A 57,671-nucleotide genomic window follows, 5' to 3' on the forward strand; every position below is an offset into this window, starting at 1 on the left:
ACGGTCACTCTCCTTTTATGCCTCTTGGGGCGTGTGCTACGACCCCGCATCATAGGCTCAGGAGAGTGGCCGCCGGAATTACGCTATGTATAGAGGAGGGCGGCGGAGCACTCGAAAACAGATCAAAAAAAGACCGGCGCATGGCCGGTCTGTTTGAAGGTGCGAGCACCGCAATGCCCGAGGGGAGGTCCGCTGCATCTCTCTTGATGCTGCAAGAATAAGTGATTCTTTCAATGTAATGCGAGCTTTTTACAGTAATTTGTTAAAAGCAATATGTTGATAAGTTCATTTGATCACCTTTTGATGGATTTTAAATTTATAGGTGTGGCGCAAGTTGTGAACTTGTTTTTTGTTTATATGACGCAACGAAATCGTCTTGAATTCCCGCATTAACTTCAGGCGGACAGACTTCAACCGTTGCTCAAGGTGTGTGACGGGAGCGTTTGAGGAATATGCCTTTTTTGTGGCGGTCAAAATCGCAGAGATCTGCCGAAATCTTCTGAAAAGAAGCGGAAATGGGGCGGGCTTGCGGCGGTGCCGGACGCGCGCGTTCAAGGGCGCGGTGCGGCGGCCCTGCGCAGCCGGTCGTTGATCGCCTCGCCAAGTCCGAGGCTGGGGATAACCTGGACCCGGATGGTGCGGGCACCGCTCGCATCGAGGCTACGCATGCCCCGAAACAGGTTCGCAGCGGCCTCAGCAAAGTCTCCTTGAGGGCTCAGATTGTACTCCGCAAGCGCTTTGTCGGCGCCCGGCAAACGGTCCGGGCCGAAGGACAGAAGGGCGTCGGACGGCACCGCAGTTTCTGCATTCAGGATCATGGCCGCATCGGGGGCATAGTGGGAGGTCAGCATGCCCGGAGCGGCAGGTGCGGTCTCCGCCATGGTGTCCGGCTTGTCCAGAAGCGGCTCGTCCAGAAGAGCTTCGATGGCTTCGCGGGTCACGCCACCGGGGCGCAGCAGACGCGGGCGCGCGTCTGTCAGCCCCACAATGGTGGATTCAATGCCGACAGAGCAGGGGCCGGCATCGATCACAAAGCTCAAGGACGGTTCGAGATCCGCAATCACATCCTCGGCCCGTGTGGGGCTGATCCGGCCGGAGCGGTTGGCGCTGGGGGCCGCCAGGGGGAGTCCGGTTCTGGCGGCCAGAAACCGCATCACCGGTCCGCTGGGCACGCGCAGCGCCACAGTTTCCAGTCCGGCCGTTGCCAGATCCGAAATCGGGGAGGATTTCAGCTTGGGAACAACGAGCGTCAGCGGCCCCGGCCAGAATGCTTCGGCAAGGCGGAGCGCTCTGGTGTCGAAGGCCCCATGTATTAGCGCCTCATCCAGGGAGGGCACATGGGAGATCAGCGGGTTGAATTGCGGCCGCCCCTTGGCCTCGAAGATCCGGGCGCAGGCGGCTCCGTCGGTGGCATCGGCGGCCAGGCCATAGACTGTTTCGGTCGGAACGGCGACAAGCTGCCCGGCGCGCAGGGCGGCACACACGTCGCCCGCAACAGAGGCTGCCTGCCAGTCGGGGGTGTTCAGATGTACAGTCCAGCGCTGCATGCCATATACCCTTAGGGGTTGTGTGTGGCCGTAAAGTGAGAAAGACGCGTGCCTGCCGTAGCGGTATGGATTGACGCTAACGTCAACTGGTTTATTGTCCTGTCAAACTTCGCCTGACGCGCCTTTTGCGGACTGTCCGTGCTGCCGTCAAGCGCGGAGCGGAGAAAACGTCAAATTGCCGGCTCACAAATGCCGCTCGGGTCTTGGGAGGACCGGAATGTATCGCGCGCCTGTCGATGAAATTGCCTTTACCTTGAAACATGTCTGCGGCCTGAACGAGCTGCGTGCGAACGGGCGCCATGCCGATCTTGGCGATGACCTTGTGGACGCCATTCTGGCCGAGGCGGGCCGGTTTGCCTCAGAAGAGATCGCGCCGCTCAATGCCATTGCCGACCGGCATGGCACACCCTTGTCAGAGGGCAGGGTGACAACGGCTCCGGGCTGGCGGGACGCCTACCGGGCCTGGATAGATGGTGGCTGGAACGGCTTGTCGGCTGAAGTGTCGTCAGGTGGTCAGGGCCTGCCTCAGATGCTGTCGGCGGCCGCGCTCGAAATGTGGAATTCAGGCTCAATGGCCTTTGCCATCGGACCGACCCTGACCATGGGTGCTGTCGAGGCCATGGAAAAACATGCCTCTGAGGATTTGAAAACCACTTATCTTCAGAAGTTGGCGTCCGGGGAATGGATGGGCACCATGAACCTGACCGAACCGCAGGCCGGGTCGGATCTGAATGCGCTCAGGGCGCGGGCGGAGCGCAATGCGGACGGCACCTACCGGATTTTCGGCCAGAAGATCTTCATCACCTATGGCGACCACGATCTGACAGACAATATCGTGCATATGGTCCTGGCACGCCTGCCGGATGCGCCGGCGGGCACAAAGGGGATTTCGCTGTTCCTGGTGCCGAAATTCCTTGTCAATCCAGACGGCTCGCTCGGGGCCCGCAACGATGTGCGGGTGGCCGGGGTCGAACACAAGATGGGCATTCACGGCTCGCCCACCTGCACCATGGTCTATGGCGACGAGGGCGGGGCAACCGGCTGGCTTGTGGGCGAGGAAAACCGGGGACTTGCCTGCATGTTCACCATGATGAACAACGCCCGCCTGGCGGTGGGCATTCAGGGCCTTGGTGTGGCCGAGCGGGCCTATCAGCAGGCGCTGGCCTATGCTCTGGACCGCCGGCAGGGCCGGGCACTGGGCGAGACGGAAGAGGGCATGAGCCCCATTGCCCGCCACCCGGATGTCAAGCGCATGCTCGTCACCATGAAATCCAAGACCCAGGTGGCCCGGGCGGTCTGCTACGCCTGCGCCCATGCAATTGACCGGGCCAACGGGGCCGAAACAGCGGAAGACCAGACCTTCTGGAGCGAGCGCGCCAGCCTGCTGACCCCCATTGCCAAAGCCCTTGCGACGGACTTCGGCGTCGAGGTCGCGTCCCTCGGGGTCCAGATCCATGGGGGCATGGGCTTCATTGAAGAAACCGGCGCGGCCCAGCATCTGCGTGATGCCCGGATCGCGCCGATTTATGAGGGCACCAATGGCATCCAGTCCATCGATCTGGTCATGCGCAAGCTGCCGCTGTCCGGCGGAGACCAGATCCGGTCCTTCATCGCGGAGCTGAAAGAGATTGCCAGCGAGGTGGCCGCCTCGAACCGTCCGGAGTTCGGCGCGGCGGCCGGCCAGCTCTCGGCCTCACTTGAGGATCTGGAGGCGGCGACCGCCTATATGCACGCGGCCCAAGGCGAGGGCCGGGTGGGGGATGCCCTGTCCGGTGCAACCCCCTATCTGCGCCTGGCCGGTCTGGTTCTGGGGGGCGCCCTTCTGGCCAAGGGCGCGCTGCGCTCGGGGTCCGAACCGGCCCATCTGGCCGCGGAAAGAACCCTGCTGGCCCGCAGTTTTTGCGAGACGGTGCTGGGCGAGACCGCCGGACTGAAAGCCGACATTCTTTTGTCTGCGGAAGCTATCCAGGCCTTTGATCCGGAAGCACTGGCGTCCTGACGCTTCGTCCTGGGGAGGACCGACATGATCCGCATAAGCCGGGAGGAAGGGGTCCAGATCCTGCGTCTGGACCGTCCCGAAAAGAAAAACGCCCTGACTGGGGCCATGTATTCAGATCTTGCCGAAGCGCTGGAGACGGGCAATTCGGACAGCAGTCTGCGCTGCCATCTCGTTTGCGGTCAAGCAGAGGTCTTTACCGCCGGAAATGATATTGGCGACTTCCTGACTTATGCTACCGGCGGTGCGATTGCAGACATGCCCGTGGTGCGGTTCTTGAGGGCGCTCGTGCGCAATGAGAAACCTCTGGTCGCCTCGGTTGACGGTCTGGCCATCGGTATCGGGACAACGCTGCTGATGCATTGCGACATGGTTTTTGCCAGCCCGCGCGCGCTGCTCCGCTCGCCCTTTGTCGATCTGGGTCTGGTTCCCGAAGCCGGGTCCAGCCTGCTTGGGCCGCAGCTCATGGGGCATGCCAGAGCCTTTGAGCTGTTGTGCCTCGGCGCGCCGATGACGGTGGCGGAGGCGGCAGGGGTGGGTCTCGTCAACAAGGTGGTGGAAGATGATCCCGACACCGCCGCTCTGGACTGCGCCCGGCAGATCGCCGCCAAGCCGCCGGAAGCCATGGCCCTTTCCCGCAAACTTCTGCGGGGGGATACAACCGCCTTGTCGGACCGGGTGGAAGAGGAAATCCGGATCTTCTCCCAGCGCCTGAGCGCGCCGGAGACCATCGCCGCCTTTCAGGCCTTCATGGCGAAATGACACGCCCGCGCCCGCTTTGAAACGGCAGGCGCGTGCATCCTGATGCTGACAAACAAAAAAGCGCCGACCAAGTGCGGCGATGGAGGAGACCCCTATGTCCCTGAAGGGCAAAACCCTTTTCATTACCGGTGCCTCGCGCGGCATTGGCAAGGCGATTGCGCTGCGTGCGGCCAGGGATGGCGCCAATATTGCTGTCGCGGCCAAGACCGCAGAACCGCACCCCAAACTGGATGGCACGATCTTCACCGCCGCGGAAGAGATCGAGACGGCGGGTGGCAAAGCGCTGCCGGTGGTTCTGGATGTTCGCGACGATGCGGCGGTCAAGGCGGCCATGGATCAGACGGTAGAGCATTTTGGCGGTCTGGACATTGTTGTTAACAATGCCAGTGCCATTCAGCTGACCCCGCTGCAACAGACCGACATGAAACGGTTCGATCTGATGCACCAGATCAATACAAGGGGCACGCTGGCATGCTGCAAACACGCTGCCGCACATCTGAAACGGGCAGACAACCCGCATATCCTGATGCTGTCGCCGCCGCTTGACATGCAGGAAAAGTGGTTTGCGCCCTTCACCCCCTATGCGATCGCCAAATACGGCATGAGCCTTGTGGTTCTGGGACTGGCCGGGGAGCTGAAATCCATGGGCATTGCGGTGAATGCGCTCTGGCCGCGCACGACCATAGCAACAGCAGCCATCAAGAACATCCTCGGCGGCGACAAGATGATGCTGCAAAGCCGGACACCCGACATTCTGGCGGATGCGGCCTATGAGATTTTCACCTCACCGTCAAAAGAGCTTACCGGCCAGTTCCTGATCGACGACACGTTCCTGGCCAGCCGGGGCGTGACGGATTTTGACCGCTACCGGGTCGACCCGAGCCAGGCGCTGGCTCCGGATTTTTTCGTGCCGGAGGACAGCGTTGCCCCGGCGGATCTCGGGCCGGTCACATCCTGACCGGCGACGGGCCGCGGCAAGAACCGGCTTGCAATCTGGCGGTTGGTGCGCCAGATTTCGTGGAAGCCGACGAGGGCGGCTGCCGGATCCGCGGAAAGCGAAAGCACCCTGACAAAAGAGAAATTGCCGGTTTTTCACCTGAGCCCGACACAAGCGGATCATCCGGGCACGCGATACAGGAGAAAAGCCATGTCAAACGGCCCTTCCGATCCCGTTAACCTGAACACCCTTCGAAAAGCAGCGCGCAGGCTGCGCAAGGCGCATGCGGCAGGTGATCCCGATGCAAAAGCCCGGGTGGCAGCCCATGTGACCGCAGACAAAGTACTGCGCCATGCGGATTTTCTGCATGTGATCGCCCGTGAAGCAGGGCAGAACAGCTGGCCGAATCTGAAATTCGACCTCGAAAGCCGCGCCATGAGCCGGGAGCAGCAGGCTGAACGGCTGAAAATCGCGCTCTATAACGGGCAGCACTGGGTAACGGAAAAGCTGCTTGCCGGAGATCCGGGTCTGGCATCTCACAATCTCGGCCTGAGGATCGCGCTCTATGATCTGGCGGGCGTCAAAAGGGCGCTGGATCAGGACCCGGCCTCAGCCACCGACCTCGTGGGCGTCCGTTCTCCGATCCTGCACCTGGCCTATTCCAGGGAAATCCACCGCCGCCCGGACAAGGCAGCTGACATGCTGGCAATTGCGGAACTGCTGGTGTCAGGGGGCGCCGATATTGATGATGGCTATCCTCCGGAGCCCGGATCCGATCACAAGATTTCCGCGCTTTACGGGGCTCTGTGCCATGCGGATAATTTTGCCCTTGGCCAGTGGCTGCTGGAGCGCGGCGCCAATCCCAATGATGACGAAAGCCTCTATCACAGCACGGAACTCGGTCACACCAGGGCCCTGGCACTGCTGCTGAAACATGGAGCCAGGCCCGATGGCACTAATGCGCTGCCACGCGCGCTGGATTTCGAAAATCCCGACATGGTGCGCCTGTTGCTGGAGGGCGGGGCAGATCCCAACGTGACAGTGCCAGACCACCCGAGCGGGCAGCCGGTGAACACCATCCCCGCCTTGCACCAGGCCGTGCGCCGGGGCCGCTCTGAAGCCTGTCTCAAGCTGCTTCTGGACCATGGGGCCGCACCGGACGCGGTCTGGGAGGGGCATACGCCCTATGCCCTGGCGCGGATCTACGGCAACCGGCCTGCCGCTACGCTCCTGCGCGAACGGGGCAGCGCGGCGCCCCTGTCCGCGAATGAACGGGTTCTTGCTGCCTGTGCAGAGGGGGAGGGGCTGCCGGGACGTCTGGACCTTGATGCATTGAATGAGGAGGACAGGAGCCTGCTGACCCGGCTTGTGTTAGAGCCAGGCACGCTGGATCACTTGAAAGCGCTCGTGGCAGCCGGGCTGGACCCGGACCAGCCGGACTCCATGGGACTGACGCCGCTGCAATCGGCGGGCTGGAATGGCTTCGCACCGCAACTTGCCTATTTCCTGTCCCTGAAGCCGGATCTGGCGCATAAAAACGCCTATGGCGGGGACGCCCTGGAGACGGTCTGTCATGGAGCGGAATTTGCGCCGCAGAGGAAGGAGGCGGATCACATCGCCTGTGCGCGCCTGCTGCTTCAGGCCGGATGCCCGCTTCATCCCGATCTAATCACGCAAGGCGGACAGGAAGACATGGTGGCGTTTCTAGAGAGCTGGCAGGAAAGCACCGGTTAGAGCGTGCTGGGCTCAGGTGGTTTCAACTCTTTTGTCTTTTGTCTATTGTGTTGAGATCTTTGATTTAAGATCGTGAAAGACAAATCCAGTTGAGCGCAATCTGCTCCTGGCCCCCTGCGCCAATCTCCTGTTGACCGCAGACCTGTTCGCGGTCAAGTCTCTGGAACCGATACGTCAAAATTACGTTGTAGTTTTTCAAGGAGGGATTTCATGGAAACGGCAGTCGATCAGGTAAGTGCCTACACACCGCTTTTGATCAACGCGGCGAAAGCCGTTGTCGTCCTGATCATCGGCTGGCTGGTGGCGGGCATGTTGTCTTCGCTTGTGCGGCGGCGCATTGTCAGTCATCCGCGCATTGACGACACGATTGGCGGCTTCGCAGCCTCTATTGTACGCTGGCTGATCCTGCTGATCACCCTCATCGCGGTTCTGCAGCTGTTCGGCATTCAGGCCACCAGCTTGGTTGCCGTTCTCGGCGCCGGCACGCTGGCCATTGGCCTGGCGTTGCAGGGCACCTTGAGCGATGTGGCCGCCGGGGTCATGCTGATCATCTTCCGGCCTTACAAGATCGGCCAGTTTGTCGATATCGGCGGCACGTCCGGAACGGTCAAGGACCTCAATATTTTTGTCACCGAGCTGGTGACCCCGGACAATGTGCAGATCATCATGCCCAACGGGAAGGCCTGGGGATCTGTTGTGACGAATTTCTCCGCCCATGACACCCGGCGGCTCGATCTCACCTTCGGGATCGACTATGGCGATGACGCGGACAAGGCCATCCAGATCATTCTGGATGTGGCCACGGCGGATGAGCGGGTTCACAAGGACCCGGAGCCCTGGGTCCGGGTGACCAACCTCGGCGACAGCTCGGTTGATCTGGGTGTGCGCCTGTGGTGCGCGGCTGGCGACTACTGGGAGCTGAAGTTCCACATGCTGAAAGCGGTCAAGGAAGCCTTTGACGCGGGCGGGGTGTCCATTCCCTATCCCCACTCGGTGGAAATTCAAAAGGCAGGCTGACTTTCTGTCAAGGTTCCGGCCCCCGTAAGAGCCCGCGCCCGCTGGACGCGGGCTTTTTTCAGTGCAAATCGCATATGAGTGAATATGTTTTTCGCTGCCTCGAAACAGAGCTTTCAACGCATAATACCAACCTCAATGGATAGAAACCCATCTGATGGCGCTGGTCCGGATTGGTCGGCAAGGCGCGTTGCGCAGAACGGCCTGGTTGGCCGTTCAAGCGGCGCAACGCAGTCCGGCGGGCCGGAGCAGGCCACCGAGGCCGTGTTTGAGGACTGTTCAGCTGCGTCCCAGGTTTTGAACGATAAACCATATCGCCCTGCAACCTGCTCCTTGCCGAACAGTCCCCAAACACGGTCAGATCGGTTCCTATCTAGTGAGCTTGGTATGAGACAAAGCAGTTTGAAACCGGATGAATGCGACAGGACCAGAGACCGGGCGCTTCCGGGTCAGTTGGCTTTCGAGCCGGAAGAGATCTCTGCCGGAGAGGGCTCCTCTTCAGGGAGCGCAGCCTCCTCATTCAGCCGGGCGGGCGCCTGTGCGTCTTCGGGCTCTGCCACCAAACCCGCTGCTGTCTGGTCTGCCTGCAGCAGCGCTTCCAGCTCGGATATGTCAGAGCCCTGAGGCTGCTGCCCAGGATCTGCATGTTCTGGATCTTCGTTTAAGTGTTCTTCCGAAAGGGGATTTTCTGCGGGCTGGTGTTCGTGCTCCGGCCCGGCGGTGAATTGCGGCACGACCGGGTCTTCCATCTCGTGAAGGTTCTGATCCGTATTCATCAATTGCCGCCTGGCTGCAAGATCGATCACATGCTCGCGCAATTCAGGATGCTCGGCCATCAGCGCCTTGAAATCATGGGCCCCGAGGCTGAGGAGCTGGCAATAGCCAAGCGCGGTCACATCGGCGCTGCGCCGCCCGCCGGTCATCAGTGCAATTTCGCCAAACACATCGCCGCGCCCAAGCCGGACCAGATGCCCCGGCGCACGAACTTCAACCGCGCCTGATGCAATGAAATAGGCCGCATCTCCCCGATCGCCCCGGCGGATCAGTTTTTCGCGCGGGGTGGCGAACTGGGGCCGCATTTTCCGCCGGATGGCCTTTTGCTGCTTGCGCGGCAGGTCCTTGAACAACGGATGCGCCCCGACCAGATCTGCTGTCTTGAGGCCGAGATCCAGCTTTGGCCGCCGGTGGCTGGCCTTGCGGGCCCGTTCCACATCCCTGATCAGATCCTGATGCAGCTCCGTGCCGATCAGCATTTGTTTCTTGGCCTCGTTATAGGCGGTCTCTTCCAGCCGGACGCCTGCCTTTTGCAGGAACTGGCGTTCCAGCGCATCGGCATAGTCGGGATATTGCAGGCGCAACGCGTCAATCGCCTTGGCGGTCTCGTCATGGCGCAGGCACAGGACATCGTTCAGAATGTCGGCAACCCGGTTGCCGAGCAGGGGGCGGATGCGCTGGTTGTTGAACTCCGTCAGCTCGTCGGCAATGATCCGGTAGACCAGAAGGAACTCGAACCGTTCCGCCAGAAGATTTGCAAGCGGGCGGGCAATCCTCAGACGCCGCTGCAGCGCCTGGGCGATGCGGAAGCCAAACCCGAATTTCAAGGGCTGCCGCATTGCCTTGTTGTAGCCGGACCGCCCGTCGCTTCGGGTCAGATCCCCGAGGCGGCCGGTCAGGGTCAGGAAGCGGGAAACGGAGCGGCCGGATATGGTCTTTTCGTGAAAATGGTCCAGAACCAGCTGCTGTTCCCGGTCAGCAAGGGCGATCAGTCCCATGCGCACCCGGTCCCAGTCTTTCAGCTCTTCCAGCTTGTTGGTTTCAGAGGCCGCGAGGGCGGCCCGGTCGCCATAGTCCTTCAGGACGTCAGCGGTGACCCGTTCGCTGATCCGGTAGCTGCTGGCGGCCGTGTCCAGTTCCGAGCGCACATCTGCGAGGGTCAGAGACAGAAACTGGGTCCGCAGGGCCTCGTCGCGGGCATTGAGCTGGTCAAGCCCAAGAAGCCGGATCAGGGGTTTCAGGCTGGTGCCATAAACAAGCAGCGTGAACAGCACAAAGCCGGTGGCCAGTTTGGTGACAAAGCCGGAAATTTCCGGGTCGAGGGTGGCGTGTTCGGAGACGCTGAGCGCCAGGATCAGGGTGACAGCACCGCGCATGCCGCCCCATAGGATCACGGTCTTGTATTTGGTGCTGACCGACTGGCCCATGCGGAAAAAGCTCAAGGCGGGCAGCAACCCGAAAATCACCACGGCCCGGGCGGCCAGTGCCGCCACGATCACCACGAACAGAAGCAGGATGTCGATTGGCGTAAAGCCCCGGATGAGCTTGGGGATCAGGATGGCGGACAGGAGAAAGATCAGGGAAGCAGCCCAATAGGCCAGCTGTTCCCAGACCGAATGAAGAAACTGCCAGTTGGCCGGCTGAATGCGCGACAGGCCGTAGAGATTGAAGATCGTTCCTGCGCAGACGACCGCCACAACCCCGGAAACGTCTGCGAACTGGTCGCTGAGCACGAAGGTTCCATAAGGAAGGGCGAGGCTCAGGGTCACCTGGGCCAGGGGCAGGTCGCGCATCAGGGACAAAAGGCTGACGGCCATGCGGGCCAGGACGGCTCCGACCAGCACACCGCCAGCAAAGGACCGTCCGAACGCCATGAACGCTTCGCTCAGCGTCAAGGACTGTTCATGGGTCAAGAGGCCGAGCAGAATGACGAAGATGACGATGGCAGCTGCATCGTTCAGCAGGCTTTCGCCTTCCACGATCCGGCCCAGACGGGCGGGGGCTCCGATGTCGCGGAAGATGGCGACCACGGCCACCGGGTCGGTGGTGGCGACAATGGCGCCAAGCAGAAGACAGACCAGCAGGCTCATGCCGGACAGGGGATAAAGGGCAAGGCCGATAAAGGCGGTTGCCACCAAAACAGCCACCACCGCCATCACCAGGATTGGCATCAGATCTTCCAGAATGCGGCGGATGTCGAGGGTCAGGGCCGTCTGGAACAGGAGCAGCGGCAGAAACATGTAGAGGATCATCTTTGAATCCAGCGGGGGATTGGCAAAGATGTCGGCAAAGGCATCAAAGCGATGGGTGTGCGGTGTATAAAACAGATAGGTGGCCACGATCCCGATCAGCGTTCCGACGATTGCCAGAAGCACACTGGGCGCCAGTCCTAGCCGGCGGGCGAGGGGCTGCAACAAGGAAATTGTTATCAACAAAAGCGCAAAGGCGCCTGTTATTAAAGGTGTTTCCATGTATGCACTGTGCCGCGAGAATGAGGCGAGATCAAAGGCTCGCCCCGATTTTTAACAAAGCTGGTTACTGAAGCCCGCCCGCTTTGCGTTCCGAAAGCCAGATCCCGCCCAGAACCATTGCAAGGGCCAGCCCGTGGTGCCATTCGAAAGGCTCCCCCAAAATCGACACGGCCAGCACCGCAGCAAAGATGGGAACGAGATTGACAAACACACCGGCCCGGGCCGGGCCGATCAGTTCCACGCCGCGCATGAAAAAGATCTGCGACAGGCAGGAGGGGAAGATGGCGATGTAAAGCACGACCAGCCAGCCTTTGACGCTTGGCGCCTGGGCACTGCCTGTTGCAATTTCAAAGGCAAGGCCCGGGAGCGATGCCAGAACCGAGATGCCCGCCAGAACGGCAAAAAACACCAGTCCGGAGGTTTTGGGCCGGTTTCGGAGCGCAAGCGTGTAGCCAGAATAGAGCAGACACGCGATCAGCATGATCCCGTCCCCGGGATTTATCGACAAGGTCCTCAGCGTTTCCAGATGCCCTTGGGAGGCAATAAGGGTCACGCCTGCCAGCGTCACGAGGATCCCGAGAACTTGAAGCAGGCGGACCCTTGTGCCGAAGGCGAGCATGGCTCCAAGCAGAACGATGATCGGAATTGACCCCTGAATGATGCCAAGATTGACGGCTGTCGTCCGGGTGGCGGCGATATAGAACAGGGTGTTGAAGCCGACAAACCCGAAGACGGCCATCAGGCTCATACGCGGCAGGTAAGGGCGGATCGCAGGCCATTCGGCCCGGATCTCTTTCCAGCAGAGCGGAACCAGAATGCCGCCAACGATCATCCAGCGCAAGAAAACGACCACCATGGGGGAGACTTCCCCAGCCGCAAGGCGCCCGGCGACGGTGTTGCCACCCCAAAAAAGCGTTGTCAGCCCCAGCATTACCAGAGCGTTGCCGTATGTCAGGTCGCCAAATCGTCTTGCTGCCGCAAACATGGAAAGCCTTGCAAATTTGTGGGTTGAGCGGACACGGGTACCTGATTGTGCGCCTTGCGGAAAGTGCAATTTGAAGGACAGCGCGATATTGAGAGAGATAATTCCGTCTATTTTTTCCAAAAGGGAAAAGGTCATGAAATGCTTCAGGCAATTGACGCAAGCAGGCTTTCTCCCCAAAACGTGGAGTGAACGCGGTTCAGGGCCGTCCCCTGACCGCTTGTTTTATGGAGACGCACAATGACCGCCCGGATCACCGCCCACGGATTGCAGGTTGCTCAGGAGCTTTACGACTTCGTCAACGACAAGGCCCTGCCGGAAACGGGCGTGGAGCAGGACCATTTCTGGAAAAGCCTCTCCGCGCTGATCCATGATCTTGGGCCCAAGAACCGCGCGCTGCTGCAAAAGCGCGACGCGCTGCAGGAAAAGATCGACGCCTGGCACAAGGCCAATCCCGGCACGCCCGACATGGCAACCTACGAGGCGTTCCTGACGGAGATCGGCTATCTGGTGCCGGAGGGCGAGACCTTTCAGGTCGGGACTGAGAATGTCGACCCGGAAATCGGTTCTGTCGCCGGGCCCCAGCTGGTCGTTCCGGTGATGAATGCCCGCTACGCGCTGAACGCGGCCAATGCGCGCTGGGGCTCGCTCTATGACGCGCTTTACGGCACCGACGCCATGGGGTCCAGGCCCCAGCCGGGCGGCTTCGACCAGGCCCGCGGCGCGGACGTGATCGCCTATGCCCGCAAGGTGCTGGATGAGGCGGCGCCGCTGGCGCAAGGCAACTGGTCGGATGTTTCAGGCCTCGGCATTGAGCTCGGCGCGCTGGTCGTCACAACAGCAAGTGGCACAACGGGCCTTGCCGACCCGGCGCAATTCGCCGGTTATTCCGGCGACACGGCCTCGCCCTACAAGGTGCTTTTGCAAAAGAACGGCCTGCATCTGGAAATCAACATCGACGCCCGGCACCCGATCGGATCGAGCGACAAGGCGCATATCTCCGACGTCGTGCTGGAATCGGCCATGTCCACCATCATGGACTGCGAGGATTCCGTCGCCGCCGTCGATGCCGAGGACAAGGTTCTGGTCTATTCCAACTGGCTTGGCCTGATGCGCGGCGATCTGGAGGAAACCTTCGAAAAAGGCGGCAACTCCGTCACCCGCCGCATGCATGGCGACCGGCATTACACCGCCCCGGATGGCAGCGCCCTGACGCTCCATGGCCGCTCGCTGCTCCTGGTCAGGAATGTCGGCCATCTGATGACCATCGATGCGGTTCTGGATAAAGACGGCAATGAAGCGCCCGAAGGCCTGCTCGATGGCATGATCACCGCGCTGATCGCGCTGCATGACATCGGCCCTTATGGCGCTCAGACCAACAGCCGCGCGGGCTCGGTCTATATCGTCAAGCCGAAGATGCACGGGCCGGAGGAAGTCGCCTTTGCCTCGGAGATTTTCGGCCGCGTGGAAGACGCGCTTGGCATGGCGCGCAACACCCTCAAAATGGGCATCATGGACGAAGAACGCCGCACGACGGTGAACCTGAAAGAGTGCATCCGCCAGGCAAAAGACCGGGTTTTCTTCATCAACACCGGCTTTCTGGACCGCACCGGCGATGAAATGCACACCTCCATGGAAGCCGGACCGATGATCCGAAAAGGCGACATGAAGGCCGCCACCTGGATCAGCGCCTACGAGAACAACAATGTCGATGTCGGCCTTGCCTGCGGACTGCCGGGCCATGCGCAGATCGGCAAGGGCATGTGGGCCATGCCCGACCTGATGGAAGCCATGCTGGAGCAGAAGATCGGCCACCCGATGTCGGGCGCCAACACCGCCTGGGTCCCGTCCCCCACCGCCGCAACCCTGCACGCGCTTCATTATTACAAGGTATCGGTCAAGGACCGTCAGGCGGAGCTGTCCGAGCGCAGCCCGGCCAAACTCACCGACATCCTCTCCATCCCCGTCGCCGAGCGCCCCAACTGGGCGCCGGACGACATTCAGGCCGAACTCGACAACAACGCCCAAGGCATACTGGGCTATGTGGTCCGCTGGGTGGAGCAGGGCATCGGCTGTTCCAAGGTGCCGGACATCAACAATATCGGCCTCATGGAAGACCGCGCCACCTTGCGCATCTCCTCCCAGCACATCGCCAACTGGCTGCACCACGGCGTCGTCACCGAAGCGCAGGTGGTCGACACCCTGAAGAAAATGGCCGCCGTCGTCGACGGCCAGAACCAGGGCGACCCGCTCTACCGCCCGATGGCCCCGGACTTCGACAAATCAGTCGCGTTTCAGGCGGCGTGTGAACTGGTGCTGGAAGGCACAAAGCAGCCGAACGGGTATACGGAGCCGGTTCTGCACCGGCGGCGGATTGAGTTTAAGGGGAAGGTGGGGTGAAGTTGCTAGCGGGGGCTGATTGGCACGCTGGGGCGGTCGACAGATTTGCGCCGGCAAGTTGGACGTTTGCAGGTTCTCAGCCCGATCTGTAAAGCCGCCGTAATTTAGGACCGTAGATTCATATTCGAAGTCGGAATTGTTTGGTGCGAACGTATGGCAGTCGATTGCGAATTGGGATACATTTCACGTAAGCAACTTTTTAAGCGTGAAGTATGAAAAACAGAGACGGCGTAAACTGGACAAATGAATCGGTTCTTAGCCTTGCAAAAGGGGGCGATCCGATAGTAATCATAGAAAAAATTGCGCGAGAATTAGTTTTTAAGGCTAGAGAAAAAGGCTGGCAAGGGCCGCCTTTTAATCCATTGTTTCTTGCAAAGATGCTTGATGCAGAAGTAGAAGCGAACTCTAATATTTCTGATGCGAGGCTTTTGGGGTCCGAAAGTGGTGCGAAAATTGAGTTCAACCCGCAGCAGCCTAGAACGCGAGTTCGCTTCTCAATAGCTCATGAAGTTGCACACATGCTGTTCCCAGACTGGCGTGCGAAGATCAGAAACCGCAAAGGCCAGAACGAAGTTGGTGACAACTGGCAAATTGAAATGCTCTGTAACATTGCAGCGTCAGAGTTTGTGTTGCCAGCGGGCAGTATAGAGAAAGCAGTTGATCTTCCTGGCATTGAGGATTTGTTGATAGAGTGCAGGAAGTACGATGTTTCCTTTGAGGCGTTTCTTATAAGGTTCGCGAATATATCAAAAAAACCTGTCGCAGTTTTCTTTTCCTCTCCATTTATCAAGGATAATGTACGTAGGTACAAAGTAGATTACATGGTTGGTTCTCCAACGGCTCCCAGAGTGAAGCTAGCAGGCAAGGTGCTTCCAGAGAACAGTGTTGCACGTAGCTGCGTCGCTATTGGGTACACGGACAAAGCGTCCGAGGATTGGGTCGTGGGCTCTAAGGTTCTGATCGAGTATGTGGGGCTGCCTGCTTATACGGGGAGCGCCTACCCACGAGTCGCGGGTTTAATTCGATTTGAGGAACCGAGCGTTGATCGTAAGCCTATTTGCAATGTCTTTGGGAACATTCTGAGCCCTCGCGGTGAAGATGAGAAAATTGTTTGCCAGCTGGTGAATGATAGGGCTCTTAGATGGGGCGGTGGCGTGGCAAGGCAGCTAGCAAAAAAATATCCTAGCGCTGAGGAGGAGTTCGCGCAAAGATTGCAGAAGCTTGATTTCCAAGAGCGTTTGGGTAAGGTAATTTTCACAAAAGCAGAAAATGGAACCACAATAGCGAGTATGATTGCACAGGAGGGGTTTGGTCCCTCACCATACCCAAGAATCCGATACTCGTCTCTAGAAAAGTGCCTTAACGCTGTTACCCAAGAAGCAAAACAAACTGGGGCTAGTATTCATTTGCCAAAGATTGGCACTGGTGCAGCGGGCGGAAGTTGGAGTGTTATAGAAGAGATGATAGACCAAGCTGCTGTGCGGTCAGGGTTGTCTGTTTTAGTTTACGATAAACCGCCTAAAAAAATTCAACTTGAGATGTTCTAATTGGCGAACAAGCGAACTAGTTTTCAAATCGTAATTGTTTCAGGCCCGATTTGCTCGGGAAAGTCGAATCTCGTGCGATCGTTTGAAGAGCGCCACGGCGCTATGATCGTAAAGACAAAAGACCTTATCCTTCAAAAAACTGGCAAGAAGTCTATGAAGCGAGAGGCGCTTCAAAGGGAAGGGCGCAAATTTGATAAACTCGATGAAGGCAAGTGGGTTGCAGAAGAATTACAGGCGATAATCGACAGGGCTAGCAAAAGAGAAACGCCCGAAGGCTTGTTCGTCGTAGATTCCGTGAGGATCAGGGGGCAAGTCGATGCAATTCGAAAAGCGTATGGTACAGATGTGCACCACATCCACCTTACAGCTTCGGATGAAGAGCTCCGCAACCGATTTCAAAGCAGACGACGATCCGAGGATCAAGATGCTGACTATGATAAACTAAAAAGGCATCCGACTGAAAAGCAGGTCGAAAACCTAAAGGAAATAGCAGATATTGTGGTGCAGACGGATAAGTGCAGCAAAGAGGCTGTTCTTGTTCGAGCTACTGCGTTGCTTAATCTATACCCTAGATCGAGTGAACCCTTAGTTGATGTGATTGTTGGCGGGCAGTACGGGAGTGAGGGAAAGGGCAACATCGTTGGCCACATAGCACCTGAATACGATTTGTTGATACGTGTTGGTGGGCCAAACGCAGGGCACCAAGTATTTGGCGAACCTCCCGAAAAATATTTTCATCTGCCTTCGGGGACCGGACGTGCACCTAACGCCAAGTTATTACTCGGGCCGGGTGCAGTAATTTATCCCCCTAAACTTTTGAAAGAGATTTCGGATCACGATGTTTCATTCGAACGGCTCACAATTGATGAGCAAGCAATGATAATTACAGACGAGGATCGAAAAGAAGAAGAAGAGAAATTTGGAAATATTAGCTCAACAGCACAAGGTGTTGGTATTGCTTCATCAAGAAAAATGATTGGGAGATCTGATTATAAATCTGGAAGTTTAAAATTTCTTGCGCGGGATTGTGAAGACTTAGCGCCATATATTGGAGTTGCGAAAAAAGTTATTTCTGACGCGATTGTAAAAGGGAACAAGATAATGTTGGAGGGTACGCAAGGTACCTCGCTTAGCTTGCATCACGGTCAATACCCACATGTTACGACGCGAGACACTACTGTTTCAGGGTGTCTGGCAGATGCTGGGATTGCGCCTTCGAACGTCAGAAAAGTGATTATGGTTTGCCGAACCTACCCAATTCGAGTAGGTGGGCCCTCCGGTGATATGGCCTTTGAAGTAAAAATGGAAGAAATTAACGAAAGAAGCGGAATACCTCTTGAAGAGTTGAATAAAACCGAGCGGACAACAACAACAAATAGAGCTAGGCGTATCGCTGAATTTGATTGGGAGCAGTTCAGAGATTCGGTTCAATTGAATGGTCCAACAGACATCGCTCTTACATTTGTTGATTACTTTGATGTTGAAAATAGAAGCGCGTTTCGATTTGAGCAGTTAAGCACTGAAACAATAAGATTCGTCGAAGAAGTTGAGCGAGTTTCTGGCCGACCGGTGTCATTGTTGTCGACTGACTTTAATTGGCGAAATGTAATTGATCGGAGAGCTTGGTGACACCGGAAGAGCTAGAGCAACTCATTCAGGACTGCCCGACACTGTTTCACATGGCCGAGCGTGGATCGTGGGAGTCTATCAAATACCATGGCCTACTCAGCACAGGTGCGCTAACAGATCTATACAAAGTGTCTGATGATTATCGCGAAGTTTTGCTGGCCAGTCATCGGCCTGAAAGCGTGGCAATCGAGTGCGAGGGGCTGCCTGGAGCAGTCATTCGAGACCAGAAGCCAATGAGCGACGCTGGACTTCTGAGGGCCTTGCCAGCTGAGCTGAGACCTGCGGACTGGTATAGAATTCTAAATTCAAAAGTATTCTTTTGGTTGAGCGAAAATCGCCTCCATAGGCTAACTAATGCGGCTGCGTATAGAGAACAGGAGCACGATGTTTTGGAGGTGGATACAAAAAGTATAGTTGAGGCTTATAGAGATAGTATATTTCTTTGTCCGTACAATAGCGGTTGCACAAAGCCGTTTCCTTTTGCTAGAGATAAGGGAATTTTCAGTAGAATAGATGATTATCCTTATGAACACTGGAGGGCACGGCGGATCAGGATGGAGCGAGTTGTTGAGCTGGTCGTGGAACATTCTGTTCCGGACATAGCCGATCACGTCAAACGAGTAGTCGTGAAACGAGGTGATCAAACGATTGCAGTTATCGAAGAGTAGCAAGCTGGAAGGGCCAGCTTAACATTGAACCACTGACGAGAGTGCCCGTTTAGATTCACATTCGAAGCGCAACTCCTTCTCCCCTCAAATCGACCCCGCCTCAACCATATAATTATTCGCCGTACACATCGCCGCGTCGTCGGAGGCCAGGAAGAGGACCATGCGGGCGACATAGATCGGGTCGATCAGATCGGGCAGGCATTGGCGGGCGCGGTGGGCTTCAAGGGCTTCGGGGGTGGCCCAGAGGGCCTTCTGGCGGTCCGTCATGATCCAGCCGGGCACGACGGTGTTCACGCGGATGCGCTGGTCGCCGAGGTCGCGGGCCATGGTGCGGGTCAGGCCGTGGACGGCGGCCTTTGCCGTGGCATAGGCCGGAAACCCGCCGCCTGCCTCCCACCAGGAATTCGACCCCATGTTGATGATGGAGCCGCCGCCAAGCTCTGCCATGCCGGGGGCAATCGCCTGGATGGCGAAGAACATGTGCCGCAGGTTGGTGTGCTGCCGCTCGTCCCAATAGTCCGGCGTCACATCCTGCCAGTTGTGGCGGTCATCACGCGCGGCGTTGTTCACCAGGACATGCGCGGGCCCCAGCCGGTCGGTCAGCCGCCCCAGCGCGGCGCGCATCGCCTCAATGTCGCGCAGGTCACAGATTTCATAGTCGATATTCTCGCCCGTCCGGCCAAGCGCCGCGCTCGAGGTTTCGTTCAGATCCAGAAACCCGACCCGCGCCCCTTGCGCGGCAAAGCCCTTCACAATTTCCGAACCAATGCCTTCCGCACCGCCGGAAACGATGACGGTCTTGTCTTTCAGGCTGGGATAGATCGCAAAATCCGGCATCTTGTCTCTCGCTGCTCGTGACGTTTCGGACGAAACCGGCCCGGGCTTGCCGTCAGGCATTCAAGGCCGGATTGCAGTCCTGAGGTAGCAGGCTTGGCGCAAAGGCGAAAGCCTTTCAGCGTGGCACAGGATTTGGGAGGCGGCTGAACGCCCTCATGAAGGCTTTTCTCGCAGCACATCGCCAACTGGCTGCACCACGGCGTTGTCAGCGAGGAACAGGTGGTCGATATCCTGAAGAAAGTGGCAGCCGTCGTTGACGGCCAGACCGCTGGCGGCCCGCTCTACCGCCCGATGGCCCCGGATTTCGGCAAATCAATTGCCTTCCAGGCGGCCTGTGAACTGGTGCTGGAGGGCACGAAGCAGCCGAACGGGTATACCGAGCCGGCGCTGTTTCGGCGGCGAATCGAGTTTAAGGCCAAGTTGGCCTGAGCGGCGAATCCCCTCATTTGCAAGAAAACGGTGAGGGGATGCCGGTGTCGCTTCAGGAAAATATCCGCCATTTTCGAGAGAATGCCTGTAATAAATACGCAGGAAATACGAAAAAGTTTTTTATTTTACCCGATTTTTTTGGCAGCTTTACGTTTTTCTCGCTGGTATCCCATAATCTGTTGGCGTTTGGAGAGCTGAATGCTGACGGTTTTATCTTGCATTGCCTATGAGCATGACACGGCTTTGACCGTTCTAGCTGTTATATTGCTGCTGTGCGGGGCCGTTTTGACCATGCGGCTCTATGCCAGGGTCAGGCATTCAGAAGGGCCTCTCAAACTGCTCTGGCTGTTCCTGTCCGGTCTGATCGGGGGCGGGACAATCTGGTCCACCCATTTTGTCGCGATGATCGCGTATGAGAGCCCATTGATCCTGGGATATGATCTTGGTCTCACTCTGTTGACACTCGTGATCGCGGTGGCAGGGGCGACAGCCGGGCTCTATGTGAGCAGCCTGACCCGGGACAGCTGGATGATCGAGCTGGGAGGCGCGCTTTTCGGCGCCTCCATCGTGATCATGCATTTTATCGGTACCCAGGCGATGCGGGTGTCCGGCGTGGTGACCGTTTCCAGCAGCTATGTGGTGGTTGCCGTTGCGCTGGCTCTGGTGTTCGGAAGTCTGGCCACCAACCGGGTTGCCCGGCCCTCCAGCCAGTATTCTGTCTATGCAGCGGCAGGCAGTTTCGCGATGGCCGTTTTCAGCCTGCATTTCGTGGCCATGGCAGGGGCCAGTTTCCTGCCACTCAGGCTTGAGGAAGGATGGGGGGCCGGGCTTGCGTCCAGTCAGCAGGTCGGAATCGCTGTCAGCTTCACCGTTGCTGTCCTGTTCTTCTCAGCGCTTCTGACCCATGTGATCGACAGTCTCAGCGTGAAGGAAGCAGACAGCCGCTTGACCCATATGGCACATCACGATCCGCTGACCGGGCTGCCGAACCGGAGGGGGCTGGAGAAATGGCTTGGCGCCTTCCTCTTCAAGGCCGCGGCCGGCAATGCCCGGACGGTTGCCGTGGTCTGCAATCTGAGACGGTTCAAGGACATTAATGAAGCGCTTGGCCGGGCAGGTGGAGACGCCCTGTTGCGCCACGTGATCAAACACTTGTCGGAAGGGCTGCAGGCGGACGAGTTTCTGGCCAGGACCAATGGCGATGAATTTGTCATCATCGGCAAGCCGGTCTATTCCAGCACCTATATTTCCGATCTGTGCAGACGCATCAAGGCTCTGGTCGCCGAGCCCCTGGACTGGCACACGGGCAGGATCGAGGCCGGGTGCTGCATCGGCTATGCGTGTTCCCCGGATCATGCCGCTTCGGAGGTGAAACTGCTGGAAGCAGCGGAACTGGCCCTGCGACGGGCCAAAGCGCTGGAAGGAGAAGAGGCTGTCTGCTTCGATCCCGATCTGGATGGGCAGACCCGGAACCGGAGTGCTTTGGCGCTGGAGCTAAGCTGCGCCCTGAGAAACGGCCAGTTCCAGCTCTATTATCAACTGCAAAATGATGCTTCGACCCGTCAGATCGTGGGCGCAGAGGCCCTGCTGCGCTGGAACCACCCGGCACGGGGCATGGTCGAGCCGCTGGATTTTATTCCGATTGCAGAAGAAACCGGTTTCATCCGGGAACTGGGGGCCTGGGTCGCCCGCACTGCCTGCCTGGAGGCGGCCTCCTGGCCCAAGGCGATGCGTGTCGCCATCAATGTATCGCCAGTCCAGCTGGCGGACAGCCAGTTTCCGCAGATCATCGCGGCCGTTCTGGCCGAAAGCGTGCTGGAACCGCACCGGCTTGAACTGGAGATCACCGAAACCGGCATTGTCGCTCAGGCCTCTCGGGCCGCACAGATCCTGGGCGACCTGAGGCACCTTGGGGTGCGCATTGTCATGGATGATTTCGGCACGGGCTACTCATCCCTTGCCACCTTGCAGGCCCATGACTTCGACAAGATCAAGATCGACCGGGAATTCGTCCGGCATCTTGAGTCCAACCGCCAGTCCGATGCCATAGTGAAAGCCACACTGGCACTGGGGGTGAGTCTCGGCGTACCGGTGCTTGCCGAAGGGGTTGAAACGGAATACCAGCTGAACTTTCTGAAAGTGGGTGGGTGCTCGGAAGTGCAGGGTTTCTTGTTCGGACTGCCGATGCCGGCGGCCGAGATCGCCAAGATTTTGCATCAGACCACATTGGCTCCGGCCGAATCGGCATCTGACCCGCTGTTCTCCGTTGTGCCTTTGCCCGCTGGTACGGTTCAGGGGCCCGTTCAGAGCGGCAGGGCGGGCGTTTCCTGAAGGCCCAGATGCAAGGTCTCGCCCTCATAAGGGTGCGCCCGCGCCATGTCCTCGTTCAGGTCTGACCCAAGGCCGGGGGCCTGCGGGGGCAGGACATAGCCGTTTTCCCAGTGGATCGGCCGGGTCAGCAGGTCGGCGTAAAAGCCATCGAACCGGCGGATCGATTCCAGGATCAGGAAGTTCGGGCTGCAGGTGGCAATCTGGATATTGGCAAGGGCGACCAGCGGCCCGCAATAAAGATGCGGTGCTATCTGGGCTGAATGGCATTCGGCCATGGCGGCGATCTTTTTGGCCTCCAGCAAGCCGCCCACACGGCCAAGATTCATCTGCAGGATGCTGGCTGCGCCGGTCTGAAGCACCCGGGAGAACTCGTATTTCGTGCACAGACGCTCGCCGGTGGCGACCGGAATCGTGGTGAAGCGGGCGACCTCGGCCATGTCCTCGGGCCGCTCCGGCGGGATCGGTTCTTCAAACCAGAGCGGATCATAGGCTTCAAGACGCCGCGCCATGCGCTTTGCGCCCGACACCGTGAACTGGCCGTGCGTGCCGAAAAGAAGATCGGCCTTTGTGCCGACAGCTTCGCGGATCGCCCGGCAGAAGCTTTCTGACCGCTCAAGATCATCAAGGCTCGGCTGGTGGCCGTCATAAATCGTGTAAGGCCCCGCCGGGTCGAACTTGACGGCGGTAAAGCCCTGTTCCACGGCCTTCACGGCTGCTGCTGCAGCCAGACCCGGATCATTGTAGACGTTCGGCTGGGCTGGGTCGGGATAGACGTCGCCGGAGGCCGGATAAAGATAGGTGTAGGAGCGCAGCCGCTCGTGCACCTTGCCCCCGAGAAGTTCATAGGCGGGCTTGTTCGCCGCCTTGCCGATAATGTCCCAGCAGGCCATTTCAAGGCCGGACAGAACACCCATGACGGAGACATCCGGGCGCTGCGTATAGCCCGCGCCATAGGTCTTGTGCCACAGCTTTTCGATGTGGTGCGGGTCTTCCCCGGCAAACTGGCGCTGGAACACATCTTCTGCCATGCGTGCCACCAGGTGGGGCCCGAAGGTGGCGTTGTAAATCTCGCCATAGCCGGTCAATCCGCATCTGGTGACCAGTTTGACAAAGATGAAATACCGCCCGCCATGGCGGGGCGGCGGATTGGCGACCACAAAGGTTTCAAGGACATCAAGCTGCATGGCGGGGCTCTTGGTCACGGTTCGGGGGAAACGGCGGGAACACCGGTCCCGGAAAGGGGCTCAGGCATCGGCTTTGCGGTCTTCCAGGATCATATCGGCTCCCTTCAGCGCCAGCATCATGGCCGGGGCGTTGGTGTTTCCGGAGGTGATGTTCGGGAAGGCGGAGGCATCGATCACCCGCAAGCCCTTCATTCCATGGACCTTGAGGCGGCTGTCCAAGACACTGTCCGTCCTGTCCCGCCCCATCCGGCAGGTTGAGACCGGATGATAGACCGTTTTGGCCCGTTCCTGGAAATCGGCAAGAAGGCCGGGATCGTCCAGGGTTTCCAGATGGGGGGCTTCAGACGTCTCGACCACCGCGCGCATGGCACGGCTGGCCATGATTTTCTGGCACAGGCGTCCGCCGTCGATCACCGCCGCCCGGTCCTCGTCCGTGGCCAGAGAGTTGGCGCAGATCCGGGGCGGGACCGTGCTGTCAGCGCTTTTGATGTCAATCCTGCCCCGGCTTGTGGGGCGTGTCGGCTGGGCACTGATGACAAACCCGTTGAACGGGTCAAGTTCCGGGGTCAGCCGCCCATTGCGGTCTGTCAGGCGATAGCTGACCGGATTCAGGTAAAGCTGCTGGTCAGGATGCTCCAGCGCCGGTCTTGATTTGAGAAACCCGCCACACTGGTTGACCGACAGGGCGAGCGGCCCCTTGCGGGTGAGCGCATAGCGCAGGGCGGCGCAGGCCTGTCCCGTTAGAGGGCGCAGGTCTGCATTGAGGCTGCGTTCCCGGGCGCGGAAGGTAAAACTGGCGGCCAGATGGTCCTGCAGATTTCCCCCAACATGGGTGTTTTCAAGCACAACCGGAAGGCCATGCGCGCGGAGCAGCGGACCCGGACCAATGCCGGAGACCTGCAAAAGCTGCGGGGATCCGATGGCGCCCGCACACAAGAGCACTTCGCGCCGGGCTGTCAGGATCTCGCCCCCGGTCAGTTCAACGCCGGTGGCCGTGGTCCCGCTCACAAGAATGCGGCGGACCTGGGTGTTGACCCGCAGCTGCACATTGGTGCGCTCAAGTGCCGGATGAAGAAAGGCACGGGCCGAGGAGCATCTGCGGCCATCACGGGTGTTGAGGTGATAGGCGCCAAAGCCTTCGCGCTGCATGGCTGCGAAATCCTTGCTTCGGGGCAGGCCGACCTCTTCCAGCGCCTTGAAAAAATGCCGGGTCAAACTGTGGATCTGGTCGGACACATTCTGGACGTGGATGGGACCGGTCCCGGCCTTGCGGCCCTCAGGCGACACCAGGGTCTCAAGCCGGGCGAAAACAGGGGCCACATCCTGCCAGGACCAGCCTTGCGCACCGGAGGCCACCCAGTCCTCAAAGTCCCGGGGCAGGCCCCGGCAATAGACCAGAGCATTGATGGAGCCGGAGCCCCCGAGCACCCGTCCGCGTGGCCAGGCGGCCTTGCGTCCGTTGAGGCCTGCATCTGCTTCGGTTTCAAATTGCCATGTGTATTTGGCGGCGGAGATCAGCTTGCCGTAGCCGAGCGGCAGGGAGACAAGCGGAGAGCTGTCCGGTCCGCCCGCCTCCAGTACGGCGACGCTGGTTTGCCGGTCCGCGCTCAGGCGTTCGGCCAGAATACAGCCGGCCGATCCAGCGCCAATGATGATGTAGTCGGCTGTGTCCAAAGGCATCCCACGGGCAAAAACGAGTCGCAGCCCGAGTGTTGCCGGGTTTGATAAAACTTTGAAGCGAAAAAACGCGGAGGCCGGTGAAAGGCAACCCCGATGACACGCTGCGTGCGTTCAAGTGTCCTCGTCGATGGAAAAGGTGAACTGAAACAAGCGTTCAATCGGATCCAGCGGTTTGGGATCCCGGTAGCGGTTGATATCCAGAAGACCCGCCTGAACTGCGTCTTGGGCATTGAGGCCGGCCTGTATCCGGTCGAGACTGGCCCAGAAACGCGGGTCGGTTCTGCGGATGCCGTAGTGCCTGACCAGATCCAGAAAGGCCCGCTGGGTGCGCACGGCCTTGAGGCGGCTGATAAAAGCGGGCAGCTCGCCATCCGTCACCGAGAAAATGAAATTCGGATAGCTGCTGAACTGGCGCGGCACAATGGTGAGCGTGTCCTTGTCCGGCTCCCGGCGCAGATCCTCATTGAAAATGAAGGCCACATTGCTGTGGGCCATGTCGTGGACAAGGGTGAAGATCTCGTTCTTGCTGCCGGTCTCGACCATCAGAATCGAAATGTCGGGCAGGAACTTGGCAAAAGGCGCAGGCGATCCGGTGAGGGCGCGCAGCTGTCCGGCTGTGCTCGCCGCCGGGGCACAGGCGTCTGCCTCGCAGCGGTTGACCGGATCGCTTTGCGGCCAAAGGGCGGGGGGGATTTGCAGCAGGCGGCTCAGGAATTCCGATTTGGGCTGGCGGGTGGTGAAGGTGACACCGGATGGACTGGCCGTATCGAGCGGGCTCTCTTTCCAAAGGTCGATCAGGTTGGCCAGCGGCCCGCGGTACCAGCTGTCATGGAGCGGTTTGCGGGCCGTGGGCGGCAGGAAATAAAGGAACATGCGCTCCCCCTCGCGGCGCAGATTGTCCATGTAGATCCGGGTCGTGAGCTGGTGTTCGACATTGCCGAAGACATCAAAGCCCGCCACAAGGTCATAATAAATCCGCTCAAATAACGGGAAGTCGATCACCCAGGCGGTTTTGGGAATGGCGCCTGCAAAACCTCTGACGACGGACGCAGAGGAAAAGTTCCGGTAGATGGTGAGACGGGCATCCGGGTTGTTGCCATCGCCATCCCAAATATCCTTGTAGCCAAGCCCGCCTTCGGTTTTCGCCCGGCGGGCATAGCGGGCCTGCCGGAAGGCCTGATATTTGATCGGGCCGACCTGAAGAAAGCTCTTCAGCCGTTTGCTCAGCGTGTCGCTGGACATGGCGACCGGCAGCTCCAGGATCGGTATCGCGTCCTTGAGATAGTCTGGATCGGTCACGGAAAGGTCGGAGCCGGGTGCCAGAAACGACACCCAGAACCGGTCCTGAATCACATTGACCGCAACCTGGCCGTAGCAGACGGGCCCGCGAATGAAGGTGCGCACGAAATAGAGCGCGTCATCGAGAAGAAACTGGTAGCGGCTGCGGGCCGGAATGGCCTGGAACGTGGACAGGGGATTCCCGCCCGCCTGCCGCGAATAGGGGGGCAGGGTGTCCAGTGTCCAGTCTCCGGCAAAAAACAGATCCCGGTAACGGTCAAGCCGTTCAGGGCCGATCCGGTAGACGATATGCTCCTTGTGCAAGATGGTGCCCTTGAGCGGGACGAGACGGTAGAAGAACGGGCCGCCTGGATCATCGAACGGGCGCCGGAACGGAATTTCATCTGCCGTTTCGCCGGGCCCTGTCCGTGACCGGATGAGGCGGAAGAAGCGCCGGGGGGCGCCGCCCTCCAGATGGAGCTGCGCGAGAAAGAGATGCTCAAAGAGATAGCGGGAGACCAGTTTCTGCCGGAGGGTGTCCCGGTTGAAGAACGCCTCGATCGTGTCAACCTTGTCCTGAACCTCCTCCGGCAAAGGCACCGTTTGCTGCGGCACCGGTGCCCTCCGGGCCGCCCAGTCCAGCAGCTTCTGATAGTCTTTGTCGGGAAGCGGGGCGGTCGCGAAGGGCATGCCGCCGAACCGGTGGTCGTTTAGATAGTGTCCCATGTCCGAGGGCGCCGGGCAGCTGTTCCGGCGCAGGGGGCTGATGTCGATTTCCTCCGGCAGCGGCGCTCCGAGCCGGAACGCCTGAGTGCGCCCGGCTTTGAGCATCTGCTCCAGCACGGAGGCCTGGCCGCTCTCACCAGTGTTCGTTACGGGGAAGAAACCCTTGGCACGCCAGCCCGGCACCGTCTTGGCATCGACCCCGAGGCGGGTCATCGGTGCGTCGGTCAGGCGGCTGGAATCATAGACCTTGGTTTTCGAGGCCCCGCGCAGCCAGCCATCGGGTGAGGACAGTTTCAGCTGGCACGGGGCATCATAACAGCCGTGGCAGACGACGCAGCGCTTGTTCAAAACGTCCTGGACCGAGCCCTGCGCCGCATTTACCTGGTCCCAAAAGGGCTGGGGTAAAGCAGCGCCGGTGTTGTCGGCGGCAAGCGCAGGGTGAGTGCCCGGCAGAACCAGCAGCAGCACCATCACAAAGAGGCTGCGCCGAAGGTCTTGCCATCCGCGCAGGCACAGGCGCCAGTTGGTCTTGTCGCTGCCGTGCCGCATGCTGCCGTCTATCCTTCTTCGTCGTGCGGAGCCGGCCGGGTGGTCCGGGTCTCGTCCTCCGGGCCCTTGTAGGTCACAAGATAGGACCAGGCCGCATAGAGCGTGACCAGTCCAACAAAGATCGCCCAGCCGGAATGGCCGAGATAATATTCCATACCCGTCCAGGCACCGCAAAATACGACCAGCGCGATGCGCCGCCACAGAGGATCTAGCCAGGGATGTTCGACAGGTCCAAACACAGTTTTACCTTCCTTCAGACGCGCGCGGGTCACATTGCCGGGCCGGTCTGTATCATAAGCTGAACGGTGACGCTAAGTGAGATGCAAGGGGTTGCAAAATCAAGCAGAAACTTGCCCGCGTAGAGCTGATTTCTTCTTGAAACCTTGGGCTGAACGATGGAAGGTGACGCGCTTCATTTGAACTGAACCTGTGCGCCAGGAAAAGGACCCGATGACCTGCGATGCTGAATGCGCTTGACCTTTTGACGGCAAACGACACGCCCGGACAGCATGCTCCGTCCTATTATGCTGCTACGGCAAACTGGCAAACGGATTTTGAGACCCTGGACGGGGCGCAGAGCTGCGATGTCTGTGTTGTCGGCGGCGGCTATACCGGCCTTTCGGCAGCGCTGCATCTGGCGGAGCGCGGTCTGGATGTCAGGCTTTTGGAAGCCAACCGGATCGGCTGGGGAGCGTCCGGGCGTAACGGAGGGCAGGTCGGCTCCGGCCAGCGGGTGGGGCAGGCGGTTCTGGAACAGCGGCACGGGCTGTCTCATGCCAAGCTTCTTTGGGAGCTGGCGGAAGACTCCAAGACCCTGGTGCGCGGGCTGATCAGCGGCCACCGGATTGAATGCGACTACACGCCGGGCATTTTGCATGCGCTTCATCGCAGGTCTTTCCTGGAAGAAACCCGGGAAGAGGTGGAACATCTGCATCTCACCTATGGTTATGAAAATATCCGCTTTATCGGCAGCGACGAGATCGGAGAGCATGTGGGCAGCCCGCACTATTTCGGCGGAGCGCTGGACATGGGCGCCGGACATCTGCACCCGCTGAACTATGCGCTGGGGCTGGGGCAGGCTGCCAAAAACGTCGGGGCAAAGCTGCATGAACAGACCCGCGTTGACGGCATTGACCGGCAAGGTGACGGAACGGTTCTGGTCCGCACCGCACAGGGCCATGTCAAAGCCCGGTTTCTCGTCTTGGCCTGCAACGGCTATATCGGCCGTTTGGAGCGGGGCACAGCCGCCCATTGCATGCCGATCAACAATTTCATTTTGGCAACGGAGCCTTTTTCTGAGGATGAAGCGAAAGAGATCATCCGCAACAATGTGGCCGTGGATGACAGCAAATTCGTGATCAACTATTTCCGCCTGTCCGCCGACCGGCGCCTGTTATTTGGCGGAGGAGAGACCTATGGATACCGCTTTCCCGAGGACATCAAGGCCTTCGTACGCAGGCCGATGCTGGAGATTTTCCCTCAGCTGAAAGACGCCGGGATTGCCTTCGGCTGGGGGGGGACCCTCGCCATTACCCCCAAACGCATGCCCTATTTTGCCAGGCTGGCGCCCAACATGCTGACTGCGTCCGGCTATTCCGGCCATGGGGTGGCGATGGGCACTCTGGGTGGGCAGATCCTGGCCGAAGCAATTGCCGGAACCGCCGGGCGGTTTGACGTGTTTGAAACCTTGAAAATCCCGTCCTTCCCAGGCGGTGACCGGTTCCGCCATCCGCTGCTGCTGCTGGCCATGAGCTGGTATTCCCTGCGGGACCGGCTCGGGATCTGACATGGGCTATCAGGAGATCATGCCCCGCGCTCTGGTGGGCAGCTTTTGGGAGGCGAGCGTGCCCCGGCTCCGGCAGGACCGGCAACTGATGGGCAATGCGCTGTTTGACGTGGCCGTGATCGGAGCCGGGTTTGCCGGTCTGAGTGCGGCCCTGAAACTCGCCCGGGCCGGGCTGTCGGTCTGTGTTCTGGAAGCCGAACATGTGGGCTATGGCGCCTCCGGCCGCAATGGCGGCTTTTGTTGTCTTGGCGGAACCAAGCTGGACGAGCGTCAGCTCATCCGCAAATTCGGCCTTGATGAGGCGCGCAAATTCGTCGCCTATCAGGTGGCGGGGATCAATCTGGTGGCCGAGAGGCTTCTGGACTGGGGCCTGGATGCGGACCGCCATTCCAAGGGGGAAATGTATCTTGCGCACCGGCCGCGGGAGGCGGCAGCCCTGAAAACCGAAGCGGCCTTTTTAAAGGAAACCTTCGGCATTCGGGCCCGGGTCCTGGCCAGGGAAGACCTGACCGCTGAAGGGTTTGGCGGGCCGGGTTTTCATGGGGGTCTTCATATGCCTTATGGTTTTGCCCTCAACCCGATGAAATATGTGCTCGCCCTGGGCGATCAGGTGCGCAAGGCCGGAGGACGGATCTACGGCAAGTCACCGGTGACCGATCTGAAACCGGATGGCGGGCGCTGGCGGCTGGAGACCGAACAGGGCTTTGTGCGCGCCAAGAAGGTGGTTCTGAGCGTCAACGGATATGCCCGTGAACATGTGCCGAAATGGATCCACGGACGCACGCTGCCGGTCATGTCGTCCATTCAGGTGACCCGGCCGCTCACCGGCGGGGAACTGGGTGCGCAAGGCTGGACGTCCGGGACGATGTCCGCCGATACCCGTATCCTGCTGCACTATTTCCGGCTGCTGCCGGACCGGCGGTTTCTGTTTGGCACACGGGGCGGCATCTTTGAGAATGCACCCGCCCTGGCTGCCATGCAGAAACGGGCCCGCACCGATTTTGAAACCATGTTCCCTGCCTGGGCGCATGTGGACACCGAGTTCAAATGGCACGGCAATGTGTGCATGTCCCGCAATCTGACGCCCTTTGTCGGGGAGGTGCCGGGCATGGACGGGCTCTATGCGGCCATGGGCTGGCATGGCAGCGGCATTGCGATGGCCTCGCTGTCCGGAGAAAAGGTCGCCGGCCTGATCACCGGTGCGGTAAAGCCATCGGATCTTCCGGTGGCCTTGCAGCGTCCCCTTGCCAGGTTCCCGTTCCCGGCTTTCCGCAAACTCTACCTTCAAGGCGCCTATTGGCTGTATGGCTGGAGGGACCGTTAGAGCATCCTGCCTCTGTGCTGCAAAAAGGGGCGAACACCCTTGCTTTGCTGCGCGCAGCAGAGTGGAGGATAGGGGCGGGCGCGGGCGTCCGGCTCTGCCCTTATTTAACCTGGATGACATATTTGTTGGAGACGTTACGGATCTTCGTGGAGCCGTACGTATACATATCCATGACAAAGCGGACCCGGAACACATCCTCGCCCCGGAAGCCCTTGTCCGGCCGATAGATAACGGCCGTGCCCTTCACGGTCTTGCCCGCGCAGCGCCCGGCCTTTTTCCCCAGTTTGCCGGAGAATTGCTTGAAGGTCACAGTACCGTGCTTGGGCTGCTGTGTGATCTTCATTTTGGGAATGGTGCCGCTGCCGCATTGCGGGCCATAAACGGCGTGGCTGCCGACAGGGGTTGCCCTGTTGGCCCGGACCGTTTCGCGGATCGTGTCCGCCTGTGCTGCGGAAGACAGAAGACAAATGAAAACAAGTCCAAAAAGAAAACGCATCAGAAAACTCCGGTAAAAATATCACTCGTATTTCTGATAGGTTTTAATGCCTGCGATTTCAATCGCCCTCCGGAGAAAGATTTCTCGTTGTGTCTGTTTGACGCTGATCTCGGGAAAATCACCTCTGGCTGCTGCGATCCGCCATGCCCTCCGCCGCCCGCCGAAAGCCAGGCCGTACCTCAATAACGGGCACTTGAAACTGGACAACAACGCCGCAGAGCGGGCGATGAAGCCGATGCCCTTGGTCGAAAAACGACCGCTTAATGGGCTCACAAGGCGGCAAATCCGCGGCTATCGCCTATATGCTGATCGAAACCGCCAAACTCGGCGGCATCGACCCGCAAGCCTGGCTGACCTGGCTCCTAGCACAAATCACAGATCACAAGATCAACCGCATCAACGACCTCATGCCAGGGTGTACGCTGCAAAGGCAGCGTAACAGAGCCCGAGGCAACCATGAAGATCGGCTTCACCGGACGGATACGGACCTGCATACACATTGGCCAGAAATCAGCAATCGCCTTCATCAGGCTATTGAAGATGGCGAGATCGAAGATGACAGCCTTTGCAAGATGGTTGATTGGCGTTTCATTCTCGGAGATAAGACGCTGTTTTAGTCAAATTGATATAGCGAAATTCAAGAAAAATTTTTTCCAGCCAAAGCTGGAAACGAAACGTTGAAAATTTTGAGGTTTATCCCTTTTCAGTTGAAAAAGAATTCAACACCAAAACAGAAAACACCACTAATGAAATTGTGGCGAAAACTATTCCGTTTTCACCAATTAATTCAACGCCCCGAGCAAAAAAAATCGGCCCGAGCGCGGCACCTCCGATTATAGACGGTGCCAAATATTTGAGGGCTAGATCCTTAGACAATGCACCTGCGCGTGCCTGTGCGAAAGCACCCAATTTGTTGAGGCTAACTTCGTACATTACAATCACAAAGCAAACAAAAAATAGATTTAGTTCTTGCGAGAGAAATAGAACTGAGGAAATTTCTATGGCTAGCCAAATGATCAAAGCTGTCCTAGATTGCTTTTTAAATACGGTTGCGGGCAGAAGTATTATGACTGCGCCTGCTGCGAAGCGTGAAATCGCTAGTAATGCAGTGGAAAGAAAGTCACCGTCATAAAAGGATGCGTGAAACACATAAAACCCGGATTGAGAAAGATAGAAAATAAAGACTAGCGACAGGGGGATTAGTTCTTTTATTTGTGGTCTTCGATTCTTTTCTTCTGTAGTCAATAATTTTATTTCTTTGGAAATAATATAAAAGCAAAAAATAAAGTAGAATATCGAAATTGGTATGAGTATCGATCGCAAGCCGAAAGTTTCATGAAAAAAAACTAATATTGAAGAAACAAGCCCTGTAAGCACAAGCGTATATGCGAGCCTGGTAAGAAATGCGATTGTTTTGTCAGAGGCATTCAAAGATATTGTGGTTCCAAATGAAAACAGCGATCCGCTTGATAATCCAATGAGTAGCGCGCAAATTGAGAGATAAAAATCGTTTGCTTCTAAAAACAAACAACCTGACAAAACACAGGAACTTACAAAGAATATACTCGAAAACAGCTTGTTTAATTTGACAAACGCAGATATGGTGGGAAGCAACAAAACTAATAAAAGTTGCGCAAACATCATGATACTTGGGAAATAGACAATATTGTTTTCCGAACTCGAGTAATCTTGAGCGTATAGTGAAATGATGAAAGGTGTGCAGTAAAAAGGTACAGTCGAAAAAGAGGCGACGAGCAATTCTAATCTTGTCGATCTATCGAATTGCACGCTCTTAGCCTTTTGTTTATTCTTCGTGGATCGACTGGATTTGGCAGTTGGGCTATTGAGTGCTGACAATTATCTTACTTTTTCCGCGTTTCAACTGCATAGGTGCCGGGTCTTCGAGAATCACGATTTTCTGATTTTCTGACCGTCTTCTCCACGCCATTCCAGTCGATCGAGTTTTCGCCAGCCTCAAGACTGTCGTGGCTCTCAAGTCCATGCTTGTTGTTAGCGTAAGCTTGTTTGGGGAGAGGCTGCATTTGAAAAAGAGGTCGATCTTTTGAGAGGTAAATTTCTCTGTTGGTTGCGAGCAATCGTATGTTGATGAAAAGAGGCCAAGGCTTAAAAGTGTCGCTCTCCACGATGCCTTCGTAAACAGAAAGAGAGCTCCTGATATCGTAATTTACCGGGCTACGTACGGAAAGTGACCAACCTGGTTGCGTGCTTACAAAATATCCCGACCATATCTGCATTGCACCAGGGACGAACAACTCAGACAAAAAAGGTGGGTCGTATGAATGCAGGTTTTCGGGTGCTTGACTCTTCCAGTATTCTTGAAATCCATCTTCAAAATTGATTGATTTCATAGGAAACCATTGATCGTCCTCGTGGTAGAAAATCTCGCGGCCATCAAAAAAAAGCGAGATATCCTTGGGGGGATAGACGTACCAACCGAACGAGGAGGCTGTGCGCATGGCTTCGCAGTATTGAAAAGCGCCAGCTGGCATTGTTCCCGCCGCGCTTTTTTCTGCAGTTCGTATTTCCGGTGCTTTTTGGTAAGCTTTCCAAACCGATACAATTTTGGTCATGCGTCTCTTGCTTACGGTTCTAGGAGTGCTTGGTGTAGGAAGTTGTGTTGCCGAATAGCGGAGTTTCGTCGTTTTCAACTAGATCTAGGATTGAGATCCGATCCATTTCTTTTGTTCGTCTGAGCAAGGCATTCGTGACAGTTGATCATCGGTTAGAAGATGGCGAAACTGTCGCCATTTTATGAAAAAGTCACAAACATCTTGGACATTTTCCAGTTCACGTAGTAGCTCATTTTGTTCCATCAAAGTCTCCTTGGAACCTAATCCGCAGCTAAACCAATGAACCATCATAGGTTAGCAGGTAGATTGATATCTACCTGCTACCACAAAATAGATCAGATACGAACCGGTGAAAGCCCGCCACCCATCTCAGCCTTGGCGACCCGCTTAACAGCTGGGCCTCGAACAACCGGGGCATAACCGCCACCCATTTCCGCCTTTGCAACTGGCTTTACAGACGGGCGCAGCACAACAGGGGCAAGACCGCCACCCATTTCAGTTTTTGCTTGCGGCTTAACGCTGATAATTTTGTTGGTCATTGCTACTTCTCCACCAGTTAGGTTGCTTCAGGCTTGTTGATGTCTGGATCAACGAGGGGTAGCGTAGTCAGAAGTGCGTAAGTATGTCTACTTAGAAACGTAGAAAAGTTTTTCACATGTATAAATTGACTGTTAAGGTAGAATAGTGTAAATAGTGCGATGAAGAAATTCGGAATCATTCTATAGAAGCAAATTACACGAATCAAAAAAATATTAGTACTTAATTTAATATAGAAAAATTTTTTTATCTTTTAGTTTTAACGTATAAACGTATTAAATTTTTGAGAGTGCGTTCATTTTTTTTAAAATTCCCAAAAATATTAATGTGTGAATCCAGTGAGTGGTGAATTTTTACTGACGTAGATATTTCTTAGAGCCCGATTTAAAAGTAGTTGAGTGATACCAACGGGTTGTGATTCAACCGTCTTTGTCGAGAAGATGGAGGATCGGATGCCCTGGGATGATATCACTCGCAAGCAACATAACCGGGACTATCTTCGTTATCCAAGCGATTTGACGGACCGGGAATGGGCTATTTTAGCGCCGCTGATCCCTGCCGCCAAACCAGGCGGCCGGCCGCAGACGACCAACATGCGAGAGGTGATGAACGCGATCCTTTATATCGCGGGCAGCGGCAGTCAGTGGCGGGCACTGCCGAAAGACTTTCCTCCAGCCTCGACGGTCCGGGGTTATTTTATAACTGGCGCGATATTGGGCTTTGGCAGACCATCAACCAGATCCTTGTTGCCGCCACGCGGGAACTGGAGGGGCGTGAAGCCTCGCCCACCGCCGGGGTCATCGACAGTCAAAGCGTGAAAACCACGGAAAGCGGCGGGCTTTGCGGCTACGATGCGGGCAAGAAGGTCAAGGGCAGCAAGCGCCATATCATCACTGATACGCTTGGATTGATGGTGTTCGTTCTGGTCTAAGGTGCCGACATCCAGGACCGGGATGGCGCTCCCGCTGTCTTGAAGGCCATCCGGTACCGGTTCCCCTGGTTGCGCCATGTCTTCGCCAACGGCGGCTATGCCGGTGAAAAACTTCGCACGGCCTTGGCGGGCAACGGAGACTGGACAATTGAAATCGTCAAACGGTCCGATGCCGCAAAGGGCTTTGAGCTCTTGCCACGCAGATGGGTGGTGGAGCGCACGTTCGCATGGCTGGGCAGATGCCGCCGGTTGGCTAAAGACTGGGAGAAATCAATCGAAAGCTCAACCGCATGGATCAACATCGCCAGCATCAAGATCATGACCCGAAAGCTCGCAACCTATTGCGTTCCCTCATAAACTTTTGAATTGGGCTCTTAGAGTATTTCTGCAAAATTTGCTAAACCGGATGAACTCCCGTCTCGTGATCGGAATTTTTTAGTTTACTTGTAACGGGTTAGCGTCGAAAGGATCGGTGGTTGAGTATGTTTCGGAGTTGGATTTTTTCTCTTTTCAACTCTCGCCAGGCGCTAGGAATTGCGTAGATTTTTGCCCCCTCCCGATGTCTCGACAACGCCACATACGTCAGATGAGGATCCATGTTCTTGGATGCGAGAACAAAAGTCTTGTCGACAGTCGCGCCCTGGCTCTTGTAAATCGTGGTCGCATATCCATGGTCGACGGAATTGTACTACCGAGGCGAGATTGTGATTTCATGCGAGGTGTCGAACCCGCGTACTTCTACGGACAAAGAACCTTTCTCTGCGCGCCTAACTAGAACTGTCCCGGATTCGGACCGCCATTCTCACCTCAATCTTGGCCTGCGCCGAATCCTATGCCTTCAAAGGGATTTGCGAGACAGCCCTTTGCGACACACGCCGCACTCATTCTCCCAAGGCATTGTGCAAATCCGCAATCAGGTCTTCCGAATCTTCCAGTCCTACTGACAAACGGAAGATGCCGTCGCCCGCATAGTCCCGGTACGCATTCAGCTGTGCGCCCTCCAGCCGGAACGAGGTTTCCATCAAAGGGCCGGTCTCCATCCAGAAAACAAGCGACCTGTGATGGCCGAGCGAAACCGCATAGTGGATCACCTCGAGCCGGTCGATCATCTGCTGGGCAAGAGCCCGGCCCGTTTCCGCGCTGCCAACCTGAAAGGCAATCATGCCGGAAAAGTTCGACATCTGGCGCGTGGCCAGCTCCGCCTGGGGGTGCGAGGTCAGGCCCGGATAGATGACACGGGTGACCTTAGGGTGGGTTTCCAGCCACTCGGCAACAGCCTGTGCACCAGCCTGATGGGCCTTCATGCGCAGCGGCAGAGTAGCGGCGCCCCGCGCAATCAGCCACGCATTAAAGGGGGACAGAACACCGCCATGATGAATGGCCGCTTCAGCGCGCAGACGCTCTATCAGATCGGCCTTGCCCGCAATGGCCCCTCCGACCGCATCGCCATGACCACCAATATATTTGGTGATTGAATGCATGATGAGATCAACACCGAGGCCAGCTGCATCCATTCCGAGCGGCGAGGCAAAAGTCGCATCGCAACTGAGCAGTGCACCTGCCTGGCGCGCGAGCGCGGATACGGCTGCAATATCGGTCAACCGGCCGATCGGATTGACCGGGGTTTCAATGTGAATGAGTTTCGTCTCGGGACGGACCGCCGCCGCCACGCTCTCCAGATCCGCCATGTTGACCGCAGTCACTTCGATTCCCATGCGGGGCAACGTCTCCCGTGCCAATTCGGCAACCCCTGCATAAGAGACGTCAGAGACGACGACATGGTCTCCCGCTGCAAGAAAGGTCAGAAAGATGGCCGTTGCCGCCGCCATGCCAGAGGCCAGGCACAGGCAGCTTTCAACGCCCTGCATCGCTGCAATCTTGCGCTCCAGCATCGCCACAGTGGGATTGTTCCACCGGGAATAGAGAAAGCTGTTCTCCCCCTCCTGAATGTCATGGGCGGAGAACCCGGCGACCTCGCTGCTGACAAAGGTTGAGGTCATATGCAGCGCCGGGGCCGAGGCACCTGTCGCCGGGTCCGGAGCTTCCCCGGCATGAATGGCTCTGGTCATTGGTCCAGTTAGTTTGGTATCTTTCTTCATCATCATTTTGTCTTTCATCAAGCCTGCTTTAGTGAAGAGCCGGCATCGTCAACTTGTTGGTCATGTTCGGGTCAGTTAGATTTCTGTGATGTTTGATTATCACGATTTACCGTGGCCGAGAGTCTGACGAAAATTTCATTTTATGAAACAATAGGTTGCCAGCCTTCGGCTCATTGTAGCACCCTCAACAAATAAGACCCTGTTTGATGGTTTTTCTGGTTCGCCGGCAAGAAAACGCGCGCAGGTCCGCCTGGTTGGCCGGGCAAGAGGCGTGACACAGCACAGCGGTTCTGATCAATGCCCGGTGAACTAAGATGCGGTTGCGGCAGTCTTGCGCAGGACGGCGATATGGACCTCGCTCCAGATCTCAAAGCCGAGTTTCCGGTAAAGGGCAATCGCCCCCTCATTGTCCGCATAAGCATGGAGGAAGGGCAAGTCGCCCCGTGCGCGGATGGAGGCGGCGATATGAAGGGCGAGCGTGCTGCCAAGGCCGTGTCCCTGAAATGCGGGATGGGTGCACACTCCGCTGACTTCCGTATAGCCTTCCAGATCCAGCCGGGTGCCGCCCATGGCGGCCAGTTGGCCCTCCCGCTTGATTCCCCAGAACTGGCCGAGTTCGGGCGTGCGTTTCGTGAAAGGGCCGGGCTTGGTGAGCTCGGCCAGTGCGGACATGGCCGGGATATCGCTCTTGCCAAGTGGCTCGATGCTAAAAGCGCCTCTGCGCGGGGGCTGGGGCCGCCGCTCGGTCATCAGAACTCCGAGGGCTGTCTTTTCAGCCTCAAGCGAAGGAGGCAGGGCGATCTCTTCTGCCTGCAGCAAATAGACTGGGGCCTCCTCCGGTGTCATCAGTCCGGCCAGTTCGGTCAGGGCCTCGACTGAATTGTCCCTGGCGGCTGCGAATGGGGAGATTTCGGGTATGAAGCGCCGCGCGTGCCCGCCTCCAAGAGACACCGGAGCCTGACGGGAGGAGAGGGCGGACCAGACCGCCCGGTTTAACGGATGTGACATGATGGGCTCTTTTGGGGTGAGGCGCGGCTGCGCTGGGGAGGTCAAACGGCGGTCAGGGGTCTTGGGACAGTGTTCCGGGAAACGCAGGCGGCCAGCCAGGCAAGGGGGCATCCGCGCAGCGGCCGACAAGGGGGCGGGCCTCCAGCGCATCTTCCAGCTGGGACAGCTGGTCCAGAAGCGAGCCTTCCAGCCCGGCACAGGCGTCGGCGACCGTTTGCAGGCTTCTCGGCCAGAGCGTTTGCCGCAAATGCGCGGCCAGCGCGTCCCCCTTCGGGGTCAGGACGACCTGGCTGACCCTCTTGTCCCTCTGATCCGGGCGGCTGTCGACGAGACCGGCGGATTTTAATTTGTTGACCATCCGGGTGACGCCCGGTTGGCTTTGGCCAAGTGTGCCGGCCAAGGCGCCAATGCTGAGCGGACCGTGCTGGTCCAGGGCGGCCAGGATGGGGTTGTGGGAGGCTGGCAGAGCGGTGCCGGCCACCTGATCGCTGATCTCCTGGGTCTGCGCCTGCAGTTTTTCCCCCAGCCGTTTCAGGCGGCTGCCAAGCGTGCTGTATCCAAGCGAACGGAGGATGTCGTCAGTCATGCGGTTTCCTTGATTTATATAACAAGTAATATAACATTTTATATAAATCAATCTGCGGGATGACATCGCGCTTCAGACGGCTTGCTCGGATCGGAGAGGAGACCCCCCAAAAAGGGGATAATGGAAAAGGCGAAGCAGCGCCGCGGCGCGGCTTGAAACGGGAGACGACTGGCTGGCGGACCTCCTTAATGTAGGAACCTGAAAACAGCCACGCCGCCCAAAGGGCGGCGTGGCAGCTTATTCAGATCCGAACGGGTTCAGACTTATAAGTCACGGCCAGTCAGTCGAATTCAGGGCCGCGGGCGCGGTAGGGGGTGATCGCCTGCCAGGCCTTCATCAGCGTGTCGAGTTCTTCGTCGCCATGGGCCGGCATGATGATCTGCGGTTTGACCAGAAGGTCTCCGTGGCCACCGCTCTTGGTCGGCAGGCCCTTGCCCTTCAGGCGCATGGGTTTGCCGCTGGAGGTGCGGGGCGGAATGGTCAGATTGACAGCGCCCGAAAGGGTCGGGGTACGCACCTTGGCCCCCAGCACAGCCTCATAAAGGGTCAGGGGCAGGTCCAGATGCAGGTCCCAGCCCTTGACCTCAAACAGCTCATGCGCCCGGAAGCGGATCTCGACCATGGCATCGCCTTGCGGGCCGCCATTCTCGCCTGGTTGACCCTGGCCTTTCAGCCTGACTTTTTCGCCTTCTTCCACCCCGGCGGGCAGGGTCACATTGACCGTTTTGCCGGTCGGCAGTGTGACTTGTGTCTTTCCGGAATTGACAATGTCTTCCAGCGACACGCGGGCGACAAGATCAATATTGGCGCCCTTGGTCTTGGGAGGCGTCTTGGCCCGTGCATGGGCGCCACCGAAGCCCGATCCGGCCCCGCCCCGGGCGCTGCGGCCTCCGAAGCCGCCAAAAATATCGTTCAGCAAATCGTCGAAGCCGCCGGTCGGGCCCCCAGCGCCGCCCGGGCCCGCGCCAGGACCTCCGCTGGAGCGGAAGCCGTGCGTGCCGCCCGCGCTGCCGAAATCCTCAAAGCCGGAAAACCCTTCAAAGCCCCTGGACTGGTACCGCTGCTTGCCTTCCGGGTCGATTTCGCCCCGGTCGAACTGCGCCCGCTTGTCCTTGTCGCCGACAATTTCATAGGCCTGGTTCACTTCGGCAAATTGCTGCTGGGCTGTCGGATCATCCTTGTTCTGATCCGGATGGTATTTCTTGGCCAGCTTCCGGAAGGCCTTTTTGATCTCGCTCTCGCTGGCGGTTTTCGCCACGCCGAGAACGCTATAGGGATCGCGCATTCACATCACCAGGTTTCTCAGATTTTCAGGTCAGGATCCTCACAAGCAATCCCTCCGGATACAGCGCCTGCTCCGGAATGTGCGTTGGAAATTGTGAGTACTGACCCGACGTCTTTTAATATCGGTATAAAGCACCTGAAATTCCAGCCCATACCTTGGGTCGGTTCATAGATGTCTCTTATGGGCACAAATGCCCGGCTGATCAAGCGTCGGTGACGTTCAGGGTGGTGACGGCAAATTTTTGCGAGATATCGCGGCAGGCGGTGCCGGAATAAAGGCGGATTCCGGCGATTGTATTGGCCGTTGTGCGGAACGAAACGCAGCCGGTCTGGCCCAGCAGGCCGCTGTCGATATCCGTCAATGTGCCGGAATTGCCGCTCTCCGGATTGAGCCAGGACAGCAGCAGGTCGCTGTTGGCGCCGCCCGCATCGAGCGTGGGGCTGAGCGTGTCCAGATTTTCTGCAATCACGGCCCGGTCCTGCGCATCCACATCACTATAGGCCTGATCAGAGGCGGAGGGAATTGAACCGGTGAGAAGCGTCGGTGTGTCAATATCATTGCTGCCCGTGGGGACGGTCACCTGGGCGCAGCCACCAAGGCCGCCGGCAGACAAAAGCGCCAGGGCGACAAATAATTGGATCTTGGCATGCCCAAGGGTATATGAACGCATAGAACACATCTTTTAGACAGCCCTCACGCTGGGAAATGAATGGCGTGCTGCAGGCAGTCGATTTCTTCGACGGGTAACCAATGACAGACCTGAAGCATCCTCCGGAAGAGTTAACAAAAGGTGACTTTACGGACGTCAAGAATCCATTCGATCTTTTTTCTGAGTGGCTTGAAGACGCAAAGGCAGCTGAGCTGAACGATCCGAATGCGGTGGCGCTGGCCACCACCGACGACCAGGGCCTGCCAAATGTGCGCATGGTCTTGCTGAAAGATGTCGATGACCGGGGCTTCGTCTTCTACACCAATTTTGAAAGCGCCAAGGGGCGCGAATTGCTGGCCTCCGGCAAGGCGGCCATGTGTTTCCACTGGAAATCCCTGCGCAGGCAGGTCCGGGTCAGAGGTCTGGTCGAGGAGGTCACGCCAGAGGAGGCGGATGCCTATTACCAGTCCCGGCCGCGCGGCAGCCGGATCGGTGCCTGGGCGTCCAAACAGTCCCGGCCGCTGGAAAGCCGCTTTGCGCTGGAAAAGGAAGTGGCGAAATTCACTGCCAAATTCGGCCTGGGCGAGATCCCGCGCCCGTCCCATTGGTCCGGCATGCGCCTGGTACCGACCTCCCTTGAATTCTGGCATGATCGTCCGTTCCGCCTGCATGACCGGATTCTGCTGACGCGGAGTTCTGTTGATGATCCCTGGCGGAAAGAACGCCTCTACCCGTGATTGAATATTTGGGCGTTGCTTATACTTGTCTAGAACAACTGCTGGTTACTAGGTGTTTATGACAAATATTTAACTTTTCGCAGTGCGGTAGGAGGCGTACCTCCTCAGTCACCCCGAAAGCGCGGCTGTGGTTGCCGCGCCGGGGAAGCATGGAGAAACGCATGAAGTTCCGCTTTTTTGCAACTGCGGCCACCGCCATGGTGATCGCTTCCTCCGCCATGGCGGCCAGCACGCCCCATTGGAGTTATGAGGGAACGGAAGGCCCGGCACATTGGGGCGAACTTGCCGATCATTTCGAAGCTTGCGAAGCGGGAGACGAGCAATCGCCGGTCGACCTGACCAACACCGTCAGGGCCGAGGCGGCCGATGTGCAAATGCACTGGAACCCGAAAGCGGATTGGACCGAGGTCAATAACGGGCACAGCATTCAGGACAATTCCAAGGATGGCGGCACCATCACCCTGGATGGCAAAACCTATACGCTCAAGCAGTTCCACTTCCATGCGCCGTCGGAACACGCAATTGACGGCAGGAAATACCCGATGGAAGCCCATTTCGTGCATGTTGCCGACGACGGCACCATTGCGGTCCTGGCTGTCATGGTCGAAGGCGGCGGCGAGAACGAGCTGTTCCAGTCCATCATGGATCATGCCCCGGATCAGGAAGGTGGAAGCTGGAACGTCGGGCAGGCCGACCCGGACCGTCTGATCCCAGCAACAGCACATTTTTACCGCTACCAGGGCTCGCTGACGACGCCGCCCTGTTCGGAAACTGTGGTCTGGACAGTTCTGAAGGAGCCGATCAAAGTGTCAGACGGTGCGATTGCGGAGTTTGAAGCGCTCTACGACCACAATGCCCGGCCCATTCAGGACATTGGCCGCCGGTATATTCTGGAGAAATAGGTCCGCGTCGGGACGGCGGCTGGCCGTGTTGAACGTTGCGCTCGCGGGCGGCCTCCGGGCCGCCTGGTTTTCTACCAGTCACACGCCTGAGCATGTCAGGGCCCGGGGACAGAGGGGCATGATCAACTGCGCTATGTATTAGAGCAGGCGTTTCCAGCGGAAAAACAGGAAGGTTGCCACCACCGAGACCAGCATCATGCCGAGGGAGAACGCAAACCCCTGTTCCCATTTCAGTTCGGGCATGTTGATGAAGTTCATACCGTAGATCGAGGCGATCAGTGTGGGAGGCATGAAGATCAGGCCCAGAACCGTGAAGATCTTGGAAATCTGGTTTTGCTCCAGGGTCACCAGACCCACGGTCGCATCCAGCAGAAAGGACAATTTGTTGTCCATGGCGTCCGCATGTTCCTTGATGGAGCGGATGTCCCGGCCATGGATCTTCAGATCCGAGATCTGCTCCTCGTTCAGAGAGAGCCGTTTGGCCTGCGCGCCCATGAACAGCAGCATCCGTGCCAGGCTTGTGCACACATCATGCATTTTGGCCACCTGGAGGCCCAGTTTGCCAACCCGTTTGATGGCGATCTGGTAGCTGGCGGTCTTGCGCATGTTGAGGCCATCCCCGAAAACCTCCAGGGCCAGGTTGTCATAGCGGCCCGAGGCGGTTTCCATTTCGTCAGCGCAGCGGTCCACAATGGTTTCCATCAGTGCAAACAGGACAGCCGGACCGGTATGGGCAATGGTCGCGTCCGCCTGAACTTTCTTGGACAGGATGGCGATCGATTTCGGGTCTCCGAACCGAACGGTGACAAGGCGTTTCGCGCTGAGGACAAAGGTAACCGAAGACAGGATCGGGTCGGGGGTTCTGGTCGCCATCGGCATTTGCACGGTCATGACGACGGCGCCCGGTTCTACATATAGCCGCTCGGAAGTCTCAATGGAGGCGATCTCCTCCCGGTTTGGAATTTCCGCCCCCATCAGCTTTTCGGCAGCCTGCAGTTCAGCGGAGGTCGGAGCCTCCAGATCAATCCACACGGAAGTGGCCGGAACCGGCATCTCCGGCGTAAGCTCGACCTTTTCAAGGCCTTTGACGGAGGGGCAATAGGCAACGATCATTCGGGACGTCTCCGCTTGGAGGGCAGATGGCAGGGGCAGCATGGGAGGCAGACCCTTCCAGGTAAAGTGGATAGCGGTTTTGCAGCCGCAATTGCAAAGGGAGAGTGCCCCGAAACCTGTCCGTGCTTTTGCGTGAATGGGATCTGTTGGGCCGAACCGGCAAGAGCGGAGATCTTAAACGGCTGCCAATAGAAGAGTGCGGCCGGGGGCTGACTTGCCCGGACGAAAGGATGTGGCAACAGCCAACCATTGACAGGGCCCATCCGCTTTTGGCGGAGCCTGTCAAGTGACACCATGTGCGACTGTTTTGCCCCATGTTTGACACGTCCGCCAGCCTTTCAGCGGCAGTGTGCCCAAGACAAAACAATCCGGCAAGCTCAACAGAACCGGGAATACACTCCTGTTGAGAACAGTGTTTTCAAAGACGCCGACCGGCCCGGCGCTGGCCTTGAAACAAATTGGTCCGCGCGGAAACGGTGCGGATTATTTCTGTTTTTTCGTCGCCGCGCCGACGTTCTTGCACAGGGCAGCGGCGTTGAGGGCGGCAATGCCGACCGGCTTATAGTGATTTTCCAATTTTGCTCCCGCCGGGATCTGCTTGACCGGTTGGGACGATTGTTCAGACATTTTTCCAGGTCCGTGTTGGTTTCAGCCCCCGCTGGCTGTTTCGTTTGAATGCGGAAAGGTGCGGGCCGCGTGCATGTCATTGCCAATTGCGGCGAGGAAAGGGCGATGGGCCTTAAAAACGATACTCTCCGCAATTTGACGCAGTCAGCATGCGCTTCTTTAGCCGTCTCAGCCAGTCACATTTCATAACAACCTGTAACTTTGCGGGTGTGAAATTGAAGTAGTCAACTAAGTATTCGTTAAAGTTTTAGAGCAGGTCGCGTTTGATTGGATTTGTCTGTCACGGACCCGCATCGGCGATTTCGACGCCAAAGAAAAAGTGCTTTGGAACCGGATGAACGTGGCATGTTCTGGCTGCCGACGCTGAAGGACTGGTTTCGTATGTCTTTGACCCGACTCTGGTGAAAAGCCGGGTGCGGCAGGGCTGCTCAGATCAGGTAGGTCTGGTAGGCGCGGGGGGGCCTGCCCTGAAGGGCGCGCGCAAGACCGCACAGACAGCGGGTGAGGCCCAGGGCCAGGGTCAGGCCAAAAAGCGCCAATCCGGCAAAAATCAACGGAGCTGCAAGTGCGACACCGGCCAGAATGGTCAGGCCGCCGACGCATGTGCCGATCACCAGAATGGCGATTGTAGTGCGTACATAAAAATAATGTGCCTGGAGCGCCCGGCCGGCCCGGTCTGCAAACCGGAGCGCAAAAAAAAGGGCGAACGGGAGCAGTGCCGCAGTGAGGACAAGAAGATAGCACAGGACAACGTTTGCAAAACTGGCCCCCAGCAGACCCTCGCGGTCCAGTTCCGCCTGCGGCAAGCAGGGAGCAGGCGGCTGGGGCAGATCTCTGGTCTGCCGCGGCTTTTGCAGCCCGGTCATGGCCACATGTTCCCTATGGACAAGTGGCAGGTCCGGGGAGCGTGGCGCGGGAGGTTGGACGATACTGTCATGAGATCATGTCTGACGTCTGGGGCTTGAATGAGCCTGCCAACAGGCGACTCGCCGGTTGAGCAGCTCAAAGGTAGTATGCGCCAATTGCGTTAGGGAAGTTCAATTTTGACAATTTGACTTTAAACCGAAAAAACAACTCTGGTCTTGCCGGTCGCCGGCACATAGCATGCGCTCCAACGCGGGTCGGGATGAAATGAAGCGTTACGCCGTTTACAAATCTGCTTCTGCGCCAGCAAGCCGGGTTGCCGGGTCGGTCGCGCTGGCCATCGTTGTGATCGCCTTTGTCGCAAAACGCATTGCGGTGATTGATGCGGATGTGTTTGTCCTGTCGCTGTTCTTCGCCGGCATTCTGGCTTTTCTGGCTGTTCTGGCGGCGCTGCTGGCGTTTCACCGCATCTGGTCCCGCGGCGGTCCGGGCGTGCCGTCCGCTCTGGGCGGGCTGGTGCTTGGGGGACTTGCCCTGGGACCGCCCGTTCTTGTGGCGGGAATGTTGATCGCAGCTCCTGCGGACAGGGACCTGTCGACAAACCGGCTTGATCCTCCAGGGCTGGTGGCTGTTTCGGAAACGGCCGAGCAGCCTTTCTTGACCTGGGCCACCGCATGGCTTGCCAAGGATGTCTGGCCGTTTGTGCCGGATGTCTCGGAGGTGCTGCCGCATGGCGGGCTCGCAGAGGCGGGTGGTACGGCCGATATCGTGCCCCGCCGCTACCGGATTGCGCCGGGCCAGTTGCACGTTGCGTGTGCCAAGGCCTTGGACAACCTCAACTGGGCCGTTGTGGACGAGCTGCCACCAGATCTTTTGGACGCGGCAACCCGTCTGCAGGCGCAAGGGGCAACTGCTCTGCTGGGGCTCAAATTCGACATTGCGCTCCGCGTCCGACCGGACAGGCTCGGCGCTTTATTGGATGTGCGGGCTCATTCGGCCACCCCGCTCCGGGAGCTGTCGGGCAATGCGGACCGGATTCGCACAGTGTTTGACGAAATAGACAAGGTGCTGCTGGAAACCTATGGCGATCTAGCCCGCTTGTCGGTGGAAGAAGAGGACAGCGAACGCCTGGAGCCCGATCCTGTTGAGCCTCCTGTCGAAGTCATTCCGCTGCCCGGATTCAAGCCCTATTTTGAGGAAGACGAAGAGCTGCCGCCCGGCGGCCCGGAGGTCAGTGATCTGGCTGGCTGAGCGCGGGGCGGGAGCCTGTGCCTCCCTTTAGGACGCCAGACTGTAGCGGGACGACAGGGAGAGCGGGGCGACAGTGCTGACCAAGGCCCGGTCCACCAGATCTTCCAGATGGGCAAAGACCGACAGGGCGGCGGCCGGATGGAGCGCCGGGTCCACCCCCGCATAAAGCTGGCCGACCAGTTCCGGGATGCTGTGCCCGCCTTTGGACAAGAGGCTGAGGATCGCCGCTTCCCGGCCCAGCCTGTGGTCTTTCAGGTCCTGAACATAGTGTTGGGCATTGTCGATGACGCCGCCATGGCCCGGAAGATACCGTGTTTCGGTTCTCGCCAGAAGCTTGTCAATGGAGGCCATATAGGCGCGCATGGAGCCGTCGGGCGGGGCCACAATCGAGGTTGCCCAGCCCATGACATGGTCGGCGGACAATAGTAGGTCCGCTCCAACAACGGAAAAACACAGGTGATTGGCGGTGTGCCCCGGGGTTTCGATGGCTTCCACCGCCAAAGAATCCGTTGAGAAAATGTCACCGTCCCCGAGTTGCCGGTCGGGCCGATAGTCCTTGTCGCCGCTGGCATCGAGCGGGTTGATTTCATTGTCCTGCAAGGCCCGCGCGGGGTGGTGCGGTCCGCAACCCACAATCGGCGCGCCGGTTTTCTCTTTCAAAAGCCGGGCTGCGGGGGAGTGGTCCATATGGGTGTGACTGACCAGGATGGCATCGACCCCGGCGCCGCCCACTGCCTTGAGGAGGGCCTCCAGATGGGAGGCAAGGGCAGGGCCCGGATCCACGACCATCAGCCGCTCTGTGCCCAGAAGATAGGTGTTGGTGCCGAAAAACGTGAATGGCCCGGGATTCTCCGCCGTCAGACGCCTGACGCCCGGGGCCAGCTCCACGGCCGTGCCATAGGCGGGATCAAAGTCGCGATTGTGTTTCATCAGGCGCCTGCCAAAGAGTGTCGTACGGCCTCTTGAACCGGGCCGGGATCATTCCTGCGACCTTGAGGCAGTTCTGTGCCGAAGGCAACTGCGGGATCACGCGCTTTGGTTGCTGGGGCGCCGTTTGAGGCGCGTGATTGAAATTGCCTGTGTATCAATGCTTGTTCCAGGGCGTCATGCGGCTGACGTTTGAATCAGATAGAGGCAAAATTCGATTTGAATTCGGTGTAAGCTGAAAGCTGGACCGCGCCGGATCAGGCCCCGGGCGGCGCCTTGATGGCTGTGCGCGGGGAGAGGCCTTTTCGAATGTGGTGGAATGACAATGGCAGATGACCTGGAGTGCCGGTACGACGTCCTTCTGGACTGTCCGCGGGACCGGGCGTTTTCAGTGGTGGTTGACCAGCCGCAGATGTGGTGGGTCTCGCCTTTTTCCGGCGCGGCGGCAGAGCCGGTGGAGGCGGGCATTGACCCTTTTGCCGGCGGAAGCTGCTATGAAATGGACGGGGAGGGCCGCCGCCGGACCTGGGGTACGGTGCTGTCGATTGAAGCGCCGCTATATATCCGTCTGGCCTGGCAGGTGTCGCAGGAGGGCGGAGAAGTGGCCGATCCTCTTGCCGCCAGCCGGGTGATGATGAATTTCCGGGAGGCCGGGGACAAGACCCGTTTGGAAATCGTTCATTCGGAGTTTTTGAGACATGGTGAACATGGGGCCGAGTACCTGTCACAAATCCGCCGGCAAGAAGGCTGGCCCGCCCTGATCGCCCGTCTTCAGACCGCTGCCAGGGCTGCGCCTTCGCGCTGATCCACGGGCCTGCAAACGTTTCCCGGAAAATGCTTTTTCTGTCGCTTGGCTGACATGCTTGATGTGCTACTGGAGAAAATCATCCAGCTCCGGCCACGCCGTTTTCGCGCTTGCAAACTAGTAAGGCGTCGAAATAGTGTCGGCGCTTCGCGGCGAAACGTTGCAGGGTCCCAGTCGTCAAGAGTTTCATGTCCTTACCGTCATCTGAAGAGGAAATGTCCGAGCCCCGCCCGCCCGCATCCCCCCTGACGCGGATCGGAGAAGCGCGCTGGATATTGCTGACTGCCCTGTGCGCCGCCATGGTGGCTGTCCTTGCCCATGGCGTGCCCTTCTGGCCGGCCGTCTCCGTTGTGCTGGTCATGACAATTGTCGCCGCCTTTGTGCCGAGGCGGGCAGCTGGCCGGCGGCTGAAACTGACCACCCAGCGCGAAATGCGCCGCATGTGGCCGGGCACTGGCATGAAGGTGACTGTCGATGCCCTGCCGACCCCCTGTTTTGTCGCCGACGGGCGCGGCATCACGCGCTATGTCAACGCCAAGGCCATGGACGTTTATGAGGGGGTGAAGCCCGGCGATCCCTTGTCCTTTTCCCTGCGCGCGCCGTCTTTGCTGGAAGCATTTGACCGGGTTTGCACCACCGGAGGCGCAGAGCGGATCAGCTGGATCGAAAAGGTTCCGACAGAAACCTGGTATGAGGCCCATATCGCGCCGATCTATATGCCCGGGGCCGGCGGACAAGAGCGCGGGCGGGATCTGCCGGATTTCATCCTGGTGGTGATCCAGGACCTGACAGAAAACCGGCGCCTGGAGCGTATGCGGACCGATTTTGTCGCCAATGCCAGCCATGAATTGCGCACCCCGCTGGCGTCCCTGACCGGGTTCATCGAAACCCTTCAAGGGCCGGCCCGCAACGATCCCGAGGCCCAGGACCGGTTCCTGTCCATCATGCTCGATCAGGCCGGGCGCATGCGCAGGCTGATTGACGACATTCTGTCCCTGTCGCGGATCGAGCTGAAAGCCCATGTGCGCCCGTCGACGGTTGTGGACCTCACCGAAATCATCCGCCACACAGCCGACGCGCTGTCGCCGCTGGCCCGGGAGATGGCTGTTGAAATCAAGGTGACCCTGCCCGATGACCCGGTCCGGGTGCGCGGTGACCGGGACGAGTTGATCCAGGTTTCGGAAAACCTGATTGAAAACGCGCTCAAATATGGCAGTTCCGGCAAGGTGGTGGATGTGGGCTTGAGCGCGCTTGCCGACGAGCCGGAGGAGCCGGGCTGGGTGCTGTTTGTCAGGGATTATGGCGAGGGTATCCCGCGCGAGCATTTGCCAAGGTTGACGGAGCGGTTCTACCGGGTCGATGTGGAATCCAGCCGGGCCATGAAGGGAACGGGGCTTGGTCTTGCCATTGTCAAACATATCCTGACCCGTCACCGCGCCCGTCTGGATGTGGAAAGCGAGCCCGGCGAAGGAGCTGTATTCCGGGTCAAGTTTCCAGCCCTGGAAAGTGCGGAAGACAAACGTGGGCAAACCGGTGCCTAAAAAATCTGCAGCCAGTGTCGCAATACTGAAACCGGATGGTGTTAGCAGGTAAAAAAACACAGGGTTTCAGGCGGTTAATTAGTGCGCCGGGAAACCGTTTGGCCTGAAGACAATGTGGTGGTCCGGCATAGGCAAGCCGGCACAAGGAGTGTACCGGTGGCGATGGAAATGACGGTTCGCGCCTTCATGGCGGCTATGCTGCTGCTGATGCCGGGGCAGGCCCTGGCCAGGGACCGTGTTCTGATTGTCGGATCATCCACCGTGTTTCCCTTTGCGACCGCAGTTGCAGAAAAAGTCGGTGATAGCGGACTGAAATTCCCGATTGTCGAATCGACCGGTTCCGGTGCTGGCTTCGCGCTGTTCTGTGCAGGGGCTGGCGACGACACACCGGACATCACCAATGCATCCCGCCGCATGAAAAAATCCGAGTTCGAAACCTGCAAGGCCAATGGGGTCACGCCGGTGGAAGTTGAAATCGGCTATGATGGCATTGTTCTGGCCAATTCTTTGAGCGGCCCGGATTTTTCCGTCACCGTTGAGCAGCTTTATGAAGCTCTGGCGGAGAAGCTGTCCGTGGATGGTATGATCGCAGCCAATCCGAATGTCAGCTGGGCGGATATTGATGCGGCTCTGCCGGACGAGAAAATCGAAGTTCTTGGGCCGCCGCCGACATCCGGCACGCGGGATGCTTTTGAAGAGCTGGTGATGGAGGTTGGTTGTGAGGCCCATGGCGGCATGCCGCAAGAGGGGCTGTGCACCAGGATCCGCAAGGATGGCAGTTTTTTTGAATCAGGCGAAAATGATGATCTGATCGTTGGCGCCCTGGAAGCCAGCCCGGAACGGGTGGGTATTTTCGGCTATTCTTTCCTGGATCAGAATGCCGACCAGATCCGGGGTCTGGGGGTCAACGGCATCAAACCGACCTTCGAAAACATCGCTACGGGGGTCTACCCGGTGTCCCGGCCGCTGTTCTTCTATATCAAGAAAGAGCATGTGGGCCGCATTCCTGGCATTGAAGACTATGTGTCCGCGTTCACCGCCGAAGAGGCCTGGGGAGATGAGGGCTATCTGGCGGACAAGGGGCTGATCCCACTGGCCAGGGAAATTCGTCAGGAGCAGGCGAAAAACGTTCTGGCGCTGACCGAACTGCAATTTTAGCGCAAGCCCCAGTTTATTGGATTTTCCTTTCGCACTCTGACAATCAGAAATGGCGAGGCTAAAGGCAAAGCGATTTGAAGCCATGCGTCCGCGGCGCGCTGCAGGGTTTTTTTATTTGAACCTGATCTGAGTCCTGAAAACGAAGCGGGTGCGCTGTTGAAAGACGTTATGAGAAATCTGGCGGCTTGAAACCAGAGATACCGGGCTGCTTTTGAAACGGATAGGCGTCAAATCCGCAGTGGCAGTCTCGCTGGCGAGTTGGAATGCCGCGCCGCAGAAAATGCTGAGACAATACGGTTGCAAAAAGAAAAAGTATAAATAAGTCAGTATTTTACATTGTCATAAAACAGATAAATAACTGTCATAGAACTCACATCCATGGGGCCTAGGGTCCCGGCATCGCCCGCGCATTCTGGCGCGGGGTGATCATCTACAAACCTTGACATTCAAAGGGAGTGGTCAAGTGAAATTTACGACCCTCGTTAGCGCAACCGCCCTGGCTGTTGCTTCCACTGCATTCGTAGGCACAGCCCAGGCTCGCGACCAGGTTCAGGTTGCCGGTTCTTCCACGGTTCTGCCGTACGCTTCCATCGTTGCCGAAGCTTTTGGCGAAAACACCGACTTCCCGACACCGGTTGTTGAGTCCGGCGGTTCTTCTGCTGGCCTGAAGCGCTTCTGTGAAGGTGTTGGCGAAAACACCATCGACGTTGCAAACGCTTCCCGCAAAATCCGCGAAAAAGAAATCAAGGCATGTGCGGCCAATGGTGTGAAAGACATCATGGAAGTGCGCATCGGCTATGACGGGATCGTTTTCGCGTCTCAAAAAGACGGCCCGGCTTTTGTTGCTTTCACGCCGTCTGACATCTTCAACGCTCTTGGCGCCAAGGTGCTGAAAGACGGCAAGGTTGTCGACAACCCCTACACCAAGTGGTCCGAGTTCAACGCCGACCTTCCGGACGCTGAAATCGACGCCTTCATCCCGGGCACCAAGCACGGCACCCGTGAAGTCTTCGAAGAGAAGGTCCTGGCTGTTGGCTGTGAAGCAACTGGCGCTCTGAAAGCCATGATGGATGCCGGCATGTCCGAAGATGACGCTGAAGATGCTTGCATCGCAGTGCGTAAAGACGGCAAGTCCGTGGACATCGACGGCGACTACACCGAAACCCTGGCCCGTATCGACACCAACCCGAACGGCATCGGCGTTTTCGGTCTGGCGTTCTACGAGAACAACACCGACAAGCTGAAAGTCGCAACGATGGATGGGATCGCTCCGTCCACCGAGACCATCGCTTCCGGTGAATATCCGGTTTCCCGTCCGCTCTTCTTCTACGTCAAGAAGGCACATATCGGCGTGATCCCGGGCCTGAAAGAATACGCTCAGTTCTTCGTTTCTGACGAAATCGCTGGCCCGGACGGTCCTCTGGCTCAGTACGGCCTCGTTTCCGACCCGGAACTGGCTGCGACTCAGGCTGCTGTTGCTGCTGAAGAAACCATGAAGTAATCAGCCGTCCGGCTGATTGTGAGGGGCGGCCGTGATCGCCGCCCCTTTTTCTTTTTGTACTTTCTAAAAATTCCGGGGGAGCAAATGCCTTTGTTCTGGCTCATCTTGACCGTGCTCATCATCGCTGCGGTGGGGTACGTTCTTGGGCGGTCGCGGGCCCTGTCCAGTGCCGGGGGAGAGCTGTCGGCTCTGCATTCCCTACCGTCCTACTACGGCACGAACGTCGCGATGAAGGCTGCCGTTCCCGCCTTGTTGCTCCTTGTCGCCTGGCTGCTCGTGCAGCCGATCTACGTGAACAGCTCCATTTCCGGCATGATCCCGGAAAGCGCCATTCAGGAAGGCTCGTCCCGGGGTCTGGTGCTGGCTGAGGTCCGCCGGACCGCGCGCGGCCTCGACAATGCGGTCGCGATTGGCGCCATGGATGAAGACTTCGCGCGCAATGCCCGCGCCGACTTCACTGACGTCACCACCCGCCTCAAGGATGCGGGCCAGATTGTGACCTCCCAGGTCACCCAGCCGGTTCTGCGCGCCGCGCAAAGTTTCCGCGTGATGAACGCCACCGGCAATCTGATGATGACTGTTGCCATTCTATTGGTCTCCCTGGCCGGGGCAGCCTTTGGCCTGCGCGAGACCAATGCTGACTTCCGGGCGCGAAATGTGGTCGAGCAGGGTATCAAGGCACTGCTGATTGCAGCGGCCTCGATAGCCATCCTGACCACGATCGGCATCGTGTTGTCGCTGGTGTTCAACACCGCCGAGTTCTTTCGTCTTTATCCGGCCACGGACTTCTTCTTCGGCACGACCTGGTCGCCAAGCTTCTCCGGCCGGGGCAGCTCGTCTGAGTTGGGCATCGTGCCGCTGCTCTGGGGCACGTTCTACATCTCGCTGGTTGCCCTTGTGGTGGCAGTGCCGATCGGCCTCTTCGCCGCCGTCTATCTGTCGGAATATGCCGGTCCGAAAGTTCGGGCCGTTGCCAAGCCTCTTCTGGAGGTTCTGGCGGGTATCCCGACCATTGTGTACGGTCTCTTCGCCCTTCTGACCGTCGGGCCGCTGCTGATGTCCATCTTCGGGGAAAACGGCCTTGGCATCATGCAGGCCGGGACCGCCGTCATGACGGCCGGTCTGGTCATGGGCATCATGCTCATTCCCTTTGTCAGCTCGCTGTCCGATGACATCATCAACGCGGTGCCCCAGGCCATGCGGGACGGGTCCTACGGTCTGGGCGCGACCAAGTCGGAAACCGTGCGCCAGGTGATCCTGCCTGCCGCGCTTCCGGGCATTGTCGGCGCCATCCTGCTGGCAGCGTCGCGCGCCATCGGTGAAACCATGATTGTGGTGCTCGGGGCAGGGGCAGCCGCACGGCTCAGCCTGAACCCGTTCGAAGCCATGACAACGGTGACTGCCAAAATCGTCAGCCAGCTGACCGGGGATGCGGATTTTGCTTCGCCCGTTGCGCTTGTTGCCTTTGCGTTGGGCATGACGCTGTTCGTGATTACGCTTGGTCTTAATATTGTCGCGCTTTACATCGTGCGCAAATACCGGGAGCAGTATGACTGATGACCGATACAACTCTTCCTCCCGAAGCGGGCGAAACCACTTCGGCCGCGCCGCGCCAGCCCAAGTCGCTTTATGCGCTGGATGATCTTACTCGCAAGCGCAATGCAGCGGAAAAACGGTTCCAGGCCTACGGTATTGCCGCCATCGTGATCGGGCTGTTCTTCCTGGTGGTTCTGGCCTTTGCCATCATCTCCCAGGGCATTCCGGCCTTCTCGCGCACGGTTGTTGAAGTGAAGTTTACCGTGACGCAGGAGCAGTATGAAGCAGCGGAAAAGCAGCTCTTCAAGACGAAAGCCTATGAGCAACTTTTCCTGAACGCCCTGACCGCCCAGCTGAAGGACAGTGGCATCGAAGCAGCGGTTGAACCGGCAGCCATCGGCCGCATTGTCGGCAAGCCGGGCAATACAATCCGTTCCTTTTACCGGGAAAATGAAGACAAGCTCGGCGAGCCAGTCGACTTCAAGCTGGCCGCTTCGTCCCGGGTGGATGGCTATATCAATGGCCGGATCACGCGCGACAACATGACCGACAGCCGGTTCCTGAAGTCGTCGGATCTGGACATTGTTGACCATCTGGTCGATGCGGGCGTCCTCAAGAGCGTCTTCAACTGGCAGTTCGTGACCGGTGCGGATGCCGGGGTGGACAATCCGGGTGCTGCTGGCATTGGGGCGTCCGTGGTCGGTTCCTTCTTTATGATGCTGGTCGTGCTGTTCCTGTCCCTGCCCATCGGCGTTGCCGCCTCCATCTATCTGGAAGAGTTTGCACCGCAGAACCGGTTCACCGATCTGATCGAGGTGAATATTTCCAACCTGGCTGCCGTGCCGTCCATCGTGTTCGGCATTCTGGGCCTGGCCGTGTTCATCCAGTTCATGCATCTGCCGCAATCGGCCCCGCTGGTCGGTGGGCTGGTGCTGACGCTGATGACCCTGCCGACCATCATCATCTCCACACGGGCGTCCTTGAAAGCGGTGCCGCCGAGCATCCGGGATGCGGCGCTGGGCGTCGGAGCGTCCAAGATGCAGGCCATCTTCCACCATGTGCTGCCACTGGCCATGCCGGGCATTTTGACCGGCACCATCATTGGTCTGGCCCAGGCTCTTGGGGAGACCGCGCCGCTGCTGCTGATCGGGATGGTCGGCTTTGTGGCCCGTGGGTATCCGGACGGGCTCGTCTCCGGCTTCATGGACCCGAACTCCGCCATGCCGGCCCAGATCTACACCTGGGCGGCCCGGGCCGACTATGCCTTTTACGAGAAGGCCTGGGGCGGGATTATTGTGCTCCTGATTTTCCTTCTTTCCATGAACATTCTCGCAATCATCCTGCGCCGCAGGTTTGAGCGCCGCTGGTAAGGATTGATCCGATGAACGAGATGCCGACGATTGAACAGGCGAAAGAGATGACCGACAGCAAGATTTCCGCCAACAAGGTCCAGGTCTATTACGGCGACACCCATGCCATCAAAGACGTGGATATTGAAATCCAGCCGCGTTCCGTTACGGCCTTCATTGGCCCGTCCGGCTGTGGCAAGTCGACCTTCCTGCGCACCTTGAATCGCATGAACGACACCATAGATATCTGTCGTGTCGAAGGCTCCATCAAGATTGACGGCGAAGACATTTACGATCCGAAGGTCGATCCGGTGCAGCTGCGGGCCAAGGTGGGCATGGTGTTCCAGAAGCCGAACCCGTTCCCGAAGTCGATTTACGACAATATTGCCTATGGTCCGCGGATCCACGGCCTGTCCCGCAACAAGGCGGAACTGGACGATATCGTGGCCTCGAGCCTTCAGAAGGCCGGCCTTTGGGAAGAAGTCAAGAACCGGCTGGATGAGCCGGGAACAGGCATGTCCGGCGGACAGCAGCAGCGTCTGTGCATTGCGCGCGCAATTGCCGTCAGCCCGGAAGTGATCCTGATGGATGAACCATGTTCGGCACTTGATCCCATTGCTACGGCAAAGGTTGAGGAACTGATCGACGAGCTGCGCGAAAACTACACGATCGTGATCGTGACCCACTCCATGCAGCAGGCGGCCCGTGTCTCTCAGCGCACCGCGTTTTTCCACCTGGGAATTCTGGTTGAGGAAGGTCAGACAGAAGACATCTTTACCAACCCACAGGACAAACGCACGCAGGATTACATCACCGGACGCTTTGGCTAAGCGTATTTGCGAAATCTGAAGGGGACACAGGATGTCTGAACATACAGTCTCGGCTTATGACGAGGAACTGACTGCCATGGCCGGCAAAGTCGCCGAGATGGGCGGCCTTGCAGAACGGGCGTTCGCGGATGCGGTGCATGCGCTGGTCAACCAGGATCTTGATCTGGCCAAGGCTACCATTTCCGGCGATGAACGCCTGGATGGGTTGCATCAGGACGTGGAGATGAAGCTGATCGAGATGATCGCCCGCCGCCAGCCCATGGGGCAGGACCTGCGCGAGATCACTGCCGCCAGCCGCATCGCCAATGACCTGGAGCGGGTGGGCGACCTGGCCAAGAACGTGGCCAAGCGTGTGATTGCCATCGATAGCAATCTCCAGTCCAAAAAGCTGGCCATCGGGGTCGAGCACATGACCGAGCTGGCCCTGTCCCAGCTCAAGCAGGTGCTTGACGCCTATACGCGGCGCGATGCCGAGGCGGCGCGCCGGGTGCAGGAAGGGGACGCGGAAGTCGACGCGATCTATACTTCCCTTTTCCGGGAATTGCTCACCTACATGATGGAAGACCCGCGGGTGATCACCCAATGTGTCCATTTGCTGTTCTGCGCCAAGAACATCGAGCGGATCGGGGATCACGCGACCAATATTGCGGAGAATGTCTTCTTCATGGTCACAGGCGAGCGTCTGCCGGAAGAGCGGGAAAAGCTCGACGAAACGACCAGCGCATAAACCTCTGCAAAAAACAGTGCGCAATTTCCGGCCGGCGCCTGGGCGCCGGCCGCCTAGACGGAGCAAGAACGAATGCCGAAGGTCCTCATCGTTGAAGACGAAGAACCGCTCAGCCTTCTCTTGAGATACAATCTGGAAGCGGAAGGATATCAGGTGGATTCCTGTGTCCGGGGCGATGAGGCGGAAATCCGCCTGCGGGAAAGCCTGCCGGATCTGCTGCTTCTGGACTGGATGCTGCCGGGCCTGTCCGGCATTGAACTGTGCCGCCGCCTACGCACCCGCGAGGACACCGAGCGCCTGCCGGTTATCATGCTGACGGCGCGGGGCGAGGAAGCGGAGCGGATCCGCGGCCTGTCGACCGGGGCAGATGACTATGTGGTCAAGCCGTTCTCCGTGCCGGAGCTGATGGCGCGGGTCCGTGCGATCCTGCGCCGGGCCAGCCCGGAAGTGGTCTCCACGATGTTGCGTTCCGGCGATATTGAACTGGACCGGGAAACCCACCGGGTCCGGCGCAATACCAAGGAAATCCACCTGGGCCCGACCGAGTTCCGCCTGCTGGAGTTCCTGATGACGTCGCCTGGGCGGGTGTTTTCCCGCGAGCAGCTTCTGGACGGTGTCTGGGGTCATGATGTCTATGTGGACGAGCGCACGGTTGATGTGCATGTGGGCCGTCTGCGCAAAGCCCTCAACAGGGGCAAGGCCAAGGACCCGATCCGCACGGTCCGCGGCGCGGGCTACGCCTTCAACGATCAGTTTTCAGCCGTCGGCTGATATCAACCTCACCAAACAGGACCCTATTCGACCGTGACATGAGAGCGTTCCGCAAGGAACGGGTCACAGGGTGATGTGCGGCTTCGTCCAAGACGCGCGACACGGCGGAACGCTCTCGTGTCGTAGCTTAAGGTGGCTCCTACCAACCTCAATAGATAGGAACCGATCTGACCGTGTTTGGGGACTGTTCGTCAAGGAGCAGGTTGCAGGGCGATATGGTTTATCGTTCAAAACTTGGGACGCAGCTGAACAGTCCTCAAACGCG

At 58.3% G+C, this 57,671-nt stretch carries 46 protein-coding genes and 4 pseudogenes; 28 read left to right on the top strand and 22 right to left on the bottom strand.

Features of this window, described 5'->3' with window-relative positions:
* Nucleotides 1-551: 551 nt before the first annotated feature.
* Nucleotides 552-1,547 (bottom strand): L-threonylcarbamoyladenylate synthase, encoded by a 996-nt coding sequence (locus ACXAIC_RS18750; protein ID WP_475183722.1) that lies wholly within the window; start codon nucleotides 1,545-1,547, stop codon nucleotides 552-554.
* Nucleotides 1,548-1,764: 217 nt separating this feature from the next.
* Between ACXAIC_RS18750 and ACXAIC_RS18755 the strand changes: the two genes are divergently transcribed.
* From ACXAIC_RS18755 to ACXAIC_RS18775, 5 genes are all read left to right on the top strand, one after another.
* Nucleotides 1,765-3,546, top strand: coding sequence for an acyl-CoA dehydrogenase (locus tag ACXAIC_RS18755; protein ID WP_475183724.1), 1,782 nt, complete (start codon nucleotides 1,765-1,767; stop codon nucleotides 3,544-3,546).
* Between the two features lie 24 nt (nucleotides 3,547-3,570).
* A complete protein-coding gene (locus tag ACXAIC_RS18760) occupies nucleotides 3,571-4,305 on the top strand; it encodes a crotonase/enoyl-CoA hydratase family protein (RefSeq protein WP_475183728.1) in 735 nt (244 codons plus the stop codon).
* A 94-nt stretch (nucleotides 4,306-4,399) separates the two neighbouring features.
* Nucleotides 4,400-5,263, top strand: coding sequence for an SDR family oxidoreductase (locus ACXAIC_RS18765; RefSeq protein WP_475183731.1), 864 nt, complete (start codon nucleotides 4,400-4,402; stop codon nucleotides 5,261-5,263).
* Between the two features lie 189 nt (nucleotides 5,264-5,452).
* Nucleotides 5,453-6,976 carry an ankyrin repeat domain-containing protein gene (locus ACXAIC_RS18770; RefSeq protein WP_475183735.1) on the top strand — a complete coding sequence of 508 codons (1,524 nt, stop codon included), beginning with the start codon at nucleotides 5,453-5,455 and terminating at the stop codon, nucleotides 6,974-6,976.
* A 210-nt stretch (nucleotides 6,977-7,186) separates the two neighbouring features.
* Nucleotides 7,187-7,993: a mechanosensitive ion channel family protein gene (locus ACXAIC_RS18775; RefSeq protein WP_475183737.1), complete on the top strand. Its 807-nt coding sequence runs from the start codon at nucleotides 7,187-7,189 to the stop codon at nucleotides 7,991-7,993.
* 446 nt (nucleotides 7,994-8,439) lie between these two features.
* Here ACXAIC_RS18775 and ACXAIC_RS18780 read toward each other — a convergent pair whose 3' ends face one another.
* Both ACXAIC_RS18780 and ACXAIC_RS18785 read right to left on the bottom strand, forming a co-directional pair.
* A complete protein-coding gene (locus ACXAIC_RS18780; RefSeq protein WP_475183740.1) occupies nucleotides 8,440-11,235 on the bottom strand; it encodes a cation:proton antiporter in 2,796 nt (931 codons plus the stop codon).
* Nucleotides 11,236-11,299: 64 nt separating this feature from the next.
* On the bottom strand, nucleotides 11,300-12,220 hold the full coding sequence (locus tag ACXAIC_RS18785) for a DMT family transporter (RefSeq protein WP_475183897.1): 921 nt from the start codon (nucleotides 12,218-12,220) through the stop codon (nucleotides 11,300-11,302).
* 237 nt (nucleotides 12,221-12,457) lie between these two features.
* On the opposite strand from ACXAIC_RS18785, the gene ACXAIC_RS18790 reads away from it, so the two are divergent.
* The 4 genes from ACXAIC_RS18790 to ACXAIC_RS18805 all read left to right on the top strand — a co-directional run bounded on the left by ACXAIC_RS18790 (nucleotide 12,458) and on the right by ACXAIC_RS18805 (nucleotide 18,461).
* The gene (locus ACXAIC_RS18790) at nucleotides 12,458-14,617 is read left to right on the top strand and encodes a malate synthase G (RefSeq protein ID WP_475183743.1); all 2,160 of its coding nucleotides are present in this window, start codon (nucleotides 12,458-12,460) and stop codon (nucleotides 14,615-14,617) included.
* A gap of 212 nt (nucleotides 14,618-14,829) precedes the next feature.
* A complete protein-coding gene (locus tag ACXAIC_RS18795; RefSeq protein ID WP_475183746.1) occupies nucleotides 14,830-16,164 on the top strand; it encodes a macro domain-containing protein in 1,335 nt (444 codons plus the stop codon).
* Nucleotides 16,165-17,793 (top strand): adenylosuccinate synthetase, encoded by a 1,629-nt coding sequence (locus ACXAIC_RS18800; protein WP_475183749.1) that lies wholly within the window; start codon nucleotides 16,165-16,167, stop codon nucleotides 17,791-17,793.
* Nucleotides 17,790-18,461 (top strand): DUF7002 family protein, encoded by a 672-nt coding sequence (locus ACXAIC_RS18805; RefSeq protein ID WP_475183752.1) that lies wholly within the window; start codon nucleotides 17,790-17,792, stop codon nucleotides 18,459-18,461. Before ACXAIC_RS18800 ends, ACXAIC_RS18805 begins: the two co-directional genes overlap by 4 nt.
* An 84-nt stretch (nucleotides 18,462-18,545) precedes the next feature.
* On the opposite strand, the gene ACXAIC_RS18810 is transcribed toward ACXAIC_RS18805, so the two are convergent.
* Nucleotides 18,546-19,298: an SDR family NAD(P)-dependent oxidoreductase gene (locus tag ACXAIC_RS18810; RefSeq protein WP_475183755.1), complete on the bottom strand. Its 753-nt coding sequence runs from the start codon at nucleotides 19,296-19,298 to the stop codon at nucleotides 18,546-18,548.
* A gap of 159 nt (nucleotides 19,299-19,457) precedes the next feature.
* Here ACXAIC_RS18810 and ACXAIC_RS18815 point away from each other — a divergent pair.
* Nucleotides 19,458-19,727 (top strand): annotated as a pseudogene (locus ACXAIC_RS18815) (malate synthase G); the annotation flags it as partial.
* A 198-nt stretch (nucleotides 19,728-19,925) separates the two neighbouring features.
* Entirely contained in the window at nucleotides 19,926-22,058 is a 2,133-nt protein-coding gene (locus tag ACXAIC_RS18820) for a putative bifunctional diguanylate cyclase/phosphodiesterase (protein ID WP_475183757.1), read from the top strand.
* Here ACXAIC_RS18820 and ACXAIC_RS18825 read toward each other — a convergent pair.
* The 4 genes from ACXAIC_RS18825 to ACXAIC_RS18840 form a co-directional block, all read right to left on the bottom strand.
* Complete coding sequence (locus ACXAIC_RS18825; RefSeq protein ID WP_475183760.1) at nucleotides 22,031-23,242, bottom strand: mandelate racemase/muconate lactonizing enzyme family protein; 1,212 nt, start codon at nucleotides 23,240-23,242, stop codon at nucleotides 22,031-22,033. The two genes, ACXAIC_RS18820 and ACXAIC_RS18825, sit on opposite strands and share 28 nt — an antisense overlap.
* A 60-nt stretch (nucleotides 23,243-23,302) precedes the next feature.
* Nucleotides 23,303-24,922, bottom strand: a complete 1,620-nt coding sequence (locus ACXAIC_RS18830) for a GMC family oxidoreductase (RefSeq protein WP_475183762.1) — start codon at nucleotides 24,920-24,922, stop codon at nucleotides 23,303-23,305.
* Nucleotides 24,923-25,033: 111 nt separating this feature from the next.
* The gene (locus ACXAIC_RS18835; protein WP_475183765.1) at nucleotides 25,034-27,475 is read right to left on the bottom strand and encodes a fatty acid cis/trans isomerase; all 2,442 of its coding nucleotides are present in this window, start codon (nucleotides 27,473-27,475) and stop codon (nucleotides 25,034-25,036) included.
* Between the two features lie 8 nt (nucleotides 27,476-27,483).
* Nucleotides 27,484-27,714, bottom strand: coding sequence for a hypothetical protein (locus ACXAIC_RS18840; RefSeq protein ID WP_475183767.1), 231 nt, complete (start codon nucleotides 27,712-27,714; stop codon nucleotides 27,484-27,486).
* A gap of 221 nt (nucleotides 27,715-27,935) precedes the next feature.
* Between ACXAIC_RS18840 and ACXAIC_RS18845 the strand changes: the two genes are divergently transcribed.
* Together ACXAIC_RS18845 and ACXAIC_RS18850 are read left to right on the top strand one after the other, a co-directional pair.
* Nucleotides 27,936-29,261, top strand: a complete 1,326-nt coding sequence (locus ACXAIC_RS18845; RefSeq protein WP_475183769.1) for an NAD(P)/FAD-dependent oxidoreductase — start codon at nucleotides 27,936-27,938, stop codon at nucleotides 29,259-29,261.
* Nucleotide 29,262: 1 nt separating this feature from the next.
* Nucleotides 29,263-30,585, top strand: coding sequence for an NAD(P)/FAD-dependent oxidoreductase (locus ACXAIC_RS18850; RefSeq protein ID WP_475183772.1), 1,323 nt, complete (start codon nucleotides 29,263-29,265; stop codon nucleotides 30,583-30,585).
* A 100-nt stretch (nucleotides 30,586-30,685) separates the two neighbouring features.
* On the opposite strand, the gene ACXAIC_RS18855 is transcribed toward ACXAIC_RS18850, so the two are convergent.
* On the bottom strand, nucleotides 30,686-31,081 hold the full coding sequence (locus ACXAIC_RS18855; protein WP_475183773.1) for a hypothetical protein: 396 nt from the start codon (nucleotides 31,079-31,081) through the stop codon (nucleotides 30,686-30,688).
* A gap of 46 nt (nucleotides 31,082-31,127) precedes the next feature.
* Between ACXAIC_RS18855 and ACXAIC_RS18860 the strand changes: the two are divergent.
* Both ACXAIC_RS18860 and ACXAIC_RS18865 read left to right on the top strand, forming a co-directional pair.
* Nucleotides 31,128-31,274 (top strand): annotated as a pseudogene (locus ACXAIC_RS18860) (hypothetical protein); the annotation flags it as partial.
* A 109-nt stretch (nucleotides 31,275-31,383) separates the two neighbouring features.
* Nucleotides 31,384-31,698 carry a transposase domain-containing protein gene (locus ACXAIC_RS18865; RefSeq protein WP_475183776.1) on the top strand — a complete coding sequence of 105 codons (315 nt, stop codon included), beginning with the start codon at nucleotides 31,384-31,386 and terminating at the stop codon, nucleotides 31,696-31,698.
* Between the two features lie 76 nt (nucleotides 31,699-31,774).
* Here the strand turns inward: ACXAIC_RS18865 and ACXAIC_RS18870 are convergent, their stop codons facing one another.
* From ACXAIC_RS18870 to ACXAIC_RS18880, 3 genes are all read right to left on the bottom strand, one after another.
* The gene (locus ACXAIC_RS18870; protein ID WP_475183778.1) at nucleotides 31,775-32,938 is read right to left on the bottom strand and encodes a hypothetical protein; all 1,164 of its coding nucleotides are present in this window, start codon (nucleotides 32,936-32,938) and stop codon (nucleotides 31,775-31,777) included.
* A 5-nt stretch (nucleotides 32,939-32,943) separates the two neighbouring features.
* Nucleotides 32,944-33,672, bottom strand: coding sequence for a DUF6065 family protein (locus ACXAIC_RS18875; RefSeq protein ID WP_475183781.1), 729 nt, complete (start codon nucleotides 33,670-33,672; stop codon nucleotides 32,944-32,946).
* Nucleotides 33,673-34,007: 335 nt separating this feature from the next.
* Complete coding sequence (locus ACXAIC_RS18880) at nucleotides 34,008-34,211, bottom strand: hypothetical protein (protein ID WP_475183784.1); 204 nt, start codon at nucleotides 34,209-34,211, stop codon at nucleotides 34,008-34,010.
* Between the two features lie 450 nt (nucleotides 34,212-34,661).
* Between ACXAIC_RS18880 and ACXAIC_RS18885 the strand changes: the two are divergent.
* A pseudogene (locus tag ACXAIC_RS18885) lies at nucleotides 34,662-35,497 on the top strand (IS5 family transposase).
* A 178-nt stretch (nucleotides 35,498-35,675) separates the two neighbouring features.
* On the opposite strand, the pseudogene ACXAIC_RS18890 reads toward ACXAIC_RS18885, so the two are convergent.
* The 6 genes and pseudogenes from ACXAIC_RS18890 to ACXAIC_RS18915 all read right to left on the bottom strand — a co-directional run.
* Nucleotides 35,676-35,828, bottom strand: a pseudogene (locus ACXAIC_RS18890) (hypothetical protein); the annotation flags it as partial.
* Nucleotides 35,829-36,021: 193 nt separating this feature from the next.
* Complete coding sequence (locus tag ACXAIC_RS18895; RefSeq protein WP_475183787.1) at nucleotides 36,022-37,242, bottom strand: trans-sulfuration enzyme family protein; 1,221 nt, start codon at nucleotides 37,240-37,242, stop codon at nucleotides 36,022-36,024.
* A gap of 306 nt (nucleotides 37,243-37,548) precedes the next feature.
* Nucleotides 37,549-38,247, bottom strand: a complete 699-nt coding sequence (locus ACXAIC_RS18900) for a GNAT family N-acetyltransferase (protein WP_475183790.1) — start codon at nucleotides 38,245-38,247, stop codon at nucleotides 37,549-37,551.
* A gap of 52 nt (nucleotides 38,248-38,299) precedes the next feature.
* Nucleotides 38,300-38,833 carry a MarR family winged helix-turn-helix transcriptional regulator gene (locus ACXAIC_RS18905; RefSeq protein ID WP_475183793.1) on the bottom strand — a complete coding sequence of 178 codons (534 nt, stop codon included), beginning with the start codon at nucleotides 38,831-38,833 and terminating at the stop codon, nucleotides 38,300-38,302.
* Between the two features lie 280 nt (nucleotides 38,834-39,113).
* A complete protein-coding gene (locus ACXAIC_RS18910) occupies nucleotides 39,114-40,118 on the bottom strand; it encodes a DnaJ C-terminal domain-containing protein (protein ID WP_475183795.1) in 1,005 nt (334 codons plus the stop codon).
* A gap of 202 nt (nucleotides 40,119-40,320) precedes the next feature.
* Nucleotides 40,321-40,788: an RT0821/Lpp0805 family surface protein gene (locus ACXAIC_RS18915; protein WP_475183799.1), complete on the bottom strand. Its 468-nt coding sequence runs from the start codon at nucleotides 40,786-40,788 to the stop codon at nucleotides 40,321-40,323.
* A gap of 80 nt (nucleotides 40,789-40,868) precedes the next feature.
* Here ACXAIC_RS18915 and pdxH point away from each other — a divergent pair, with 80 nt between their 5' ends.
* Both pdxH and ACXAIC_RS18925 read left to right on the top strand, forming a co-directional pair.
* Complete coding sequence (gene pdxH, locus ACXAIC_RS18920; RefSeq protein ID WP_475183801.1) at nucleotides 40,869-41,504, top strand: pyridoxamine 5'-phosphate oxidase; 636 nt, start codon at nucleotides 40,869-40,871, stop codon at nucleotides 41,502-41,504.
* Nucleotides 41,505-41,665: 161 nt separating this feature from the next.
* Nucleotides 41,666-42,406, top strand: a complete 741-nt coding sequence (locus tag ACXAIC_RS18925) for a carbonic anhydrase (protein WP_475183804.1) — start codon at nucleotides 41,666-41,668, stop codon at nucleotides 42,404-42,406.
* Nucleotides 42,407-42,544: 138 nt separating this feature from the next.
* Here ACXAIC_RS18925 and ACXAIC_RS18930 read toward each other — a convergent pair whose 3' ends face one another.
* The 3 genes from ACXAIC_RS18930 to ACXAIC_RS18940 form a co-directional block, all read right to left on the bottom strand.
* The gene (locus ACXAIC_RS18930; RefSeq protein WP_475183806.1) at nucleotides 42,545-43,519 is read right to left on the bottom strand and encodes a magnesium transporter CorA family protein; all 975 of its coding nucleotides are present in this window, start codon (nucleotides 43,517-43,519) and stop codon (nucleotides 42,545-42,547) included.
* A 483-nt stretch (nucleotides 43,520-44,002) separates the two neighbouring features.
* Nucleotides 44,003-44,146: a hypothetical protein gene (locus ACXAIC_RS18935; RefSeq protein ID WP_475183809.1), complete on the bottom strand. Its 144-nt coding sequence runs from the start codon at nucleotides 44,144-44,146 to the stop codon at nucleotides 44,003-44,005.
* 428 nt (nucleotides 44,147-44,574) lie between these two features.
* Entirely contained in the window at nucleotides 44,575-45,012 is a 438-nt protein-coding gene (locus tag ACXAIC_RS18940) for a hypothetical protein (RefSeq protein WP_475183811.1), read from the bottom strand.
* Nucleotides 45,013-45,277: 265 nt separating this feature from the next.
* Between ACXAIC_RS18940 and ACXAIC_RS18945 the strand changes: the two genes are divergently transcribed.
* Nucleotides 45,278-46,261 carry a DUF1499 domain-containing protein gene (locus ACXAIC_RS18945; RefSeq protein WP_475183813.1) on the top strand — a complete coding sequence of 328 codons (984 nt, stop codon included), beginning with the start codon at nucleotides 45,278-45,280 and terminating at the stop codon, nucleotides 46,259-46,261.
* Between the two features lie 27 nt (nucleotides 46,262-46,288).
* Here the strand turns inward: ACXAIC_RS18945 and ACXAIC_RS18950 are convergent, their stop codons facing one another.
* Nucleotides 46,289-47,191, bottom strand: coding sequence for an MBL fold metallo-hydrolase (locus tag ACXAIC_RS18950; RefSeq protein ID WP_475183815.1), 903 nt, complete (start codon nucleotides 47,189-47,191; stop codon nucleotides 46,289-46,291).
* A 322-nt stretch (nucleotides 47,192-47,513) separates the two neighbouring features.
* Here ACXAIC_RS18950 and ACXAIC_RS18955 point away from each other — a divergent pair, with 322 nt between their 5' ends.
* From ACXAIC_RS18955 to phoB, 9 genes are all read left to right on the top strand, one after another.
* The gene (locus ACXAIC_RS18955) at nucleotides 47,514-47,993 is read left to right on the top strand and encodes an SRPBCC domain-containing protein (protein ID WP_475183818.1); all 480 of its coding nucleotides are present in this window, start codon (nucleotides 47,514-47,516) and stop codon (nucleotides 47,991-47,993) included.
* 215 nt (nucleotides 47,994-48,208) lie between these two features.
* Complete coding sequence (locus ACXAIC_RS18960) at nucleotides 48,209-49,534, top strand: ATP-binding protein (RefSeq protein WP_475183820.1); 1,326 nt, start codon at nucleotides 48,209-48,211, stop codon at nucleotides 49,532-49,534.
* Between the two features lie 162 nt (nucleotides 49,535-49,696).
* Nucleotides 49,697-50,692, top strand: a complete 996-nt coding sequence (locus tag ACXAIC_RS18965; RefSeq protein ID WP_475183899.1) for a substrate-binding domain-containing protein — start codon at nucleotides 49,697-49,699, stop codon at nucleotides 50,690-50,692.
* A gap of 463 nt (nucleotides 50,693-51,155) precedes the next feature.
* Nucleotides 51,156-52,193 (top strand): substrate-binding domain-containing protein, encoded by a 1,038-nt coding sequence (locus tag ACXAIC_RS18970; protein ID WP_475183823.1) that lies wholly within the window; start codon nucleotides 51,156-51,158, stop codon nucleotides 52,191-52,193.
* 84 nt (nucleotides 52,194-52,277) lie between these two features.
* Nucleotides 52,278-53,750, top strand: a complete 1,473-nt coding sequence (pstC, locus tag ACXAIC_RS18975; protein ID WP_475183827.1) for a phosphate ABC transporter permease subunit PstC — start codon at nucleotides 52,278-52,280, stop codon at nucleotides 53,748-53,750.
* A complete protein-coding gene (gene pstA, locus ACXAIC_RS18980; RefSeq protein ID WP_475183830.1) occupies nucleotides 53,750-55,099 on the top strand; it encodes a phosphate ABC transporter permease PstA in 1,350 nt (449 codons plus the stop codon). Before pstC ends, pstA begins: the two co-directional genes overlap by 1 nt.
* An 11-nt stretch (nucleotides 55,100-55,110) precedes the next feature.
* Nucleotides 55,111-55,908 carry a phosphate ABC transporter ATP-binding protein PstB gene (gene pstB, locus ACXAIC_RS18985; protein WP_475183833.1) on the top strand — a complete coding sequence of 266 codons (798 nt, stop codon included), beginning with the start codon at nucleotides 55,111-55,113 and terminating at the stop codon, nucleotides 55,906-55,908.
* Nucleotides 55,909-55,939: 31 nt separating this feature from the next.
* Complete coding sequence (phoU, locus tag ACXAIC_RS18990) at nucleotides 55,940-56,635, top strand: phosphate signaling complex protein PhoU (protein WP_475183837.1); 696 nt, start codon at nucleotides 55,940-55,942, stop codon at nucleotides 56,633-56,635.
* Nucleotides 56,636-56,707: 72 nt separating this feature from the next.
* Entirely contained in the window at nucleotides 56,708-57,406 is a 699-nt protein-coding gene (gene phoB / locus ACXAIC_RS18995) for a phosphate regulon transcriptional regulator PhoB (protein WP_475183842.1), read from the top strand.
* Nucleotides 57,407-57,671 lie beyond the last annotated feature (265 nt).

The organism is Roseibium sp. AWQ4_254 (assembly GCF_056161025.1).

Coding starts and splice junctions, on each gene's coding strand:
- ACXAIC_RS18750 (WP_475183722.1), bottom strand. CDS start 1,547: ATGCAGCGCTGGACTGTACATCTGAACACCCCCGACTGGCAGGCAGCC.
- ACXAIC_RS18755 (WP_475183724.1), top strand. CDS start 1,765: ATGTATCGCGCGCCTGTCGATGAAATTGCCTTTACCTTGAAACATGTC.
- ACXAIC_RS18760 (WP_475183728.1), top strand. CDS start 3,571: ATGATCCGCATAAGCCGGGAGGAAGGGGTCCAGATCCTGCGTCTGGAC.
- ACXAIC_RS18765 (WP_475183731.1), top strand. CDS start 4,400: ATGTCCCTGAAGGGCAAAACCCTTTTCATTACCGGTGCCTCGCGCGGC.
- ACXAIC_RS18770 (WP_475183735.1), top strand. CDS start 5,453: ATGTCAAACGGCCCTTCCGATCCCGTTAACCTGAACACCCTTCGAAAA.
- ACXAIC_RS18775 (WP_475183737.1), top strand. CDS start 7,187: ATGGAAACGGCAGTCGATCAGGTAAGTGCCTACACACCGCTTTTGATC.
- ACXAIC_RS18780 (WP_475183740.1), bottom strand. CDS start 11,235: ATGGAAACACCTTTAATAACAGGCGCCTTTGCGCTTTTGTTGATAACA.
- ACXAIC_RS18785 (WP_475183897.1), bottom strand. CDS start 12,220: ATGTTTGCGGCAGCAAGACGATTTGGCGACCTGACATACGGCAACGCT.
- ACXAIC_RS18790 (WP_475183743.1), top strand. CDS start 12,458: ATGACCGCCCGGATCACCGCCCACGGATTGCAGGTTGCTCAGGAGCTT.
- ACXAIC_RS18795 (WP_475183746.1), top strand. CDS start 14,830: ATGAAAAACAGAGACGGCGTAAACTGGACAAATGAATCGGTTCTTAGC.
- ACXAIC_RS18810 (WP_475183755.1), bottom strand. CDS start 19,298: ATGCCGGATTTTGCGATCTATCCCAGCCTGAAAGACAAGACCGTCATC.
- ACXAIC_RS18820 (WP_475183757.1), top strand. CDS start 19,926: ATGCTGACGGTTTTATCTTGCATTGCCTATGAGCATGACACGGCTTTG.
- ACXAIC_RS18825 (WP_475183760.1), bottom strand. CDS start 23,242: ATGCAGCTTGATGTCCTTGAAACCTTTGTGGTCGCCAATCCGCCGCCC.
- ACXAIC_RS18830 (WP_475183762.1), bottom strand. CDS start 24,922: ATGCCTTTGGACACAGCCGACTACATCATCATTGGCGCTGGATCGGCC.
- ACXAIC_RS18835 (WP_475183765.1), bottom strand. CDS start 27,475: ATGCGGCACGGCAGCGACAAGACCAACTGGCGCCTGTGCCTGCGCGGA.
- ACXAIC_RS18845 (WP_475183769.1), top strand. CDS start 27,936: ATGCTGAATGCGCTTGACCTTTTGACGGCAAACGACACGCCCGGACAG.
- ACXAIC_RS18850 (WP_475183772.1), top strand. CDS start 29,263: ATGGGCTATCAGGAGATCATGCCCCGCGCTCTGGTGGGCAGCTTTTGG.
- ACXAIC_RS18855 (WP_475183773.1), bottom strand. CDS start 31,081: ATGCGTTTTCTTTTTGGACTTGTTTTCATTTGTCTTCTGTCTTCCGCA.
- ACXAIC_RS18865 (WP_475183776.1), top strand. CDS start 31,384: ATGCTGATCGAAACCGCCAAACTCGGCGGCATCGACCCGCAAGCCTGG.
- ACXAIC_RS18875 (WP_475183781.1), bottom strand. CDS start 33,672: ATGACCAAAATTGTATCGGTTTGGAAAGCTTACCAAAAAGCACCGGAA.
- ACXAIC_RS18880 (WP_475183784.1), bottom strand. CDS start 34,211: ATGACCAACAAAATTATCAGCGTTAAGCCGCAAGCAAAAACTGAAATG.
- ACXAIC_RS18895 (WP_475183787.1), bottom strand. CDS start 37,242: ATGATGAAGAAAGATACCAAACTAACTGGACCAATGACCAGAGCCATT.
- ACXAIC_RS18900 (WP_475183790.1), bottom strand. CDS start 38,247: ATGTCACATCCGTTAAACCGGGCGGTCTGGTCCGCCCTCTCCTCCCGT.
- ACXAIC_RS18905 (WP_475183793.1), bottom strand. CDS start 38,833: ATGACTGACGACATCCTCCGTTCGCTTGGATACAGCACGCTTGGCAGC.
- ACXAIC_RS18910 (WP_475183795.1), bottom strand. CDS start 40,118: ATGCGCGATCCCTATAGCGTTCTCGGCGTGGCGAAAACCGCCAGCGAG.
- ACXAIC_RS18915 (WP_475183799.1), bottom strand. CDS start 40,788: ATGCGTTCATATACCCTTGGGCATGCCAAGATCCAATTATTTGTCGCC.
- pdxH (WP_475183801.1), top strand. CDS start 40,869: ATGACAGACCTGAAGCATCCTCCGGAAGAGTTAACAAAAGGTGACTTT.
- ACXAIC_RS18925 (WP_475183804.1), top strand. CDS start 41,666: ATGAAGTTCCGCTTTTTTGCAACTGCGGCCACCGCCATGGTGATCGCT.
- ACXAIC_RS18930 (WP_475183806.1), bottom strand. CDS start 43,519: ATGATCGTTGCCTATTGCCCCTCCGTCAAAGGCCTTGAAAAGGTCGAG.
- ACXAIC_RS18935 (WP_475183809.1), bottom strand. CDS start 44,146: ATGTCTGAACAATCGTCCCAACCGGTCAAGCAGATCCCGGCGGGAGCA.
- ACXAIC_RS18940 (WP_475183811.1), bottom strand. CDS start 45,012: ATGACCGGGCTGCAAAAGCCGCGGCAGACCAGAGATCTGCCCCAGCCG.
- ACXAIC_RS18945 (WP_475183813.1), top strand. CDS start 45,278: ATGAAGCGTTACGCCGTTTACAAATCTGCTTCTGCGCCAGCAAGCCGG.
- ACXAIC_RS18950 (WP_475183815.1), bottom strand. CDS start 47,191: ATGAAACACAATCGCGACTTTGATCCCGCCTATGGCACGGCCGTGGAG.
- ACXAIC_RS18955 (WP_475183818.1), top strand. CDS start 47,514: ATGGCAGATGACCTGGAGTGCCGGTACGACGTCCTTCTGGACTGTCCG.
- ACXAIC_RS18960 (WP_475183820.1), top strand. CDS start 48,209: ATGTCCGAGCCCCGCCCGCCCGCATCCCCCCTGACGCGGATCGGAGAA.
- ACXAIC_RS18965 (WP_475183899.1), top strand. CDS start 49,697: ATGGAAATGACGGTTCGCGCCTTCATGGCGGCTATGCTGCTGCTGATG.
- pstC (WP_475183827.1), top strand. CDS start 52,278: ATGCCTTTGTTCTGGCTCATCTTGACCGTGCTCATCATCGCTGCGGTG.
- pstA (WP_475183830.1), top strand. CDS start 53,750: ATGACCGATACAACTCTTCCTCCCGAAGCGGGCGAAACCACTTCGGCC.
- pstB (WP_475183833.1), top strand. CDS start 55,111: ATGAACGAGATGCCGACGATTGAACAGGCGAAAGAGATGACCGACAGC.
- phoU (WP_475183837.1), top strand. CDS start 55,940: ATGTCTGAACATACAGTCTCGGCTTATGACGAGGAACTGACTGCCATG.
- phoB (WP_475183842.1), top strand. CDS start 56,708: ATGCCGAAGGTCCTCATCGTTGAAGACGAAGAACCGCTCAGCCTTCTC.